This is a genomic window from Streptomyces sp. NPDC049585 (genome assembly GCF_040675615.1).
GTDB classification, from domain to species: domain Bacteria; phylum Actinomycetota; class Actinomycetes; order Streptomycetales; family Streptomycetaceae; genus Streptomyces; species Streptomyces luteosporeus.
This window is the reverse complement of the sequence record NZ_JBFAPE010000015.1, coordinates 1-56,198: the sequence shown is the minus strand read 5'-3', so window position 1 is coordinate 56,198 and position 56,198 is coordinate 1. Positions and strand designations below refer to the sequence as shown.

Below are 56,198 nucleotides of genomic sequence, written 5' to 3'. Positions count from 1 at the left end.
GGCGCACCAGATCCGCGGGCCGACGGGCCGTCAGGTGAGCGCCCTCTCAAGTCCTCCGTTCAGGCCATCCCGAATGGCCCAGCACGCCTTGACCACGCCTGGACATCCGGCGCCCGGACCTCCAGTGCCCGGACCTCCAGCGCCCGGACCTCCAGCGCCTAGACCTCCAGCTCCGCCTCGATCCGCCGGAGCTGGTGGCGGGCCATCGCCAGGTTGGCGCGCTTGGCGTCCAGGACGAGGTAGAGGAACAGCCCGTTGCCGCCGCGGCCGGTGAGCAGGCGGATCAGGTGGTACTGCGTGCCGAGGGTGATGAGGATGTCCTCGATGCTGTCCTGAATGTTCAGCATCTCCATGGCCCGCAGCTTGGCCCGTACGACGTCGGTGTTGCCCGCGGCCGCGACGTTGAGGTCGAAGGAGGAGCTGCCGCCCAGGGTGCCGAGCGCCATGCCGCTGCCGTAGTCGACGAGTGCCACGCCGATGGCCCCGTCGATCGAGCTCATCGCGTCCTTCAGGGCCGTTTCGGTGTTCGCCATCGTCAGTCTTCCGTTCCGTCGGTGTCGATTTGTCGGGTTGGTGATGAAGGTTGGTGATGCGGGTCGGTGGCGCGGGTCGGTGATGCGTCGTGCGGGCGGCCGGTGGCCGCCCTCGTCACGGCTGGCGCCGGCTCGCCGGCGAGGTGGCGGCGAGCGCGGCGATGCGGGCGCCCGATCTGCGGGCCTCCAGGTTCAGCCGGCCCACGTTGGCGTCGGCCGTGGCCAGCAGGGTCAGTACGCACGAGGCGCCGGCGGCGTAGGTGGCGACGTAGCCGTGCTCGCCGCTGACGACGAGTTCGCGGAAGCCCCCGTGGCCCACGGCCTCCGTCAGCCGGGCTCCCACGCCCAGCGCCGCGGCGGTCAGCGCGGCCACCCCGTCCGGTTCCATGCCGGTGACGAGGTGCGCGATCACCAGCCCGTCGGTGCTGGCCACCATGGCACCGGTCAGGTGCGGTACCCGCACGCGGAGCCCCTCCAGCTCGTCGAGCACCTCGGGTGCGGCGGTCATCGGCTGCCTCCTCACGGCGAATTGCCTCAACGCGCGCCTCATCATGAGAGCGCGGGTGCCCGGCCCGCCCACGACGCGGCCCGGTGGCGTCGCGGGAACTCGGGGTGCGGCACGGGAACGGGCCGGGGCTCGGTCACAGGGCCTCCAAGGCGTCGCGGATCCGGTGGAGCAGGAAGACGTCCGGGGCGTCGGGGCGGGCACCGGCCTGCGGGGCGCGCGGCGCCGGTGCGCCCGCCCGCGGCGTACGGACCAGGCCCGCCGCCGCAAGGCGCCGCACGTCCAGGACGGTGGCGAAGGCGCACCGGCCCAGCGCCCTGGCGATCTGGGTGGGCGTGCGCACCCCGTCCGCCGCCTCCAGCACCGCGCGGCGCCCGCCGGCGGGAGCGCCGCCCCGGCCGGCGCGGGGCAGGGCGCCGGCCACGGGCACGACCGGTGCCGCGTCGATCTCCGGGCGCGGCCAGGCCCTCTCCAGCAACCCGCGCCGGCGCCGCACCTCGCGCTGCAACAGGCCCACGGGCACCGGGCGTACGGGGCCGAACCAGTGCCGTGCCTCGTACAGGAACCGGTCCGGGGGCCGCTGCGAGCCGTCGAGCGGGAAGAGCACGAAGTAGGCCGCGTCGAACAGGGCGCTCAGATGGCACAGTTCGAGCTCGGCGCGGCCGAGCCGGCCGTGCTCGACGAGGAAGGCGCCGGCGCGGTGCTCGGCGCCGCCGCGCACCACCGCCTCCTGCCAGGCCTCCGGCGACACCCGGCCGCCGGCGGTCAGCCGCCACCCCACGTCCGGCACCGCCGGGCTCTCCGCGTGCACCACCGCGCCGTCGGCCAGGTACAGCGCCCCGCCGCGGCCGTGGAGGGCGCCCGTGGCGCGCCGCGCGGCCAGGTCCTCCAGCGTCGCCTCGCGCAGTGCCGGGCTCATGCGGCCACCAGCCGGGCGGTGAGGTCCTTGATGCGGAAGAGGGCCACGGCCAGGTTCGCCTCCGTGCGGTCCAGCCACAGGTGCAGGAAGACGCTGCTGTCGAAGGCCGTCTCCACGAAACGGATCAGGTGGTAGCTGCCGCGGGCGGTGACGATCAGCTCCTCCACGGGACCCGCGGCCGCGGGTCCGCTGCGGAAGGCCCCGCTCTCGAAGACGAGCCGGGCCACCTCGGCCGCCTCGGCGGCCGCGGCCTCGTCGTCCCCGTGCTCCCCGTGCCCGGCCGTCGGCCCGTCGCCCGCCGTCCCCAGGGTGAGCCCGGTGGTCCACTCCACCAGGCTCGCCCCCCGTGCCCCGGGGATGGTCATGGCCTCGGCCAGGCACCCGTCTATGCCGGTCACACGATCCTCTCCGGGGGTGATCACACATGGCGTGTCCGATGCGACGGAAGGTAATCGATAACACCCGTGGGTGGTGAGAGTTTTGGCACTTTCCTTCGGCACATGTGCGCGCGCTGATAAAGGTTCGGCCGCCCTGTTGGCCCCTACATCGAAGGATGTAGCGCCGTTTCATCACCACCTACGAGGCCTCCGGCGATCTCCCCGCAGAGGATGGAGGAAACGCCGAGTTGGGGGTCACATGACGGAAACCGTACGGTCCACCGTGTCCTGGTCCGGACCACAGGAGGACGAAACGGAAGGGGCGCCGGACTCCGGCACGCCGCAACGACTGCCGCTGCTGGACGTGTTGCGGGGCACGGCGATCCTCGGAACGCTGATGACGAATGTCTGGATCTTTACCGGTCCCGGCGCGGAATGGGGCGTTCTCGAAGCCGACGGAGGAGCCACCCTGGGTGGACTGCTCAGGGACCCGACCCCCGCGCTCGCGGTGGAGAGCGTCTTCCGCTTCCTCGCCGACGGCAAGTTCCTGTCCCTGCTGACCCTGCTCTTCGGCGTCGGCCTGGCCATCCAGTTCGACGCCGCCGCCCGGCGCGGCCGGCCGTGGCCCGGCCGCTACCGCCGGCGCGCCCTCTTCCTCCTCGCCGAGGGCACGGTGCACTTCGTCCTGGTCTTCGCCTGGGACGTGCTCATGGGCTACGCCCTGACCGCCCTGCTCGTCGCCCGCCTGCTCAACTGCTCCGCGCGCCTGCGCAACCGCGTGATGTGGACGGCGGCCGGCCTCCACGTCGCCGTGATGACGCTGCTCGGCCTCGCGGCGCTCGGCTCCGACGGCGACGGGAGCAGCAGCACCGGCCCCGACCGGGAGGCGGCCGACCTCTACGCGCACGGCGGCTACCTCGCCCAGATCGCCTTCCGCCTGCACCACGCCCTCGTCCTGCGCATGGAACCGGTGCTCTCCTTCGGACTGTTGCTCTTCCTCTTCCTGCTCGGCGTCCGCCTCCACCGCGCCGGCGCCTTCGCCCCCTCGGCCGCCGGCCACCGGCTGCGCGTCCGCCTGGCGGCCTGGGGCCTGGGCCTCGGCCTGCCCCTGAACGCCGCCGCCTCCCTCGCCGACGCCTACCTGCTGGGCCGCTACGTCGCCGCCCCCGTCGTCGCGCTCGGCTACCTCGGCCTGATCGGCGTGCTGATGGACCGCCTGCCCCGCCCCGGCCCGCTCACCCGCTCCCTGACCTCCGTCGGCCGCATGGCCCTGACCTGCTACGTCGCCCAGAACGTGCTGTGCGTCCTGGCCTGCTACGGCATCGGCCTGGGCCTCGCGGACCACTTCGCCGGCACCGGCCCCTGGTGGGTCCTCGCCCTGTGGGCCACGGTCTGCCTGACCCTGGTGACCGCATCCACCCTCTGGATGCGCCGTTTTTCCGCGGGCCCCCTGGAGTCCCTCCAGAAACGACTCCTGCGCGGCTGAAGTTGTCGATCTGGCCTTCGAACTCGATCGTCCAGCGCTAAAGTTCCAGCCGAGCCGGTCCCCCCACGTATCGGCGGTACGCCGCGTCCACGGACGGCGCCGTACCGCACGCGGCTGTCCCACCGCCCGTCCGTACGTGGAGTCGTCCATGGCCATATCCGTCCCCTCTCCTCGCCGTCTGCTCGCCGTGTGCGGGCTCGCCCTCGCGCTGACCCTCACCGGGTGCACGGGAGACGACAAGGCGCCGACCGGTTCCACCGCCTCACCGAGCGCATCGATCTCCGCGTCGCCGTCGGCCTCGCCCACCTCCCGCGCCACGCCCACCCCGGCGCCTTCCCCGACGACCGACCCGGCCCCCACGCCGTCGCCGTCCCACGCCCGGACCTCGCGGCCCACCGCCGACGCCCCCACCACCAGTGCCCCGGCCGCCGCCACGACCTGCGAGATCCGCTCCAGCGCGGGCAACTGCTACAAGGCTGGCCAGTTCTGCCGCAAGGCGGACGTCGGCGCCACCACTCACGACGCCACCGGTCGCCTCCTCACCTGCGGCGGCGACGGCTCCCGCCCGCGCTGGCACTAGGCGAGTGACCTATGGATGTCTGTGAGCAGCCGTTCCTGATGGTCGTCGAGGACGTCTTCCGTCGCCCAGGGGAGAGGACGGTGCGGGCGACAGGCCGGGTGGAGCGGGGGCGCGTCCGCGCAGGCGACGAGGTGCAGATCGTCGGTGCCGGCGGTGGCGGGATCGTCCGCGTCACCCGTATCGAGGCGGGCAAGCGGCGCGTCGGCGAGGCGACCGCGGGCATGAACGTGGAGCTGCTGCTGCCGGAAGAAGCGTCGAGCGCGGTGGAGCGGGGGCAGACACTGGCCACGCCGCGTTCGATCAGCGCGCACCGGTCCTTCGTGGCCGACCTCGCCGTCATGTCGGCGGCCGAGGGCGGTGCCGAGCTGCTGACCGGAGGCTGCCTGCACTTCTACTTCCGTGCAGGCCCGCTCCGGGGCTCGGTGACACTTCCGCAAGGGATGGAGGCGCTGCACCCGCTGCACACGGCCACGGTGACGGTCGCGCTGGAGCAGCCCGTCGCGCTCGAGAGCGGTCAGCGATTCGTGTTCCGTCGTCGCGGGCGCGCCGCCGGCTCGGGCGTGGTGACCGGGCTTCCGCGCTGATCCGGCCGGCAGCACGGGACGGCACGCACACGGCGCCGGCCCCGGGCAGATGCCCGGGGCCGGCGCCGTCAGGATGTGCGGGCGTCAGCCCGCCATCGCGTCGCGGACCTCGCGGAAGGCCTCGATCGTGCGCAGGACGTCCTCGCGCGAGTGGGAGGCCGAGAGCTGGACGCGGATGCGGGCCTTGCCCTGGGGGACCACCGGGTAGGAGAAGGCGATCACGTAGATGCCCTTCTCCAGCAGCGCCGCCGCCATCCGCGCGGCCACGGCCGCGTCACCGATCATGACGGGGGTGATGGGGTGCTCGCCCGGCAGCACCTCGAAGCCCGCCTCGGTCATGCCCTTGCGGAAGAGCGCGGTGTTCTCCCGCAGCTGTGCCCGCCGGTCGCCGGAGGCGGCCAGCAGGTCGAGCACCCGCAGCGAGGCGCCGACGATGGAGGGCGCCAGCGAGTTGGAGAACAGGTACGGGCGGGAGCGCTGGCGCAGGATCTCGACGATCTCCGCGCGCGCCGCGACGTAACCGCCGCTGGCGCCGCCCAGGGCCTTGCCGAGCGTGCCGGTGATGATGTCGACCCGCTCGGTGACGCCGAAGAGCTCCGGCGTGCCGCGGCCCTCCTCGCCGACGAAGCCCACCGCGTGCGAGTCGTCGACCATCACCAGGGCGCCGTAGCGCTCGGCCAGGTCGCAGATCTCGTCCAGCGGGGCGATGTAGCCGTCCATGGAGAACACGCCGTCGGTGACGATCAGCTTGTGCCGAGCACCCGACGCCTCCTGCAGGCAGCGCTCCAGGTCCGCCATGTCGCGGTTGCGGTAGCGCAGGCGCGCGGCCTTCGACAGGCGGATGCCGTCGATGATGCTGGCGTGGTTGAGCTCGTCGGAGATCACCGCGTCCTCGGCGGACAGCAGGGTCTCGAAGACACCGCCGTTGGCGTCGAAGCACGAGCTGTACAGGATCGTGTCCTCGGTGCCCAGGAAGCGGGAGATCCGGCTCTCCAGCTCCTTGTGCGGCGCCTGGGTGCCGCAGATGAAGCGGACGGAGGCCATGCCGAAGCCCCAGTCGTCCAGCGCCTGCTTGGCCGCCGCGATGACCTCGGGGTGGTCGGCGAGGTCGAGGTAGTTGTTGGAGCAGAAGTTGAGCACCTTGTCGGCGGCCTTGCCGTCGCCGACGCTGATGGCAGCCGACTGCGGGCTGGTGATCACGCGCTCGGACTTGTACAGCCCGGCGTCGCGGATGTCCTGCAGCTCCTTGCGCAGGTGCTCGCGCATCCCGTCGTACACGTGGGGACTCCTCGTGGTGTGGCGTTGCGTCAGGGGAGGATGGGCCGGGTCCAGTCGATGACGACCTTGCCGCACTGGCCGGAGCGGGCCGTGGCGAACGCCTCGGCGTGCTGCTCGAAGCCGAAGCGGTGGGTTATCACCGGCGAGATGTCCAGGCCGCTGCGCAGCAGCACGGACATCGCGTACCACGTCTCGAACATCTCGCGGCCGTAGATGCCGCGCAGCGTCAGCATGCGCGTGACGATCGTGGCCATGTCCAGGCTCACCTCGCCGTGCGGCAGGCCGAGCGCGGCGATGCGGCCGCCGGGCGACATGGTGGCGATCATGTCCTGCAGGGCGTCGGCGCGGCCGGACATCTCCATGCCCACGTCGAAGCCCTCCGTCATGCCGAGCTCCGGCATGACGTCGGCGATGCGCCGGCTGCTGACGTCCAGGGCGACGGTCGCGCCCATCTTCTGCGCCAGCGCCAGGCGGTAGGGGCTGACGTCGGTGATGACGGTGGAGCGCGCGCCGGCGTGGGCGGCGACCGCGGCGGCCATCATGCCGATGGGGCCGGCACCGGTGATCAGCACGTCCTCGCCGAGGACCGGGAAGGCCAGGGCGGTGTGCACGGCGTTGCCGAACGGGTCGAATATGGCCGCCACGTCGATGTCGATCTCGTGGCGGTGGACCCAGACGTTGGACTCGGGCAGCACCACGTATTCGGCGAACGCGCCGTCCGTGTGCACGCCCAGCCCGATCGTACGGATGCACAGGTGGCGGCGGCCCGCCATGCAGTTGCGGCAGGTGCCGCACACCAGGTGACCCTCGCCGCTGACGGTGTCGCCCACGGCGACCTTGGTCACCCCGGCGCCGGTGGCGACGACCTCGCCGGCGAACTCGTGGCCGACCACGAGCGGCGCGCGCACCGCGCGGGCCGCCCAGTCGTCCCAGCTGTCGATGTGCAGGTCCGTACCGCAGATGCCGGTCCGCAAGACCTTGATCAGTACCTGTCCGGGGCCGGCCTCGGGGGTCGGCACCTCGGTCAGTTCGAGACCCGGCGCCGCCGCGGTCTTCACCAATGCCCTCATGAGGGATCACTTTGCGGCTTCGCCGCTGTGAAGTCCATCGACATTTTTCGACGGTCGTTGTGAAGCCCACCTTCACGATCATGGGATGATGAACAGGTGATCGACCCCCGCCGCCTGAAGGTGCTGCGCGCCCTCGCCGACCACGGCACCGTCACGGCCGCCGCCCACGCCCTGTACCTCTCGCCCTCCGCCGTCTCCCAGCAGCTCGCCGCCCTGGAGACGGAGACCGGGCACACCCTGCTCGAACGGCGTGGGCGCACCGTGCGCCTCACCGCCGCGGGCAGCGTCCTCGCCCGGCACGCCGGCGAGATCTCCGCCCAGCTGGAGCGGGCCGAGGCCGACCTCGCCGCCTGCTCCACCGGACTGGTCGGCGAGGTCGCCGTCGCCGCCTTCGCCACCGCCATCACCGAGGTCGTCGCCCCCGCGGTGGCCGCACTGCGGCAGCGCGCGCCGCAGGTGCAGGTGCGGGTCAAGGACGCCGAAGGGCACACCAGCGCCCGCCTGCTCGCCGACGGCGAGGTCGACATCGCCATCGCCGTCGAACACCGCGACTCGCTGGCGCCGGGCACGGGCCGGCTGCTGCACGCACCGCTGTACGAGGAGCCGTTCGATGCCGTGCTGCCGCCCGGGCACCGGCTCGCGGGGGCGGGCGAAGTCGACCTGAAGGATCTGGCCGAGGACCCCTGGATCACGCCCTGGCCCGGCAACCCCGTGCACGAGGCCGTGCTGCGCGCCTGCGAGCAGGCCCGCTTCCAGCCGCGGGTCGAGTGCCTGTCCGACGACTTCTCGGCCGTGTGTGCCCTGGTCGCGGTCGGCGCGGGGGTCGCCCTCGTCCCCCGCTCGGCCCTGCACGGCATCCGCCCCGCGCTCACCCCCGCGGTACGACCGCTGCGCGGGCCGGGGCCGACGCGGCGGGTGCTGACCGCGGTGCGCAGCGGCAGCGAGGGGCACCCACTGCTGCGGCTCGCCCTCGCGGAGCTCCGCGAACGGGCGGCGGCACTCACGCCGGCCCGTCCGGCATTCGAGAACACCGGGCGCACCCCGGTCCGGGGGTACTAGGCCGTGTCCGGCGGATCGTGCGGTGCCCCGTCAGGGGCGCGGGGCGGTGCCCGATCTGCGGCTCCGCCGCGTGGGCGCGATCGGCCACCGACGGCCAGGCGTATCCGGCGGATCAGGCAGGCCCCGTCAGGGGCGCGGGGAACTGCGCGACAAGCCACGACGTGCCCGCAGAATGCCCGGGCCCCGGGGGTGGCACGTCGGCTGCGGGCCGTCGCCGGCTGATCGCGCAGTTCCCCGCGCCCCTAACGGGGCGCCGTGGTGGCGCGTGTCGAAGATCCGCCGGACACGGCCCAGGGGGCGGAGACCCGCCAGGAGACGGGGAGTGGGGGCACCTCCCAGTGGTAGCTGGGGGGAGGCGGAGCTGGGGAGCGGCCCGCCGCGGCGCGTTTTCCGGCACAGCCGGAAAACGGGCGCACCCCGTTCGCGAGGCCCCGCGGCGCGCGTCACGATGGACCGGTCCTCATTCGAACGCGGTCCTCCCGGGAGCACGCATGATCTTTATCGTCGTCAAGTTCACCATCCGCCCCGAGCGCAGCGGGGAGTGGCTGGACCTGGTCCAGGACTTCACCCGCGCCACCCGCGAGGAGCCGGGCAACCTGTTCTACGAGTGGTCGCGCAGCGTGGACGACCCGCACCAGTTCGTCCTCGTCGAGGCGTTCGAGGACGCGGCCGCGGGCGAGGCGCACGTGAACTCGGAGCACTTCAAGACGGCCATGGCCTGGATGCCCGGCCTGATCGCGCGCACGCCGGAGATCGTCAACGTCGAGGTGCCGGGCCGCGGCTGGTCGGCGATGGCCGAGCTGTCGCCGCGCGACTGACCCGTTCGGGTCCCTGCGGGTGCCCGCCCGGCGGCCGGCCGGTAGACCGTCGTCCATGAGCAACCGACGCGTACGGGCGGCCTGTCTGCTGACGGCGCTCGTCGGTGCGGCCGCCCAGGTCGCCGCGCCGGGTACCGCCCGCCCGGCGCACGCGGCCGCCTGTACGGCGGGCACCGGCCCGTACCAGCGGCAGCTGGAGGCTTACCTCAAGCGGCCCGTGGACGGCCGCCAGTCACCGGCGGACTGCGCGGCCATCGCCGCCTTCCAGCGGCGGGAGGGCATCCGGCCGGCCGACGGGTACGCGGGGCTGGCCACCTACCGGCAGATGCTCGTCGCCCAGGCCCGGCCCAACCCCAATGCCGCCGGCCGCTGTCCGGTGGTGGCGGGCCGCATGGCGTGCGTGGACCTCGACCGGCAGCTGATGTGGGTGCAGCAGCGCCGCCGGGTGATCTTCGCGCCGGTGCCGGTGCGCTCGGGCCGGGCCGGGCAGACGACCCGTACGGGGTCGTTCAAGGTGTACTGGAAGCACAAGAACCACGTCTCCACGCTCTACGCCAACGCCCCGATGCCGTACTCGCAGTTCTTCTCCGGCGGCCAGGCCCTGCACGGTCACCCGGGCAACCTCTTCGACGGCGGTGGTTCCGCCGGCTGCGTCAACCTCACGGTCGCCGACGCGCGCCGGCTCTGGGACGTGCTGCAGGTCGGCGACGGCGTGCGCGTCTGGGGCCGCAAGCCGGGCACCTGATCGGCCGTTCGGAGCACGTTGGCGGCGACGCCCCGGCGTGCCGGAATATCCGACGAGATGTCGATGGTCATAGTCGGATCGTGCGACGGAACTTCACCGAGGGATGGCTGCGACGGCTCGCGGTGGGCGTCGTCTGCGCCGCCACGGTCGGGGGCCTGGCCCCGCCCGCGGCGGCGGCGCCGCTGCCCGGTGGCCTGGGCCCGTGCCTGCCCGGCAGCTGTCCGCGCAGCTACCGCGGCCCCGGGACGGGCCCGCCGGCCGGCCGCGACAACAACGTCAACGTCCTCGTCGGCGGCGACTTCCGTATCCGGGGCACGGCCGCCGAGGCCGAGGGGCGCGTGGTCGCCCTGGGCCGCGTGGACGTGCACCGGTCGGGCGGCGGCGGGTACGCCGTGGGCGTGGCCGGCACCGGCTCCCGCGTCCCCCCGGCGGACGGCAGCGACTTCCTGACCGCGGGCGCAGCCGTGACCGTCGCGGCCGGCCAGCGGCTGGTCGCCGACCGCGGCACGGTCCGCCACGCGGGTCCGGTCCGGGGTACGGTCACCGGCCGCAGCGTCACCGACGAGGCCGCGACGGAGCCGTACGTCCGGCTGCGCGACGAACTCGGCGCCGCGAGCCGCTGCTACGCGCACGGGGCCGACGGCCACGGCCGGCCGGCGACCGGCACGGTGCGCACCACCGGTACGGAGACGGTCTTCACCGGCGACGGCAGCTCCCGGCTGCAGGTGTTCACCGTCGGCTCCGACCTCGCCAGTCCCGGCGGCACCCACCAGAACCTGCGCTTCACCGGCATCCCGACCGGCGCCACCGTCCTGGTCAACCTCACCGGCGCCGCACGGCTGATCGACGCCGGCGCAGTGAGCGGACCGGCCGGGCTGCGCGAGCGGCTGCTGTGGAACGCCGCCGACGCCCGGCGCCTGGAGTTCCGCGGCAGCGGGCAGTTCCAGGGCAGTGTCCTGGCCGGCGAGCGCGAGAGCGAGTCGGTCGTTTCCGTACCCGGCTTCAACGGGCGCTTCCTGACCGCCGGTTCCCTCACCCACACCGCCTCCGGTGGTCCCGCCGGATTCCACGCCTACCCCTTCACCGGCGACCTGCCCGACTGCGTCAGCGCCGCGCAGGCCGGCACCGTGACGGTGCTCAAGCGGGACGCGGTGACCGGCCGGCCGCTGCCGGGGGCCCGCTTCCAGCTGTGGCGGGAGTCCAACGGCCGCGCCGGCCTGCAGACCGGTGGCGCCGCCGACGCCCGGGTCGGCGGCGTGTGCGTCACCGACGGGCGCGGCCTGTGCCGCAGGGCCGTGGACACCGGTACCTACTACTGGCAGGAGCTGCAGCCCCCCGCCTGCTACGCCGCGCCCGCCCAGCGTGTGACGGGGCTCGTCCTCACCGCCGCCAACGCCGCCCGCGGCGTGACCGTCGCCGTGGCCAACACCCCCACCTGCGGCACGCTACGGCTGATCAAGCGGGACGCGCGGACCGGCCGGCTGCTGCAGGGCGCCGTCTTCGAGCTGTGGCGCGAGACCAACGGCCGCGCCGGACTGCAGGCCTCAGGGGCCGGCGCCGACCGCCGGGTCGACAGCGGCTGCGCCACCGACCGGCAGGGCCGCTGCACCTATCCCGGGCTGCCGCTGGGCACCTACTACCTGCGGGAGACGGCCGTGCCCGAGGGCTACCTGCTCTCCGCACGGCGCGTCTTCGGCCCGTACCGCCTGACCACCCGCAACGCCTCGGCCGGCGTCACGGTGACCATCCGCAACCCGCGCGGGGAGCCCGGCAAGGGCAAGAAGTGAGTCCTTGCGGTCAGTCCACCCGCACCTCGTCGGCACCCAGGTACATCACCTGCGGCCGCGCCGGGTTGAAGGCGATGGCCGAGATGCCGTCGTAGGCGTTGTGGGTCTTGGTGACCCGCCCCGTGCGGGCGTCGAGGCGGAAGAGGTCGGTGCCGTAGTTCTGGAAGTAGGTGCCGAAGACGAAGTGCAGGACGTCGGCGTCGACCGGGCTGGGGGCCAGCAGGGTGCCGTTGGTCAGCTTGGTCTCCGCGGAGTCGTCGACGACCTTGACGAACGTCCGGCCGCCGTCGGCCGACCGGTACAGGTGGCGTCCCTCGGAGGAGGAGCCCGGCGCGGCCTCGTCGAGGTCGATGCCCAGCCCGTAGACCACGGACGGGTCGGCGGGGGAGACGGCGGAGGAGAAGAGGTTGGCCTTGTCGCCCTTGGCCGCCAGGCCCTTGGCGGCGGTCCAGGTGGTGCCGCCGTCGGTGGTCACCGCGCCGCCGCGCACCATGGCGCCGGCGACGGCGTGCCGTACGTCGGCCGGGTCGAAGGCCACCGAGTAGACGCTGCTGCCGGCGGGGAACGCCGGCCTGCCCGTACGGGTCCAGGTGGCGCCGCCGTCCGTGGAGTCGAACAGCTGCCCGGCGTGGTCGGCCAGGCGCAGGTGGCCGGGGTGGGCCCGGTCGGTGCCCAGGCCGGTGATGTTCGCCGTCGGGGCGGTCAGCGGGGTGACGGTCGTGCCGTCGATGCGGGCCAGGTAGCCGCCGCCCACCTGCCAGGCGTACGCCCGGCCTCCGGGGGCCGCCGCCAGGCGCGTGGTGCCGGTGCCGAGGGTGGCCAGGGGCGTCCAGCTGCAGCCGGCGTCGGCCGAGCGCAGCAGTTGGGTGTTGTGCGTGGCCAGGAGCACGTTCGGGGTGTCGAGGGCGACCAGGCCGTGGGTGTAGCCGGTCGTGTGCAGCGTCCCCGTGGTGGGCGCCAGCGTGCGGCCCTCGTCGGTGGTGAAGGTGACGGAGCCGTCACCGGTGACGCGGGTGCAGGAGGGCGCGGTCCAGCCGGTCGTCCCGGCCGCGGTGGCGGCGGGTGCCTGGGCCAGGAGGAGGGCAGCGGTTGCCGCGGTGACGGCCGTACCGATGCGCTTCACGGTGTCTTCCTTTCTAGGAAGCTTTAATCGGAAACTGTCCGTGTTCGGACGGGTGAGTTCGGTGACGGCGAAGCTACGGGTCGTCGACGCAGATGATCAAGAGGGGTCTTTCGGCCATGAAAGTCCGGCCATGACCGGACATGCGGGCCGGTCGGAAGCACCCCCGGGACCGGGGTAATATTTCTTCTGCGCGCCGCTAGCTCAGTTGGTTAGAGCAGCTGACTCTTAATCAGCGGGTCCGGGGTTCGAGTCCCTGGCGGCGCACACGAGGAAGGCCCTCGCCGCACGCGGCGAGGGCCTTCTGCGCATCCCGGCCCGTCAGCCGGCGCCCAGCAGCTCCCGGACGCGGGCGCCCGCGGTGCCCAGCCCCGTGGGGGCGTCGAACGGGGGAGCGGTCACGGCGGCCACGGCGGGGGCGGCCGGCAGGGCGTGGTGCCGGATCAGGTGCGGCTCGTCGTAGCGACGGCAGCCGTTGTGCCAGGAGACGATCGCCGCCATCCAGTCCTGCAGCTCCTCGGCGTGGGCCCGCAGCGCCCGGCGCGCTGCGGCGTCCAGGCCCAGGTCGTCGCACAGCGCGGGCAACTGCCGGGAGACGATGTGCCGGAACTCCCGCATCCGGGAGTTCATCAGGTCGGCGACGATCCGCACGGCCTGCTCGCGGTCGCAGTTGAAGAAGTTCTGCACGACCAGAACGGCATTGTGCACCCCGCCCTCGAACTGGATCTCCTTCTGGTAGGAGAAGACGTCGTTGACGAGCATGCCGTAGTCGGACGCCGCGGCCACCATCGCCCGCACCGGGCGCGAGTCCAGGACCGCCGGCGGCAGGCTGCCCGCCGCGCGCAGCCGGGGCAGGGCCATGGTCAGGTCCGACCCGAAGGTCCTGCGCCGCATCTCGATGTAGTCCACGGGCTCGGGGATCCGGTTCATCCGCTGGTTGGCCAGCTCCCACAGCCAGCTCTCCAGCATCGCCACGACCGCCTCGCGCAGCGCCTGCCGCCCCGGCGGCGGCATCGGCCCCACCGTCCGCGCCCACAGGTCGGCCAGGCCCCGCTCCAAGGGGTTGAGCGGTACCTCGCCCGCCTCGCCCTCCAGCGGCATGAAGCGCAGGAGCCGGTCGTGGCACGCCCGGGCGCCGGCCAGGTCGCCGCCGCGGCCGAAGACGGCGGGGTAGGCGTCGTCGGCGTACGTGCCCCAGACCAGCCAGTCCGTGGCCAGGTCGAGCTCCTCCGCACTGGCCGCGGGGTGGATGCCGGCCGCGCACAGGGCGATGTCGTAGTCCGCCATCTTCTCGTGCGTCCACACGCCCGAGAGCGGGTCGCCGGGGGAGCGGGCGAGCAAGCCCATGCGGTGCGCCCAGGCGAGGGTGTTGCGGCGGGCGGTGTCGAGGTGGGGGCTCAGGCGCGTCTCGAAGGGCATGTCCACATGCGGCCGCGGCAGCGGTCCCACCTGCGCGAACGGCACGTGCGCGTGGCTGCGCAGCCGGGCCGGCAGCGAGGCGACGAGGGAGGGCACGATCAGTGCGGCGGACGTGCCGAGCCCCAGCGGACCACCGAGCAGGGCGCCCGCCCCCTCCAGCACCCCGCCGGCGGCGCCCTTCATGTAGCGGCTGGAGCGCATGTGCCACTCGTGGCCGCCGGACTGCCAGTCCTGCAGGCCCTTGATGTACGCGAAGACGTCGGCGCACTGCCCGGGCGTCAGCCCGTGCTCGGCGAACAGCGGCCCGAGTTCGGTGGCCACCGTGTGCTCGAACTGCTGCAGACGCGAGGTCAGCAGATCGTTGACCGCGTCCGCCGCCTCCTGCGTGCCGCAGTCCAGGAACCGCTCCAGGACGAGCACCGCGTTGGACAGCTCGCCCTCGGCCTCGACCTCCCGCTGGTACGAGAACAGGTCGTTGCGCAGGTGCACCGCATCGGCGAAGGTGTCCCGCAGCACCCGCATCGGCCGGCTCGCGGCGACGGCGTCGGGCACCTCCGCCCCCGCCGCATGCTCGACCAGGTTGGCCGACCAAGGGGCGCCGCCGACCTTGCGGCGCATCTCGATGTACTCGACGGGATTGGCCACCCTGCCGTCGTTGATGTTGGACAGCTCCCACATCGACTCCTCCAGCAGGTTCCACGTGCTCTCGCGGAACCGCCGGCGCCAGCCGGCCGACATCGACGGCACCGTCCGCGCCCACAGGTCGGCCAGCCCCGCCTCCACCTGGTTCGCCGGCTCCTCGGCCGGCCCGGCGTCGTCCATCGGCATGAACAGCGCCAGCCGGTCCAGGTAGGCCCGGGCCCCCTCGGTGTCGCCCGTGCGCTTGAACCGCTCCAGGAAGTCGTCGTCGAAGAAGAACACCCACACGTACCAGTCGGTGACCAGGTCCAGCTCGGGCCCCGGGGCGTCGGGGTGGGTGTAGGAGCACAGCAGCGCGTAGTCGTGGGAGTCGAAGTCCCGCTCGTCCCAGACGCCCGACCCCTCGATCATGCCCATCCGCCGGGCCCATGCCTTCGAATGCTGCCGGGCGCCTTCGAGACGGGAATTGAGGCGGGCCGGATACGGCGTGTAGAAGCGGGGCAGCTCGAAGGGATTGGGCATCGCGCGCGCGGCCTTTCCATCCGGTTTCCGGGTCGGGCGAGCGCCAGGGGTCGGCGATCGTTCCGCACAGTAGGGGGCGGGCCGGGGCCGCGGCCTGCGACAGTAGGATTTCCGCTCAATATGGTGAAGTGGGACGGTGCTTGATTAAGGATCTCCGCACCAGCGGTGGACGCTGCGGGGGCGCCGCACGGGCCCGGGTCCGTGCGGCGCCGTGACGCTCAGTCCCGTGCCCGGCGCGCGGACAGCCGCCGGATCGCCCACCCGGTGACGGCCAGCACGCTGCCGGAACCCAGTCCCGCGACGAACGCGGGCAGCGCCGCGTGCACGACGGTGCCGGGGGACAGCGGAACGGCCGCCGGCGAGGGGACGCCGGGCTGTGCGGGTGCCGCGGCCGGGGGCGGGGAGTCCGCCCGTACCGCGGCGGCGGGTGCCAGGGTCACGACCGCGGCCGTGAGCGGTGCCACCAGAAAGATGCGGCGTGCACGGTAGCGCACGCACGCCGCCTTGTGGCGGGTTTGGCGGGGAAGCACGGACCGAGCGTGCTGCTTCCTAGGATGCAACGAAGCCCCTCGGGGTGAGGACCGGGCCGTCCCTCCCTGCTGCCCAGCTGGTGCCGGGGCGGCCCGGTCGTGCGGAGGCCGGCCGGCGATCGCCACCCGGCCCCTCCAGTGCACACCGTGCGGAAGGGTGGGTTACGCCTTCTTACGAGTGAATGATTGTCGGATTGAGCGAACGCGGCCGCCCATGACGGCAGGATCACGGTTCTCTGACAGATCTGACAGCAGGGAGCCCCCGGCCATGCCCGCTCCGACTCCGGATGAGCAGGGGCCAGGCGGCGCTCTGCTGAGGCTGCGCGACGCCGTGCAGGCCCTGCATGCGCAGGCCGGCAATCCCTCGTACCGCGCCATCGCCAACAACTTCAAGGCCGACGACCTCAAGCGCATCGCCACCGCGTCCCACAACACGGTGGGCGACGTGCTGACATGCAAGCGGCTCACCCGCCGGGAGACCCTGCAACTCGTGGTCCGCCAGCTGCACGAGGACAGCGCGGACCCCCGACCGTTCGCATCGGTCTGGCCCGCCTACGAGGAGCTCTGGTTCGCCGCCGACAAGGAACGACGCCACCGCACGCTGCCCGAGCCCGTCCAGCACTTCCTCACCGTCCTGCAGGACGAGGTCCTCGCCCCGCTCGGCGACGACACCGGCGCGCTCGCCGCCCGGGCCGGGCTGTCCGAGGACGAGCTCAAGACCCTTTCCGACGGCACGCGCCTGCCCGAACCGCACGAAGTCGAAGCACTGCTGGCCCTGTCGGACGACGACCGGCCGCCGCTTGCGCCCGCGGTCCGTCGGCACCTGATGGTGGCCTACTACGACATGCTCCGCGCCTGCGCCCCCGACCGGTACGCGGACGCCATGCTGCGCGAGGAGTGCGAGGCCCAACGCGAGTACCGCCGGATCCTGGAGGAGATGCTGCACCGCGACGAGCAGCGGCGGCAGCAGGACGCGGTCCTGCACGCCGCACAGCTCGACGGCCTCCTGACGGCGCTGCACGACGCGCAGACGCACGCCGCCGACCAGGTCGCGGGCGCCCGGAACCGGCTCGGTGCGGCGGCCCGCCGCACCGAGCGGCTGGAGCGGCAACTGCGCCGCGAACGCTGGCTCAAGGAGACCGCCCGGGCCCATGTCCGGGCCCTGCAGGGCCTGGTGGGACTGCTGCGGGAGCACACCCGGCCCGCCGCCGGGCGGGAGCAGTACGTACGGGTGCTGCAGGACCGGCTGGCAGCGGCCGAGCGGGAGGCCGCACAGGCGCGCAAGGCGGCCGCGGACGCCAGGAGCCTGCTGCTCGACATGCGCAGCGAGCGCGACGCCTCCGAACGCAAACTCGCCGAGCAGGCGGCGCTCCAGGAGGCCGCGACCACCGTGGCGTCCGCCGCCGAGCAGCTCGCCGCGCCGGTCGTCCCCGTCCTGCCGCAGAGCCCGTGGAACGGCACGTGGGACGGCGCGTGGGACGGCACGTTCGACCCGTCGGTCCGCGACCTGACGACCGCGTCGTCGCCGGACCACGGCGGCCACTCCTGGTACCACGTGCCGCCGACCGGACACCCGGGGTACGAGCCGTACGCGACGGCGCCCCCGGGCCCCCTCCAGGCCCCCGCGGCACCGCCCGCCCCGGGCGATCTGTCCGCCCTGGACACGTCCCTTACATGGCACTGCGGCCTCAGCCCGCTGTCAGAGGCACTCGATGCCCCGCCCGTGACAGTCGGGCCGCCGCCCGTCGTCGAGCCGGCGCCACCCCCCAAGGGCCTGCTCCGGCGCCTCCAGTCCGTCTTCCGCAGCCGCGCCGGCCGCCACGCCCGCCCCCGGCAGACCTGAATCGGGGGGCCTGCCCGACGGTTCATGCGGCGCCCCGAAGGGGCGCGGGGCGGTGCGTCGACTGCGGGCCGTCGGTGGCCGACCGCGCCCACGCGGCGGCAGCCGCAGATCGACACGTCCCCGCGCCCCTACGGGGCGCCCCGTAGGGGCGCGGGGAACTGCGCGACAAGCCACAACGCGCCCGCAGACGGGGTGCCGTGCCGCGCCCACGCGGCGGCAGCCGCAGACCAAGACCGCCCCGCGCCCCTGACGGGGTGCGGGGCGGCCGGGGGGGGGCGCGGGGCGCGGCGGGGGCCTTAGGCCACCGGGGCCGGGAAGGTCGGGTACTCCACGCCGGAGACGTGCTGGACGACGCGGATGACCTGGCACGAGTAGCCGAACTCGTTGTCGTACCACAGGTACAGGATCGCGTTGTCGCCGTCGACCTTGGTGGCGCCGGCGTCGATGATCGAGGCGTGGCGCGAGCCGATGAAGTCGCTGGAGACGGCGTCGGGCGCGGTGGTGAAGTCGATCTGACGCTTGAGCGGCGAGGTCAGCGAGACGTTGCGCAGGTGGTCGAGGACCTCCTCGCGGGTGGTCTCGCGGCCGAGACGGAGGCTGAGGATCGCGATCGAGACGTCCGGGACGGGGACGCGGATCGAGCTGCCGGTGATCGGGGCCTTGAGGTCGGGCAGCGCCTTGGCGACGGCGGAGGCGGCGCCGGTCTCGGTGATGACCATGTTGAGCGGCGCGGAGCGGCCGCGGCGGTCGGCCTTGTGGTAGTTGTCCAGCAGGTTCTGGTCATTGGTGAACGAGTGGACGGTCTCCACGTGGCCGCGCAGCACGCCGTACTCGTCGTCCATCGCCTTCAGCGGCGGGACGATCGCGTTGGTGGTGCAGGAGGCGCAGGAGAGGATCTGCTCGTCCGGCTTGATGGTGTCGTGGTTGACGCCGTGGACGATGTTGGGGACGTCGCCCTTGCCCGGAGCGGTCAGGACGACCTTGTCGATGCCGGGGCGCAGGTGCTTGGACAGGCCCTCGCGGTCGCGCCACTTGCCGGTGTTGTCGATGAGGATGGCGTCCTTGATGCCGTACGCCGTGTAGTCGACCTCGGACGGGTCGTTGGCGTAGATCACCTTGATCGCGTTGCCGTTGGCGACGATCGTGCTGTTCGCCTCGTCGACGGTGATGGTGCCCTGGAACTGACCGTGGATGGAGTCGCGCCGCAGCAGCGAGGCGCGCTTGACGATGTCCTGGTCGCCGCCCTGACGCACGACGATGGCGCGCAGCCGCAGGCCGTTGCCGGAGCCGGACTTCTCGATGAGCAGCCGGGCGACGAGGCGGCCGATGCGGCCGAAGCCGTAGAGGACGACGTCGCGCCCCTCGCGGCACGCGATCTTGTTGTCACCCGTGGCGCCGGCGACCGCGCGGGCCGTGAACTCCTCCACCGACAGACCGCTGGCGTCGGCCTTGTACGTCGCGGCGAGCATGCCGATGTCGATCTGCGAGGGACCGAGGTCGAGCGTGGTGAGAGCCTGCAGGAAGGGCATGGTCTCGGTGACCGACAGCTCCTCACCGGCGATCTGCCGGGCGAACCGGTGGGTCTTGAGAATGCTGATCACCGACTTGTTCACCAGGGAACGGCTGTGCACCAGGACCGTGACGTCCCGCTCCCGGTGCAGCTTCCCGATGAGCGGGATCATCGACTCCGCGATCTCCTCACGGTTCTTCCAGTTCGTGAACGAGTCGTCGTTGACTATCACAGACACAGGCTTCTCTTTCGAGCTAGGCAGCGCTCATATGCTAACCCGATGCGGTGATCGATCAAGCGGCGCCCGTCAGGTGTGACTCATCCCTCGTCACCCGGCTCCTCCGCCCGGCCGCAGGAAGCGCCGGAGCTTCTGCAGCGGCCACGTGTTGATCACGTCGTCCTTCGTCAGCCAGCCGCGCTGGGCCGTGCCCACCCCGTAGCGCATGTAGGGCAGGTGCACGACGGAGTGCGCGTCCGTGTTCACCACGAACTTCACCCCGTACCGCTTGGCGCGCAGGATCTCCTCGTCGCCGAGGTCCAGGCGCTCGGGGTGGGAGTTGATCTCCAGGGCGGTGCCGGTGCGCGCGCAGGCGGCGAAGACCTCGTCGAAGTCCGCGTCGATGCCCGGACGCCTGCCGATCTGGCGCGTGGTGGGATGGCCGATGACCGCCACGTGCGGGTTCTCGCAGGCGCGCACCAGCCGGCGGGTCAGTTCCTCGCGGGTCTGGTTGAAGTGCGAGTGCACCGACGCCACGCACACATCGAAGCCGGCCAGGAACTCGTCCGGCCAGTCCAGGTCGCCCTCCGGACCGATGTTGAGCTCGGTGCCGTGCAGCAGCCGCATGCGGCGGTGCTTGCCGTCCAGCGCCCGTACCTTCTCGCGCTGCGCCAGGACCTTCTCGTCCGTCATCCGCTGCATGTACAGATTCGGGGCGTGGTCCGTGATGGCGAAGTACGCGTAACCGCGCTCTGCCGCGGCAGCCACCATGTCCTCCAGGCGGGACACCCCGTCGGTGAGGTCGGTGTGCGTGTGGAGATCCCCGCGGATGTCGTCTTCCTCGACCACGTCGGGCAGCTCGCCCTTCAGGCCGGCGGCGATCTCGCCCCTGTCCTCGCGCAGCGTCGGCGCAATCCACGGGAGACCCAGCTCGGCGTAGATCTCCTCCTCGGTCCCGGAGACCGCCTTCCTGCCGCTCTTGGCGTGGAAGAGCCCGTACTCCGAGAGCTTGTACCCGTGCCGGATGGCCATCTCCCGCAGGCGAATGTTGTGTGCCTTCGAGCCCGTGAAGTACAGCAGGCCGGCGCCCCAGGATTCCAGGGGCAGGACCCGGAGGTCGACCTGGGGTGTTCGTACATGTCGTACGAGTGGCATCCCCGCAGATCAAAGGCACCATAGAACGTATGAGCACGAACCAGGACGCTCCCCAGCGATGGGGCATCTTGGCCCGTAAATCGAAGGTCCTGAGCGAGGAGGACGCACGCCGGGAGCTGAGCACAGAGGCGCAGATCGAAGCCGGCATACGGGCCGCTCGCCGCGAGGGGGCCGAGGTACTGCCCGAGTACGTGTGGTCAGAGCTGGGCTCGGCATTCAAGGAGCGGCAGCGCGACGACTTCGAGGCGGCCCTGCACGCGCTTGCGGAAGGCAAGATCGACGTGCTCTGGGTGTACATGCTGGACCGGTTCAGCCGGCGGGGCGCCGAGGACCTGCTGCGAGTGATCGGCAAACGCCGTGTGATCTTCGATTACGACGGCTTGGACAGCATGAACGCCCGCGACCGACGCTGGATCATCAACCGAGCCGAAGAGGCTCGCGAGTACAGCGAGCGTTTGTCGTACAACGTCAAGAACACGAAGCGCACCCAGCGGGACAAAGGCTTGTGGCTCGGAATGCCGCCCTACGGCCTGGTCGCCGACAAGCACCGGCAGCTGCACTGGGACACATCGCCGACCGGCATCGGCGGCTGGACACCGGTCAAGGTGGTGATCCGCATCCTCAACGAGGCCGCCGCCGGTTTCTCCCTCAGACGGATTGCTTTCGGGCTCAACCACGATCACATCCCCTCGCCGCGTGGCGGCCTGTGGTCGGCCCCGACGGTGCACCGGATCATCGTCAATCCGGTGTACGAGGGGTGGCAGGTCGTGGAGGGCGCATCGTCGTCCAAGGTTCTCCTCTACCGCAATGCGGCAGGGGAGCCCGTCCGGGTGATGGAACACGCGCCGATCTCGGCGGAGCTGGCGCAGAAGGCACGGGCCAACCTCAAGCTGATCACCCCGTCGCCCTCCCGGAGTGGTACCGAAGGCGGAAAGCCGGGCAGGGTGCGCTTGGTAGCCGGGCGGCTGCGATGCGAGGGGTGCTATGGGGCGGCGACCTTCTCGGGCGGCCGAAGCTATGCCTGCACGCTGACTCGACACTATGCCGGCGCATGTCCGCGCCCGGCCCACATCAACGCGGAGGCTCTGGAGTCGTATGTCGTCGAGGCGTGGAAGAAGCGACTCGCGGCCATCGACCCCTCGGACCCTGGCGACCGTGACAGGGAACTCTTGGTGTCGATCTCCGACCATTGGGCGGCCCTGACCCAGCCCAAGGAGACCCAGGAAGCCCGCGAGGCCCGGAAGGCCGTCAAGGAGGCCGAGGCGGCCTTGAAGGACCTGTTGGAAGCGCGCTACCAGCGGAAGGAGTTCGAAGGGGCGGCGGCTCGCTTCTACCCCCGCATGCTTGAAGAGGCCGAGGCCGCCGTCTCAGCGGCCAAGAAGCGTGCGTCCGAATACGGTGGCGAGGCTCCCGAGGTGCCGTTCGTGGGAGACCGCGAGCTGGTGGACGAGGCATGGGAGGCCGCAACGCCGGAGTTCCGGCGGGACCTCCTGGGCCTGGCCCTCAGATTCGTGATCATCCGCAAGACCGTCGACCGGAAGCGTTCTGACCCCACGAAGCAGGCTGACATCTACTGGCACACCGATGCCGTGCCAGCGCAGGTCTTGGACGGCATCCGGCGGGCGCAGTCGCGGAAGCGAGCGGATGTGAACCCGCAGAGGCGCAAGGCTGCTTAGGTCTCGACAGCCGCAGCAAGAGAGCCGCTGCCCACCCTTCCTTTCCTATACGCGCGTTAGAAGAAGAAGGATTGGGCAGCGGCCTTTCTGCTGGGCACTGGTGGCTTGTCGACCGAGGGCACACCCGTGCCGGCTGCCCCGCCCGCTGTACCCCACCCGAACTTAATCAGGGTGCAGGACCGAGAGCGCCACGCGCGCGCGTGCGCGGAAGAACGGAGCGACGCCCCGTAGCGCGGCCCTGCGACCCGCCCCGCCTGGCGCGGTCCCGTGGTGACTCTCCTCCCACGGTTCGACCCCGGGCGGGGCGCTGGTTCACGGCTCGGTCGCCTCCCCCGGAGGCGGTGGAAATTCGGCATGGCTACCGCTCAGTGAAGCCACCAGGCTGCCCCGCTGCTGACAAGGGTGGTCGTGATCGCTATCAGCCACGAGGGGATGCGCTGAACGGCAAAGTAGAGCCCGCCGCAGCGGACTTCAATCTGTGGAGTTGCGGTTCGCTGGGCAAAGTCTTGCCTGGTCAAGTGCCCTCCCCGAGTGTGTGGATGCGTCCCACTCTACGCACCCCGAATGGGGCAACTGCCCTTCGATCAAGAAAAGTTCAGCCGCATGGATGGGTCGCTGGGAGGGTATGACCCATATTTACGGCGTACCTCGACAAGACTCAGTGAGCGGCAATTGGTCCACCAGCACTCGTCGTGCTCAGCTCCCGCGAAACTGGCCGCGCATCCGCGCCGCTGTTCTGTCCCGGGACACGCACCTTTGCCAGTGGGTCCGCTACGACACCGGTCTTCCGTGCTTCGAGGAGGCCACCGAAGTGGACCACCGCTTCGATCCGCACGACCATCGGCTTGAGGCGCTGTGGTCGCTGTGCCACTGGCACCACGCTCGTAAGACGGCGCAGGAAGCGGCAGCCGGACGGAGGCGGGCGCGTGAGGCCTGCGAGGTGCCCCGTAGTCGCAGGCCCCACCCTGGGGCGCTGTGAAGCCCCTGGGCCTGCGCGAAACCCCGGGGTGCTTCCCTAAGCGGCCCCCGGACCGCAGCCGTGGGTGGGTGGCTGACCCGCGCGGAGCGCGTGGCCGGTGGGTGTGGGGCGGGGCCCGGTGGTGCTGCTGTGCCGTTCGTCATGCTGTTGAACCGTGCAGTGCGCGGTCCTGCCGGGGTGCTGCCTGGGCCGGGTGCCCGTTGAGGGCGTGCCCTCCATGGGCAGGGCCGGCGTTCTGCCTCTCCTGCTGGTGCGGCTCGTCGCGTTCGTTGCTGCTTCAACATCATTGATCGCTTCTCGCGCGCGAGCTACGACGAGTCGACGTCACGTCGTCGCGATCGTGACCGACCCAGGGGGGTGGCTCCCCGATCATGGTTCTCCCTGACCGGGGCGTGATAGCAGCTCGGTTTCTGTGCGATCCCGAGGCCGCTCCTTTTCCCCGCTTCGACCCTTGTGCCGTCTGGCCGAGAGCCGCTTTGCCCACGTACTGGAACCCGAGGTGACGACGCCCTGCGCATCGATCCCAAGCTGAAGGACGCGGACAAGATCCGGGCCGCCCTCGTGGACGGCTTCGAGGTCGAGTTGGAGCTGGAGCCGGCGGACTTGGCCGCGATCGACATCGCCGCTCCCATGCTCGCGCGAGCCGCGTCCCTGGACGACCTCGTGCGCCGCGAGGGGCAGATGGTCCCCGGCGGCAACCGCGCCGGCATGTTCGTCCTGCACCCCGGCATCACCGAGGCCCGGCAGCTCCGGCAGGCCGCCGGCGCACTGCTGGCGAAGGTCCGCGGTGAGGGCGATGGGCCGGAGCGCGGGCACAACTCGCGCTCGGCGGCCGGTGCCCGGTGGGCGGGTCGCGGCTGATGGCCCGCCGCAAGAGCAGGGCCGGGAGCGGCCCGTCGAACGAGGCCCTGCGCATCGCTCGGACGATCGCCTACTACGGGGCGTGCCTGGATCGGAGCGTCACGCACGAGCAGGCCCGCGCCCTGTGGGCGCACGACATGACGCAACCGTTCCCGTCCTGCCCGGGAGACGTACCGCCGGCCCTTCTGGCCCGGCTGGAGGCCGAGGCCCGCCGCGACGCCGAGGCCGGCACATGACGACAGCGAGCGGGTGGCGGCGTGCGTTCCCCGGGCGCGTTCCAGAGCCCGACTCGCGTACCTACTCGATGGTGATGTCCTCGTAGGTGATCGTCACTTGTTCCGTCATGTTCCCGGAGTTGCCTGCGCCGAGCTGGGGGCCTTGCCAGCGGGATGCCCAGGCGTTGGTGAGATGAATGCGGCGAATGGTCTGCTTCTGTGCGTCCTTCAAAGCGATGGTGATGTCAGGCCGGGCGCTGTCTAGGTCGGCGTTGACCAGTGTGGTCTTGATCCAGTCGGTGAATGCGGTGCTCTTGTCCATGCCACGGGTGATGGTGATTTCACCGGTCTTGCGTGTGGCCGGCTGTTCGCGCACGATCAGCTCGCCGGTCGCGGATACCTGCCGGACTTCGATGACGTCCTGTTCCAGGGGCAGTCCGGACACGTCCTGGACGGTCTCGACCTGGTGCTCGCCCAGTTCAATAGCGAAGGTGCTGCTGCTAAATGTGTCACCGGTCAGCACGACGGGTGCCTCCTGCTGCTCGTGGCTGGGCGGCCAGCCGGATGTTTCCTCTGACCTGCTGCCTCGACTATTAATCGTTCCTTGCTGCGTGGGCACCCGCAAGTGGGACCTATGGTCACAACTGGCAAAGACGGAGGTAGCGCTTGCCCGCGCCGGTTTTCGCTCCTGTGCGGACCGTTGAGGACACCGTTCCCGAGCTGACCCTGGCCCGGGAGATCCTGCGGTGGACGGCCCGGCACTTCCGGGCTGACTGGCGGTATACCCCGGAACAGGTGCGCATCCTGGCCCGGTGGTACGCGGTCGACGCCGACGGCGCGTTCGTCCACACCTCCGGGACACTCAGGAGGCTCAAGGGCTGGGGCAAGGACCCGATGATGGCCTCGGTGTGCTGGGTCGAGCTGATGGGCCCGTGCCGCTTCGGCGGCTGGCACCCGGATGGTTCGCCCAAGGGCGTGCCGGCCAAGGAGCCGTGGGTTCAGATCTTCGCGACCTCCGCGACGCAGAACACCAACACCATGTCGGCGCTCCTGGGCCTGCTGACGGACGAGACGATCGCGCAGTACGCGGTCGATCTGGGCCAGGAGAAGTGTTACGCGACGCTGCCGGACGGCCGACGGTGTCGGCTGGAGGCGAAGGCGTCGTCCTACCGGGCCGCCGAGGGCGGGCGCCCGAGCTTCGCCCTGATGAACGAGACGTGGCACTGGGTCACGGGCAACCACGGCCCGAAGCTCGCGGCGACGATCCGCGCGAACTGCGCCAAGGTCTCCGGCCGCTACATGGAGATCACGAACGCTCCGGTGGTCGGCGAGGACTCGGTGGCCGAGAACACGCTGTACGACTTCCAGAAGCAGCGCGACGGCAAGAACCGCGCCACCGGTCTGTACTACGACAGCGTCGAGGCCCCCTCCGGGGTGGACCTGGGCGACGAGGAGCAGTTGCGCGCCGCTCTGCTGTGCGCCCGGGGGGATGCGGTCTGGGTGAACCCAGACCGGGTCATGCCGGAGATCTGGTCGGCGTCGACCACCGAGGACGAGTCCCGCCGCAAGTACCTGAACCAAACGACCGTCGCCGAGGACGCGCTGGTCGACCCCGAGGACTGGGGCCGGTGCGAGGTCGAGGGCCGGGCCTTGCGGCCGGGCGACCGCATCGTGTTGGGGCTGGACGGCGGCGAGGCCGACGACAGCACGGCCTTGGTGGCCATGCGCGTGCGAGACGCGCTGTGCGTCCCGCTGGGCGTCTGGGAGAAACCGGACGGGCCGGCCGGGGCCGGCTGGCAGGTGGACAAGGACGTCGTCAGCGACGCCGTGGCGAACGCCTTCGCCACGTACAACGTCGCCGCGTTCCTCTCCGACGTCGCGTATTGGGAGACCTACACCGCCCAGTGGTCGGAGACGTACGGGCCGAGGCTGCTGATCCGCTCGAACGTGCGGTCCGCGGTGGGGTACGACATGCGCGCGAACCAGCGCGAGATCACCACGGAAAACATGGCCATGGTGGGGGCCATCGAAGCCCACCAGCTCCTTCACCAGGGCCACTTCACGCTGCGCAGGCACGTGGAGAATGCCCGGAAGCGGCCGAATCAGTACGGCATCAGCTTCCGCAAGGAGTCGCGCGAGAGCCGGCACAAGGTCGATGCGTACGCGGCGCTGCTGCTGTGCTGGATCGCCCGCCGACGCCTGATCGAGTCCGGCAAGCTCAAGCCACAGCGCGCGGTGGCGACACTGACCGCGTACGAAGGGTACTGAGAAGCTTGACCGAGGGCGCGAGCGTGCTCCTCCAGCGGGCGCGCCACGCTCGTGGCCTGATCCAGCGGGACTACGAGCGGCTGAACCTTGCCGACCGGTACCTGCGCGGCTACCACCGCGCGCCGTTCATCCCGAAGAAGGCCAACCCGGAGTTCCGGGCCCTGGTGAAACGGTCCTTCGACAACATCGTCCCGCTGATCGTGGACGCGCCGACCAACGCCATGGGCGTGGACGGCTACCGCCGCTCGGGCAGCGACACCAACGCGCCCGAGTGGAAGTGGTGGCAGGCCAACCGGCTCGACCAGCGGCAGCACCAGGTCCACCGGGGCGCGCTCGCGGCCGGCCACAGCTACGTGACCGTCCTGCCGGGCCTGCGCCCCGGGGAGAAGCGGGACCGGCCGCAGGTGCGGGCGTACGACGCGGTCAAGACGGTGGCCGTCTACGAGGACCCCACCTTCGACCCCTTCCCCTTGTACGCCCTGCACCTGGACCGGGTGCCGGGCGACGGCGGCCAGGAGCCGCACACCGGCCGGCTCATCGACGACCAGGCGGTCTACCACCTGGATTTCGAGGCCGGTGACCCGAAGGTGACGAAGGTCGAGTCGCACGGCATGGGCGTGTGTCCCGTCGTGCGGTTCGCGCCGGCGGTCGACTTGCAGGGCCGCACGCAGGGGCTGGTCGAGCGGGTCATGACCACGCAGGACCGCATCAACCAGATGACGCTCAACATGCTCATCGCCCAGCACTACGGTGCCTTCGCGATCCGCTTCGCCACCGGACTCGCGCCGGTGGAGGTGCTGGACGAGTACGGCGACCCGGTCCGCGACGAGAACGGGCAGCCCACGTTCCTCCCGCCGGTGCTGGACCCCTCCACGCTGCTGGTCTCCCCGAACGCCGAGACGCAGTTCGGGCAGTTGCCGGCCCAGTCCACGAAGGATCTTCAGGACTCCATAGCCATGGCGGTCAAGCACGCCTGCATGGTCACCGAGACCCCGCCGCACTACGTGATGTCGGACATGGTCAACATGGCCGCCGACGCCCTGGCCGCCGCGGAGTCCGCGTTCATGCGCAAGGTCGCCGAAGTACAGGCCGCGTTCGGCGAGAGCTGGGAATCGGTCATGAGGTTGTGTGCGCTGGTGGCCGGCGACCGGGCCGGCTTCGAGGACGAGGAGTCCGAAGTCGTCTGGGCCGACCGGGGCAACCGCTCCTTCGCCCAGGCTGCCGACGCCGGCCTGAAGCTGTCGCAGATCGGCGTCCCGCTCGGGATCGTTCTGCGCAAGGTGCCCGGCTTCACGCAGTCGGACATCGACGAGGCGGTCAAGGAGTGGAAGGCCGCTCAGGAACGGCAGCTGCGCGAGATCGCGGCGAGCCAGCAGGTCAAGGCTCCCGGCGAGGGGGTGAACGGTGGCGACGAGCGTGCAGGCTCGGCAGGCAACAGCCGCGTACCGGCGGGCGCAGGAGCGCATAGCCGCTGAGGTGGCCGCCGACCTCACCGCCTGGCTGGCCGGCGTCTGTGCCGAGGACGTACGGGCCGGTGCGGGAGCGCTGGGCCGGGAGTACCGGGCCCGCATCGCGCGGGGCAGGCGCAGGTCCTACGGCCTGGCCGTGGCCTTCTACCGGCTGCTGCGTGCCCTGGAGACCGGCACGGTCGTCAACCTGCCCGGAGCCGAGACGGCCGAGGGCCCGACCCTCGCGGGGCTGTGGGCCGAGTTCGGCAAGGTGGCCGGCCACCACGCCGGCTCGGCGAGTCTCGGTGGTCACCTTCCGGTCGATGACACTCCGTGGGCCGGCTACGACGAGCGCACCGAGCAGCGCCGCGCGGAGGGCGCGTTCCACCGCGAGGTGACCGCCCGCCTGGACAAGGCGCGGGGTGCGGCGGAGCGGCGGGGCCGGCTCGATGACCCGGAGTTCGAGAAGGAGCTGGCCGAGGTCATGACGACCGCCAGGCAGGAAGCCGCCCGCACCGGGTCGCAGGTCGCCGAGGACGGGGGGCGCGAAGCCCTCGCCGAGGCCATTCGCAGTGACCCCAAGGCGCTGGGCTACTACCGGGAGACCGACGCCGACCCGTGTGCCTGGTGCGCGATGCTCGGCGGCCGGGGCGCGGTCTACAAGTCGGCTCAGTCCGCCGGCCTGTCGGACGGCCATCGCTACCACCCCGACTGCCACTGCCAGCCGCGCCCGGTCTTCTCTCGGACCCACACCCTGCCCGAGGCCAACCAGCGCTACATGCGGCTGTGGCGCGAGAAGTCCGCCGATGGCCTGACGCTGGCCGAGTGGCGGCGAGAACTTGAGAAGGAGAGCAGCACCACGTGAGCGAGCAGACCCCGGTGGAGGCCCCCGAGCAGCCCCAGGCGACGCCGGCCCCGACGCCGGCCGAGGTCTTCGGCGGCAAGGAGCCCGCGCCGGCCCCGGCTGAACCGCCGGCCGTCGAGCCCGCGCCGGCCGGGGAGCCGGCCGAGGCCGCGGTGGACTACCGCGCGCTGTACGAGAAGGCGCAGGCCGAGGCGCGCACGTTCGCGGACGCGGCCAAGGCGGCGGACGCCGAGGCCGCCGGTTACAAGAGTCAGCTGGCGGAGATGGAGGTGTCGGTGATCCGGCATCAGGAAGCCGCCCGCGTCAACCTGCCTGCCGACCTCGCGGAACGCCTCCAGGGCGCAACTCCCGAGGAGATCGCCGCCGATGCGCGCAAGCTCGCCGCGCTGGTGGCTCCCAAGCCGGTCACCGGCAAGGGCGGGCTGGAGCCTGACGCGCCGGCCGAGCAGGACCCCGAGGCGATCACCCGCCGCATTCGCGCGATCAATTTCTGAGCCGCACAGAAACGTTCCTCAACGCCCCGGCCCCGGGGCTTTCGCCTACCTGAAAGTAGTTGCACCACCTCTTGGCTCACAGCTTCATCACTACGGAGAACGCGGGTGGCAAGGTCGCCCGTCAGGCTCTGTCCCTCCTCGCCGCCGAGCTGGTCCTGGGCCGTCTGGTCCACCGCAGCGCCGAGTCCGAGTTCGCCGGCGGTGTCGGCAACGTCGTCAACATCAAGAAGCCGGGCCAGACCCAGGAGGCTCACGACGCCGGCACCGCGACGCCGACGATCGGCAGCGGCACCCAGGGCTATCTCGACGTCCGTGAATCCTCGGTGCCGGTCCGGCTGGATCACCACTTCATCCACCCGGTCAAGGTCACGTCCCGTGAGCTGACGCTGGACATCGAGAGCTTCGCCGCGCAGGTCCTCGCCCCGCAGGTCCGCAAGATCGGCGAGCGCATCGAGGCGACCGTCGCGGAGCCGATGAACGCCGCCATCATGGCCGTCCCGGAGACGGCCACGGTGGACCCGGCCAAGGCCAAGGCGCTGCGCGAGGCCATCATCGCGGCCGGCGTCACCATGGACGAGGCCCACGTTCCCGCCGCCGGCCGCATCCTGGTCGTCTCGCCCGCCTTTTACGGCGAGCTACTGAAGGACGACCTGTTCATCCGCGCCGACCAGTCCGGCAGCACCGAGGCGATCCGCAACGCCAACGTCGGCAACATCCTCGGCTTCGACGTCTTCAAGTCCACCTACATCCGTGGCGGCGCGCTGGCCATGACGCGCGAGGCGTTCGCCCTGGTCGTCCGCGCCCCGCAGGCGTCGATGGGCGCAAAGCTCTCCGGCTCGGAGTCCTACCAGGGCTACGCGATGCGCTGGATTCAGGACTGGGACACCGCCGGCCTGTCGGACCTGTCGATCTGTGACGTCTTCGCCGGCGCGAAGCCGCTGTTCGAGGGCCCCGACCCGATCACGGGTCTCGCGGAGTTCTGCCGGTACGTGCCGATCACCCTCAAGGGCAACGGCACCGGCAAGTAAGGCGGCCCGACCATGCCGGACACACAGTCCGCGAGCCGGCTCGCCGACCTCGCCGAACTGGAACGCCGCTACGGCGGCACCTTCGCGGGGGCCGAACGCGACCAGGCCGAGGCCGCCCTGGACGACGCCTCGGCCATCGTCCGGGCGCACGGGAACCCGAGCTGGGGCGCGGTCGTCGACGGTCGGCCGCGGCCGGTGCCGGCGGCGGTCAAGGCCATCGTCCTGGCGGTGGCCGAACGACGGGTCCGCAACCCGGAGGGCTTCGTGTCGGAGTCGGCGGGTGAGTACAGCTACCGCATGCCCGAGCAGGGCGCGGTGGGCGGCTCCCTGTCGAAGGGCGAGCAACTGCTGGTCGAGCGGCTGTCCGGCCGCAGCGCCCTGCGCTCGCTGGAGGCCGTCCGGGCCGTCGTCCTCACCGACCGGTGCGCCGGCTACCCGTACCCGGACCCGTCCGACCAGCGGGGGCTCGTGTGATCTTCCACCGCCGGGCCCCCGTCGAGCTGAGCATCTTCCCGCCGGACCCGGTGGGCGACGGGTACGGCGGCACCGCTCCGGGCCTGGGTGAGCCGGTGACCGTGCGGGCCTTCGCCCAGCCCGTGGACGCCCCGGAAGGGGTCGCCACAGGCTGGGCCGCCCCGGTGCGCCTGAAGGTGCTCATGGGGCCCTGCGAGGCCGCCCAGGTGTGGGCGCGGGTGGAGATCGACGGCGAGCCCTGGCACGTCGTCGACCCGCCGCGCCTGCACGGGGCCTCGCGCCGCACCCGCTACCTGTCGGCCGTCATCGAAGGAGGCAGCGCTGGCGTACGTGAAGCCCACCATCCATAAGACGGTCGCCGGCCTGCCCGGGGTCATGCAGAACCTCAAGGAACACGCCACCGTGATGGCCGGCGAGATCAAGGCCGTGGCCGCGCCGCACCGCAAGACCGGGGCGTTCGAGCACGGCATCAAGGTCCGTCGGCTCCGCAAGGGCTACGCCGTCAACCTTGAGGACCGCAACAGCGCCTCGATCAACTACGGCCACTTCACCAAGGCCGGCGTGTGGGTCGACGGCATCCACGCCGTCGAGCACGTCGTGGGCGCGGGGCGCGGCTCCCGGAGCCGGAGGTGAGCCGTGTACGTCCTGCCTGACTCCGAAGCGCTCGTCCTGGACGCGCTGCGCGCCTACCTGCCCGCCGGCACGTCGGTGCGGGTGGCCATGCCCCAGCACTGGGCCGGCGTCCTGCCCCTGGTGGTGGCCCGCCGGGTCGGCGGCAAGGCCCGCGACCCGCGCTTCATCGACTCCGGCATGTTCACCGTCGAGGCCCTCGCCGGCACCCGCCCCGCCGCCTCCCTCCTGGCCCGTCAGGCCCGGGGCGCGCTGCTGGCCGCATGCCGCGACCAGCACCGGGGCCCGGATGGCTATCTGAGCCGGTTCACCGAGGTCACCGGCCCGTTCCTGACGGGCGACGCCTTGACCGCCGGCAACCCCGAGGTCTGCCGCTTCACCGCCACCTATCAGCTCAACGCCCGCCCCCTCGTCCCGCGCGCGCCGCTGACGCTGGCACTCGCACCCGGCGATGGGAACGGCAGGTACTACCGCGCGCAGGTGGCCGGCCGCGTCGCCGGCCCCGCGCGCCTGGATTGGGGAGACGGCCACATGGCCGACATCACTCTCGGAGCCGACCCGGTCGTGGTCGAGCACGAGTACAAGACGCTCGGCGCGCACACGGTCACGGTCACCGACGCCGACGGCAACACCAAGACCGTGACGACCGCGCCCGTCCTGCCCGTGGAAATCTCCTGGGCCATGGACGCCGGCTCGAACTTCGAGGGCGTGCTGTCGGCCACCGGCGTCAAGCCCGGCGTGAGCGTGGACTGGGGCGACGGCTCCCCGTCGGCTACCCCCGCCGTCTCGGCCGGCAAGCTCACCGAGCGCCACGCGTTCACCGCCGAGGGCGAGAGGACCATCACGGTCACCGTGCCGTCCTGGAAGGACGCCGGCTTCGAGGGCCACACCGCCACCACCGCCGTCACCGTGCGTCTGCCGCGTGACCTGGACGTCCAGCTCGGCTACTTCGAGGACGACCCGCGCAAGGTCTCCGCCACCATCCGCAACGCCGTCGTGGGCAAGGGCCGGATCACCTGGGGTGACTGATGGCGGCGGACCTCGTGGACATCCCCGGAGCCGACTCTGCGGTGACCTGCCACCACACCTACGCCGGCACCACCACGCGCTTCGAGGGCGCTTTTGAGGACCGTGCCGGCCGGCACTTCGCCTTCACCGTGACCCTGCTGGCACCGGCGGTTGAGGCACCGAAGGACGTGCAGGTCTGGCGGGACGGCGGCGCACCCAACGAGGTGCACGTGATGTGGCTGCCCGTCGAAGGGGCGGAGGACTACACCATCCGCATCTTCAAGAACGGCGACGTGATCCGCACCGTCACCGCCCCCGGCCGGCCCCCGAACGAGAACGGCTACCGGCAGGTGCACGTGGCCCCGGAGCCCTACCCCGTGGTGGGCCAGGTCTACGAGTACGACGTGTCGGTCAAGGGCACGGACGCGTGGTCCGCCCGCGTCGCCCACCAGTGGGCCGGCTCGTAGGCCCCTTGCACATGAACGATCACTGACGGCCCGCTCGGGGTGTTCCCGGGTGGGCCGTCGGCATGCTTGAAAGGCGGCCCTTGGCCGAGAAGATCGAACCCGTCATCAACCCCTCACAGGGGTACGTGTACGTGGCGGAGGTCGGCACGCCGATGCCGGCGCTTCCCATCCTGCCGAAGGACCCGAACGCCACCATGCCGCAGGTCGGCGGCGTGAAGTCCACCGCGTGGCGGGACGTGGGCAACACCTCGCTGGAGAACGGCATCGAGATGTCCGTGGACGGCGACGACCCCGAGACCCTGGGGTCCTGGCAGAACCCGAACATCAAGCAGACCAACCCGAAGAAGACCTACGCGCTCACCGTGAATCTTGAGGACTTCACAATCGAGACGTACAAGCTCTACTACGGGGCCGGCGACGAGGCGGTCATCACCGACCCGGCCACGTCCAAGCCGGTCGGCTTCAACATCCCGATCAACCCCGTAGCCACGGAAAAGGCCCTGCTGATCGTCGGCACGGACGGGGACAACGCCGTCGCCTGGCATTACCCCAAGGTCGCCATCATCGGCGGCGACTCCATCACCCTGGACCCGGCCGCACTGTCCGAGGTCCCCGTGAAGGCCACGATCCTCGGCTACGGCGGCACCACCGGCACCGTGACCGAGCGGTACGCCGTGTAAAGGCGCGCCCTGGAACAAGGCGTGAGCCGAGGCTGGCCTGCCGGATCGCCGAGGATCCATCCGAGATCCGGCAGGCGTTCAGCCGGTGGCGCGGCTGAACGGGCGGTCGAAAGTGCTGCCCGGCCGCCGTGCCGTCCGCAAGTTCCGCTCTACAGGGGCCGTATGTTCGAAGCCTGTATGCCCTTGGGCCCGGTCTTGACCTCGAACTCGACCTTCTGGTTTTCCTGGAGCGTCTTGAACCCCTCGGTTCTGATCTCCGAGAAATGGGCGAAGAGATCGTCGCCCCCGCCTTCCGGCGTGATGAAACCAAATCCCTTGGTCTCGTTGAACCACTTGACAGTGCCTGTCGCCATTGTTGCTGGTCCCTCCCCATAGCGATGCCATACCGCAGAGCAATCGTTCGGCTCTGCACTGTCATGATCACATATCAGGCTGACGGCTGTCCGTTGAGTCGGCATCGCTCCATCGAACGCCCCCACCTCCGTCGTTCTCCTCCCGACCGCTCCGATCCCGCGCGCGACGGGTTCCACCCGCGCGCGCCCGGCTCAGAAAGACCCCTGCTTGACCACCCTGAACTTCGCTGATCTCAAGGCCGAGGCCGAGAGCAAGGCATCCGAGGGCCTGACCTTCATCGGCCCCGCCGGCGAGACCATCCACCTGCGCCCCCTGGCCACTGTGCCCGGCGGCGACCTCAAGGCCGTTCTGGCGCACATCGATGCGCTCGGCTCGGACAAGGTCTCGGACGTCACCAAGATCCACGCCATGGACGCCGCCCTCGTCGCGGTCGCCACGGACAAGAAGGCCATGGCGGCGGCCTTGGACGAGCTTCCGCTGGACGGCCGCTCGCGCATCTTCGAGGCGTGGATGGAGGCCACGGAGGTCCCGGAAGCCTGAGTCTCGTCAGGCTGCTGGACGAGCACGGAGCCGCCATCTACGCGGACTTGCGCCGGTTCTACTCGGTAGACCTGCTGGCGTACTTCCGGGGCGAGATGTCGGCCCGCGCGGTCCTGGCGCTTGTCGAGAACCTTCCCGACGACGCGGCCGTGATGGCCGCTCTCCTCGGCGGCCGGCAGGCCGTCGGATGGGACGTACACGCGCACATCCTCGCGGACCTGGTGGACGCGGTGCAGTGGAACACCTACGTGGCGCTCGCGCAGCGCGCGAAGCGGCCCGGGGCCCTTGAGAAGCCCTCGCCGTACCCGCGCCCCGGCAAGGCCGGCGGACCAGTCGAGCGCAAGGCGAATCCTTTCGCCGCAGCCCTGGCCGCCGACCGCCCGCACGCACCCCAGGTGACCCCCGTCCGCGCTTCCATCGCCGTTCCGGCGGCGGTCGCCGACCGCTCGACGGAGCAGCGCGAGGCACCCCCCTTCATCGTCAACTAGCAAGGAGCCCATTTGGCAGGTGGGGGGCCGGGCGGGCCCGAAGCGGGCCGCGTCCACATCAAGGTCCTCCCGGACACGACGAACTTCCACCAGTCGCTCCAGCGGTATCTCGACCGCATCGAGCGACAGGCGCGGGTCCGTGTCCATGTGGACGTAGACGACGCCACGGCGCGGGGCCGGCTCGATGCCCTGGCCCGCCGTGCGCGTCGTATCACCCCGGTCATCCGGCCCGACGTGGACGCCGGCCGCGCGGAGGCGCGCCTGATGGCGCTCACCCGCCGGCGCGAGGTCCGCATTCAGGCGCGGGTGGACCGGGGCTTCCTCGGCAACATCGGCCGTGCAGTCGACGGTGCCCGGCAGATGCTCTCCGGCACCGGAGAGATGATCGCGGCCGGCTTCGGCACCGCGTTCACCTCCGTACGGTCCGGCTTCTCCGATCTGCTGGCCGGAGGCCGGCAGACGTTCAGCGGCATCGCCGGCGCGGCCGGGGCCGCGACCAGCGCGATCGGCAGCGGCGTGCAGGTGGCCGTGATGGCCACGGTCGCCTCGCTGATGACCCTCGCGGTCGTCGCGGGCGCGGGCCTGGTGGCGGTGGCCGCCCTGGCGGCCGTCCCGCTGCTGCCGCTGGTGGCCGGCGTCGCGGCCCTGGCCCTGGGGACCGACAAGCTCAAGTCGTCGTTCTCCGGCGTCGCCCGCGAGGCCAAGTCCGTTTTCGCGGACGCCGCTTCGGTCATGGAGCGGCCGGTCAAGGCCGCGCTCGATCACATCCGCGGGTGGCTGGGCTCCTCCCGGGGGATGTTCCGGTCCTTCTTCGAGGCCGGCACCCAGTACGTCGACCCCCTCGTCCGCAGCCTGACCGGCTTCGCGGACAAGCTCGTTCCGCGCCTGACGAAGGCGCTCAACGAGTCGGGGATGCAGGACTTCGTCGAGCACGTCTCGACGGGGTTCGCCGAACTGGGCCGGATCACCGGGGACTTCTTCGACAAGCTCGCGCAGAACGCGCCGGTTCTGTCGAAGGTCTTCGACGCCTTTATCAACTTCCTGTCGGTCGTCACCAGCGCCTTCGCCGATCTGCTGGTCTCGCTGGCCGACTTCGCGCCCCAGGCGTTGAACACGCTCGCCGAGGCGCTGCGCGGGGTGATGCGGGCGCTGACGGACAACCCGGAGGCCATGCAGCTCCTGGTCGATCTCGCATCGTGGATCTTGATGCAGTTCGTGGCCGGGCTCCAGGCCACCATGGGCGCGCTGAACCTCTTCGCCCAAGCCTGGGAGGTCATGCGCTCGGCCATCGCCACGGCGGTCGACTGGGTGCGCACCGAGGTGCCGGCGGCCTGGCAGTGGGTGCAGGACAAGACGGGCGAAGCCTGGCAATGGTGCTCCGACAAGGTGAGCGCCGCCTGGCAGTGGATCACCAGCGCCACCTCGCAGGGCGCCCAGTGGGTGCAGGCCAAGGTGTCCTCCGCCTGGGAGGCGTGCAGAAACGCTACTGCGACCATCTGGCAGGCCATCTCCGACGCGGTCTCCCGCGCCGTCGGGTGGGTGCGCGACGCCTGCGCGAAGCTCGGCGAGCTGCCGGGCAAGTTCGCCGACTGGTTCGGCCGTGCGAAGGACGGCGCGGTCTCGAAGTTGGGCGACCTGGTGAGCTGGTGCCGGGGGCTGAAGGACAAGGTCCTCGGCGCGATCGGCGATGCCGGCTCGTGGCTGGTGCAGAAGGGCAAGGACGTCGTCAACGGCTTCATCTCCGGCCTGAAGTCGGTGTCCGTGGGCGGCGTGATCTCCGGGATCAAGGACGCGGTCATGTCGCCGTTCTCCAGCTTCATGTCCCTGGCGGCCATGCCCATGAGCTACGCGGCCCCCTCGCCGTTCATGGCCCTGCCCGTCATGGGCGACTTGGGGCCGTCGCCCATCGGGTACAGCGACCCGATCGCGGACGCGCTCCAGCCGCTCCAGCAGATCGTCTCCCGCTCCCTGGTCGGCGACTTCGGCCGCAAGGCCGGCCGCAGCGCGGACGAGAGCCGCGACAAGCGCAAGGACGAGGGGCGGGAACGGCCGGAGCGGCCGATCACGATCAACGCGAGCACGAACGCCGACCCGCGCGAGATCGGCCGTGAGGTCGCATGGCAGTTGCGGATTGGACGGTAAACGATGAAGTCGGCACGCATCCCGTTCACGGGAGTCCCGTGGACGCTCGGCTACGGAGGCGTGCTCCTGGGCGGGGACTCGCCGCTGCTGCCGGTCAAGGTGGACGGCCTGGCCGCCATGCCGGACGTGAAGTCCCATGACCTGGAGCTGGTCAACTACGACGGGCTGCTGCCTGGCCGCGACTACATGCGCGGCCGCGTCGTCAGCATCACGTTCCGGGTGATGGCCGACGACGGCGAACACCTCGATCTCCTCATGGGCGAGGTCGCCGCGGCCTTCACCCACTCCCGCAACGAGCAGCCGTTCTCCTTCTGCCTGCCCGGCGTCGCCCAAGGCGCCTGGGCACAGGTCGCCGGCCGCGTCCGCAAACGGGAGACGAGCATCGACGAGACGTACGGCCAGTTCCACCCCCTGGTGGACGTGCAGCTCGAATGCACCGAGCCGTGGATTCGGGCCGTGCGCCCGATCCGCAAGGAACTGGCCGCCTCCACCGACTTCAAACGCGGCGGCTACCGCTTCGGCCGGCGCGGTGCGCTGCGGATGCCGTTGCGCATCCCGCGTGACGGCGGCTGGGGCCCGCCCCGCACCGCGATGCTCACGAACGGGTCCATGGACACCGCCGCCCTGCGGGCGGAGATCCGCGGGCCTGTCGAAGGGCCGGCCCTGGTGTTCCGGGAGGCCGGCCAAGTCGTGGGGCGCATGGGCGTCGAGCGGTGGCCCGACGGCACGCCGTTCCGCCTGACCGCCGGTGAACGCCTGGTGATCGACGTCCCCGTCACCGGCCCTCCGGCGCTCACCCACTACGCGGACGGGGCAGGCGCGGGAACGGTCGTCGAGCCGACCCTCACCCAGTGGGGGCGGGCGGAGGCCGGCCGAACGGTGGAGGTCTCCATCGAGCAGAGCAAGACGAGTTACGACGGGGCCGCCAGCGGCTTCGTCGAGTGGCAGCCCGGGAGGTTCGTGTGATCACAGTCGCGTTTCAGGAAGAGGCCGACTACCCGGCACAGACCTTCCGCCGCATGTTCGGCTCCGTGCAGGACTTCGTGGCCGGCTTCGACAGCCGCGAGAGCTTCGAGCCGTCCCTGTCCGCCCTCCACGGGCCGGGCTACATCGCGCTCGCCCCGGGCCGGGCCTGGATCAAGGACGGCGACGAGGCCGGCGGCGTGTACTGGGTGGAGTCCGACACCGCCCTGCAAGTGCCGGTGCCGGCGTCCGTGCAGTCCGGCTACGTGGTGCTGTACGTCGAGGACATCGCCCGGGGCGACTGGCGAAACGCCCTGGTGCCCCAGGTCGTACCCGACCCGCCGGCCACGGATGAGGGGCGGCACCTGGTCGTCGCGAAGTTCGCCCGCTACCCGGACGGCACCCTCAACCTGCCCCCGGACTACGACCAGCGCTATGCCTACGGCTGGGGGCAATACCTGGTCACCCGCACCGGGCCGGCGCGCGGCGAGGACCCCGCGCCGGCCGAGCTGGCGCGCTTCCGCCTCGGCACCCAGTACACCAACTTCTCCTCCGGCAACCGCTTCGTGCGCACCGAGGAGGGGTGGCACCGCGACGGCAACAAGTTCCACGCCGCCACGGTGGACCCGGCCAAGGCCGAGGGCCTGAACGGTGACCAGTGGATCAACACCACGACCATGGGCCTGTTCAACAAGAACGGCGGCGACTGGGCATTCCTGGGCAACCTCAAGGGCGCCAAGGGCGAGACCGGCACGGTCGAGGCCAACACCGGAGCGACGGTCGGCGGCGACCTGGTGGTCAAGCAGAACATCACCACCGAGCGGTTCAAGGTCACCCCGGCCGGCACCATCGCCCTCGGCTCCTGCGCCGCCGCCCCCGACCGCCCGCAGGACGGCGCGGTCCTGTACGCCAAGGACGGGGCCCTGTGGGTCGCCGAGTCCGGGAACGCCGGCAAGACGTTCAAGGTCGGCTCCGCCGATCTCGTCATGGCCGGCGACGGCCCGCCCCCGGGGTACACCGCCGCGCCGGCCACCACCGGGAGCACCGGCAATGCCTGACCCGATCACCCCCGGCACCACCTACGTCGACACCCGTGCCGGCACCCTCTACACCGCGTTGCGCGACGGCACCTGGCAGCCGGCGGAGCGCCGCCTGTTCAGCGCGCAGGCCCGGATCGACAACAACCGCTACGCCTTCCGGATGGGGTACGCCGGCAACGCCTCCCCGGAGGTCGAGCTGGGCGCGCTCGTCATCCCGGCCGCGCCCTACCCGCGGATCGTGTCGGTGGACGCCGCCGTCGCCTGGCACTCCGAGGGAGCCGGCAGGACCACGCGGGTCAACAGCACCACCACGACGATCACGCGGGACGTCCGCCTCGCCGACGGCCAGGTCCTGACCGGCCGGGTCGGCGAGGCCACCCGCGAACCGTGCTGGCCGGACGGCGGGGGAGCGGACGTCTCGACCTACGACCGGCTACCGGCCGGCGCGTCGGCGACCTACCGCCTGGTCGGGCACTGCAACGGCATCGAGCCCCGCAGCACCGGCGTGTGCACCGTGAAGGCGGAGGACGCCGAACCGGGCACCTTCCTGCGGGCCACCGCCTACCCCGACCAAGGGAGCACGACATAGCCACACCAGGAACCCGGTACACCGACGCCCGTACCGGCGACCGGTACTGGGCCGACCGGACGGGCACCTGGCGGCGCGCCGGCCGGGGCATGACCTACGCGCAGGCGTTCCCTGACGCCGTCACGCTCACCGGTGCGGACGAGGGCCGGTGGACGCCGCTTACCTCCGTGACCATCGCGCCGGCCGCCTACGACCGGGTGGCGGTCATCAAGGCCATGGCCTGGGCCGCGTTCTCCGGCGACACCCCCGAGTCGGTCTCGCTGCGCGTGCGCGAGGGCAGCGGCAACGAGCTGGCCGTGATGTTCCGCGCCCCCGCCTGGACCAGTGCCGGCGGCACCGACACCGTCACCATGCACCCCGTCCCGGCCGGCACCACCGTCACGTACGCGATGGACTTCACCTTCCGCTCCGAGGCCGGACAGGACACCACCGGCATGCGCCTGAAGATCAGCCCGGACCGGCCGCACGACACCTACCTGCGCGTCGCGCTCCACCCGAGGGAGAACTGATGACCACCCCGGGAACCCTCTACCTGGACACCGCCACCGGTACCGAGTACGCGCGGACCGTGGCCGCCACCTGGGTGCCGGTCGGCACGCCCGGAGCGCAGTTCCGCAGCGACTTCGCCGAGCCCGGCCTGACCGTCACCGGTCATCTGCGCTGGACCGTTTTCGGCGAGGTCCGGTTCGAGCCCACGCCGTACGCCCGCCAGATCGAACTCACCGCCTCGTGGTGGGGCGACTTCCCCGACCAGCCTCCGGCCTCGGCGGACGTCGAGATCCGCGTCCAGCTCGGCGCGGCGGCGGAGACCAAGCTGGCCACCGTCTTCCGCGCCCCCTCCCGACCCGAGCGGTCCCCCAAGGGATGCGGGGCCGACGTAGCGACCCAGTTCGAGGCCCCCGCCGGCGCACCCGTCGTAGTCCGTGCCCTGGCCGGCCTGCACGCGGGAGACAAGACCCGGGCCACCTTGCGCACCGGCTACCAGGTCACCTACCTGCACGCCGTCGCCTATCCGAAGCGCTGACCCCACCCGCACACCCGCACGAAAGGGGGCCGCCCTGGCGGTCACCGAATCGGGCTACGAAGCCCGGTTGTACGAATTCGTCCCCGACGGGGACCCCGCGCTCGACCTCACGCGCGGCACGGGCAGCACCGGATGGCACCCCGACAGCTTCCGCCAGAGGGGCTGGCGCGCCGCCTACCGGGCCTCGCCCCGCTTCGTCAGCGTCGGGTGGCGACGCACCATGGACAAGCCGTCCGAGGCCACCGTGACCATCCCGCTGGCCGCCCTGGACGACGACCGCCTGCGGTACCCGGCGATCCAGCCGTTCCGCACCGTCCTGGGCATCGTCCGCGACGGCTTCATGGTCTGGGGCGGCATCGTGTGGAACCTGCGCGTGGACCTGGAGGAGCGCACGCTGGAGCTGGCCGCCCGCGACTTCCTGTCGTACTACGAGACCAACCACGCCTACGGCGGATGGTCCACCAAGGCCGGCGGCGACCTCCAGTCCGACATCCTCAAGCGCATGGCCCTGCGCGCCGAGTGGGGCATCCAGACCAGCACCGCGGCCATCACCGCAATGCCCCAAAAGCGCGAGCTGTCGTTCCTGGAGAACGAGTTCAAGCCCTCCCTGGACGTGATGCAGGACCTCGCCGACAACATCGGCGGGTTCTTCTTCCGCAGCGCGGCGTGGCGGGCCCACGACGGCACCGAGCTGCGTCACGACATCCGCAACACCGTCGACCGCACCCCCCGCACCGCCGCCGACCCGGCCGGCACGCCGCTGCCGGACCTGGTGGACGGCACCACGTGCGAGGTGCAGGAGCTGTTCCTCAACGGCGAGAACATCGCGACGACCGCCTACACCATCGGCGCGAGCGGCAGCGACAAGACCGCCGGCGTCTGGTCCCGCCGCGACAACTCACAGCTGCGCCGGCTCTTCCCGCAGCGCGACGTCGTCAACGTCATGGGATCGATCAAGCACCAGAGCACCCTCGATCTCCATGGGGACACCGCCCTGCACTTCGGGGCCACAGGTATCGTCACCCCGCGCGTGGTGACCTATCCCGACGTCTACACCCCCCACCATTTCGACCCGAATATGGGCCAGAAACTCCGTCTCGTCTCAGCCAACGAATTCATGCGCATCGACAGCTCGTACGTGCTCACCGAAGTACGCGTCGCGGTCAACGCAGACGGCTCGGACCGGTGCGAGCTGTCCCTGTGCCAAGAGGAACTGTTTGATGCGCAGAGCTTCACTGGTCCGTGAGCCGAGCCTGGTCGACCAGCTCGCCGACCTCCAACGCCGGCTGCGCGACCTGGAACGCACACCCCCGCGCGGCGGACGCACCGACCGGTTCCAGTCGGTCGCCGTCTACCCCGGCTCGGCGCACCGCTTCCAGGGCCCCGGCTGGGTGGACCTCGCCGAAGTCCCGATCTCCGGCATGAACAAGCCCATCCTAAGAGTGGAAGCGCGCCTGTTCTCCGCCCAGGACTGGCAGGTCGAGCTGAAGACGAACACCGGCAAGACCACCCACAACACCGGCGGATACGCCTGCGCCGTCGTCCGCCCCGGAGACATGCAGTCCTACGACGTCCCCGGCATGGGCACGATCAAGTACCGCACCCTGCGGTGGTTCTGGCGCTGGCCCGGCCGCACCGGCTGGTCCGAGGGCGACGGCGCGGACCGTTTCTTCCTGCGCGGCAACACCCCCGCCACCGACACCTCCAGCGCCTCGTTCTGGGTGCCGGCCGTCACAGCCCTGGGCGAGGACGACCTGAGCGACGAGGAGCTGGCGCAGGTCGACAAGGCGCCCCGGTTCATCTAGCAGCGGCCGATTCCCCTGCTTACCGAAGGCCCGTCCGGGCGGAATCCGGGCGGGCCTTTCGCATGCTCGAAAGGAGGAGCCCGCACTGGGTTCCCGTAACGCCTTCCTCGCCGAGGCGAGGAAGTGGGCCGACCAGAAGTACAAGGAAGGCCGCAACAACGACACCGCCTTCGGCCGCTGGTACCCGATGAACTGGCAGCCCTGGTGCGACATGTTCGTCTCATACTGCGCCGAACGGACCGGCAACGCGGCGGCGGTCGGGAAGTTCGCCTACTGCCCCTCCCACGTCGACTTCTTCAAGAGCCGCGGCCAGTGGCACGGGTCGCAGGCCCCGGCCAGGGCCGGCGACCTGGTCTTCTTCCACACCGGTGACGGCGTCGCCTATCACGTCGGCATCGTCCTTGCCGACGCCGAGCCGGGCGTGAGCGTGAAGACGGTGGAGGGCAACACCTCCAGCGGTGCGGCCGGCTCGCAGAACAACGGTGACGGTGTGTACTACCGCACCCGTCCCCGTTCGATGATCCTCGGCTTCGGACGCCCCGCCTTCGCCACCCTCGCCGGCGACACCGCCACCCCGGCCGGCCCCAGCCGCTGGACCGTCAAGCGCGGGCAGACCTTGAGCGTGATCGCCGCCCTGTGCGGTACCACCGTCTCCGCCCTGCTCTCCCTGAACCCGGGCATCGACCACCCCGACCGGATCACCGAAGGCCAGGAGCTGACCGTTCCGGCCACCGCCAAACCCGCCCCGCCCCGGCCCGCTCCGGACGCTCCCCGGCCGGAGCGGGAGGCCGGCCGGATCAGCATCGACGGCCGCCAGTACGGCCCCGGGGCGACCGGGCCGCACATCACCGCCCTGGGCAGGGCACTGGTGGACAAGGGCTTCGGCCGCCACTACACGGAAGGCCCCGGCCCCCGCTGGTCGCAGGCCGACCGGCTCAACTACGCCGACTTCCAGCGCTCTCTCGGCTTCACCGGCCCGGATGCCGACGGCATCCCCGGGCCCGCCTCCTTGCGCAAGCTCCTGACCCCCGCCCCGGCGAAGGCGAAGCCGGCGCGACCCGAGGAGCCTGCCACGCCCAAGCCGGCGCAGCCGACGCCCGCCAAGACGGCCGCTCCGCCGGAGAAGGCCAAGCCCGCGCCGGCCGATCCGCTGGGCGAGGGGCTGTGGACGCTGGAGAAGAACGCGGACGGCTCGATCACCTTCCGCCCGGTCAAGCCGACCTCGAAGAAGGACGCCGCTCGCGCCGAGGAGGCGCACGTCGTGCCCGAGTTGGTGACGGCGGCATGAGCGAACGCGACTCCCTCGGCGTCAGCATCTCCGCCCGCGAGATCTACGACCAGATCGTGGGCCTGCGCGACGACGTCCGCGGCCTGACCCAGACCCAGACCACCACGGCCGCCGAACTCGCCGACCACGAGACACGGCTACGGGCCATCGAACGGTGGCGCTACGCCGCGCCCCTGGCCGGCGTCTCCGCCCTCGGCGCGGTCGTCGCCGAGGCCATCCGCGTGACCGGAAAGACATGATCATGAGAGACGACATCCGAGACAACCCCGTGATGGTGCGCGCCATCGTCGTGGCCGCCCTCTCCCTGCTGGGAGCGTGGGTTCCCGCCCTCGCCGGCATCGAGCACACCGAACCCATGGTCGGTGCCGTGGTGGCCGCCGTGACGCTGTTCCTCGGCCACGGAGCGCGGGCCCGCGTCACCCCCAACCACCGCGCGGTGCTCCGCGAGGAAGCCGAGGCCATCCTGGCCCAGGCAGCCCGCCCCGCCGAGGAGCCGACCGCGCTCTTGCCTGCCGTGTCGAAGAAGGCCGAAGGGCGCGGCCGACTCGGCTGAGCTGTACCCCTCCCGAACTCAACCCTCGCGACGGTCGAGGGAAGGGGAAGGGTGCGAGGTATCGGGATCATCGGGCGAGCCCGCAGCGGCAAGGACACCGTGGCCGCCCGGCTCGTCGCCGCACACGGTTTCCGGCGCCTAGCTCTGGCTGACCCGCTCAAGGACATGGCCCTCGGGATAGACCCCGTGATCGCCCCGGTACTGCGAGACGGCAGCGCCCTGCGCCTGGCCGAGGCGGTGCGCCGGCTGGGCTGGGAGACGGTCAAGGAGCGCTACCCCGAGGCCCGGCGCTTCCTGCAACGTCTCGGCACCGAAGGCGTACGCCAACACATCAATGCCAACCACTGGGTCGACGTGCTCCTCCAAGAGGCCGGCACCGCGTACCGGGTGGGGGACATCCGTCCCGTCGTCGTGCCGGACGTCCGCTTCGAGAACGAGGCCCGCGCCCTGGCCGACCACGGTTTCATCCTGTGGTCCGTCGACCGGCCCGGGGCCGCAGACGTGGCGCACGAGTCCGAGCGGCTGTCCCTGAACCACGGAGAGCTGCTGATCAACAACAACGGAACACTCGCCGCGCTGCACCACCAGGTGGACGCGGCCATCGAACAGACCAGGAAAAGCCGATGCGACACTTGCTGATCAAGCTCCTGCGGGCCGTGCCCGCCGAAAACGTGCTGAACACCGTGGACGAGAGCCCGCGGGCGACGGTCACGCCGCGCGAGCTGCGCGAGCAGTGGGCGGCGGACGCCCGCGTGCGTGCCGAGGTGCCCGGCTACCGCGACGGCGTGCCGTCCATCAACCGGGCGCGCTGACGTCCAACTCTCTGGCCCCCGTGGCCGGCCACCCGAGCCGGCGGCGGGGGCCTTTGTGCGTTCAGCGCCCGTGACCAGGACGGGTCGCCCATATACCGGCAGTGACGAACAGGCGGCACGGATGCCATCGCGCAGCGAAACAGATGCTGTGCGTACCTTCTTTCCCTACCCGCATATAGAAAAAGAAGGTACGCACAGCGGTTCTTCTGCTGCCGCTGCCGGTGTTGTACCCCGCCCGAACTCAAGCCCTCCGCAAGAGACGACCCCCGCCGCCGGCGGGGCTGCGGAGAGGGTGCGATGGCAGGCGCGAACACGATCATGCGAGGCGGATCACGGTTCTATGTGGAGCCCGAGAGCGGCATCAAGGTCCCCGGAGTCACTTCCATCATCTCGTGCTTGCCCAAGCCGTTCCTGGCCTTCTGGCGGGCGAAGATGACGGCCGAGTGCGCGGTGCAGAACCTCGGCTCCGTGGTGGGCCTGGCGCTGAACGACGCGGACGGGGCGGTCGACTACCTCAAGGGCGCGGCGAGGAGGTACACCCAGCAGCGCGCCGCCCTCGGCTCCGACGCCCACGACCTCTTCGAGCGCCTGGCGCGGGGGGAGACCGTCCGCCGCGTCCACCCCGATCTCGAACCGTACCGGGCGCACTTCTGCGAGTTCCTGAACCGGGCGCAGCCGGAGTTCCTGCGGATGGAAGACGTCGCCTGGAGCGACCGGCACGTCTACGCCGGCTCCTTCGACGCCATCTGCCGCATCGACGGCGAGACGGTGATGTTGGACTACAAGACCTCCAAGGACACCTACGCGGATGTGTCCCTTCAGCTCACGGCCTACGCTCGGGCGGACCACATCATCGACGCCGACGGGCTCAAGCATCCGATGCCCCGGTGCGAGGCCGGCGCGGTCCTGCACGTGACCGCCGACCAGTGGGCGCTCAAGCCGGTGGAGATCTCCGACGAGGTCTTCGGCCACTTCCTCGCCCTGCGCGAGACCTTCGACTGGGAGCGGGAGCGCTCGAAGGTGGTCATCGGCAAGCCGGTGATGTCCGGCCGCTCCACCCTGGTCACCGGCACCCAGCGCCGGGCGGCACGGTGACCTTCGATCCCGTCGCTGAATCCGCGCCAGCCCGCGGATCCCCTGGAACAGCGAGGGGATCTGCGGGCTGAGCGAGCCCTGGCCAGCTTGTGGGGCCCCGGCCTCTCGCCAGTGGCTCAGGTGAGGTTGTTGGTGGCGAGGTAGAGGCGGTGGTGGCCGCCACCGCCACCGTCGAAGTTGTAGTAGCCCCCTCCGATGTCGCGCAGGCGGATCAGAGCGGCGCGGGTGAAGCCGATGGACCGCTCGTGCACCAGGTCGTCGTCGTTGGTGATCCATCCCAGGATGGCGTTGAGCAGGCCCGCGCCGATGGCGAGCCAGGCGGCCCAGCCGGCGGACTTCTGCGCCTCGTTGTCGCCGGCTTCGTTGAGGTTGCCGGAGGTGTCGGCGGCCCACTCGGCGAAGTCCTTCAGCGCGCCGCGCAGGTCGCTGTAGAAGCCGGGGCCGCTGTCGTCGCCTTCCCAGCACTGGAACTCGGTCGTCAGATACTGGTCGACGGTTCCGACGAACACGTACGTCTGGTTGGCGTTGTAGTCGTAGTCGAAGGTGTGCCAGTCTCCGGTGGAGATGGCCCCGTACTCGCGGGTCGTGAAGGACTTCTTCGCGGTGGTGTCGCTGCCCGCCGCCACCGCCCAGTAGATCTCGTCCCGGGTCCACTCCCCGGACTCCCTCACACAGTGGAACTTCATCATCCGCAGCCGCACGTTGAGCAGGCCCTGAGGGTCCGCGGCCTGTGGCGGCGCGGTGAGGATGGTGATGCCGCGGCCGTACTCGGCCATGGCCGCGGTGTACTCCTCGGTGTCGACGGGGCCGTCCTTGGCGAGCTGGCTGACGTCGACGATGCGGACGTTGGGCTGGGCGTTGATCTCCTGGGTAAGCGCGGGCAGAGCGGCGTCCAGGTCGGCGCGGCTGTAGCCCTTCTCCACGGGCAGGCTGGTGATTGCCTCGGGGAGCATGGCGATGGGGCCGCCGGCGCAGGCTTCGCGGTAGACCTTCCCGAAGCCGGGCAGTTCCTCCGCGGGCAGGAGCTTGCTCACGCGGTCGATCAGGCGCTGTTCGAGGTCGGTGAGGGGCAGGCCCTCGCCGAGGCGGGCGGCGGCGTGCAGCAGCACCCCGACCAGGATGTTCCCCGGACGGTTCATCCGCAGCCTGTGGTCCGCACGGGACTGGACTCGCGTTCCGGACAAGGTGGCGCTCAGTCGTTCCAGGCGTTCATCGGCAGTGATGGGTGACCCCGACACCGGCGACCACATCCTTTCCGGGTGCGTGTATGCGCTCGAATAGCGCGATATCACGTGAATATGACGGTAGCCATGCGGAGCGGTACCGTCCCGGTACTCCGCCAGGAGAACCGTCTCTGTGCGCCTGCACACCGGGGCGCGCACGCCGGTCCCATCTGCCTGCCGCGATGTACGTGGCAGGTGCGATGGGTGGCACCCGCGCCCATCGGCTGAGGGTGAGATCCGCCGTTCAGCGAAGCAGGGCTGTACCCCGCCTGAACTCAAGCCCTCCGACAGAAGGGCACGCCGGTCCGGCTGAGCCGCTGCTTGCTCCTTCTTCGCTAGTTCACCAACGCAACACAGAGCACGGAGAATTACTTGAGCCTGCGCATTTTCGAGACCGACCCCGAGAGCCGACCGAAGCCGCGATTCAGCAGCGACACGGTGGGGCGGTTCCGGTCGGGCCGGATGGCGGGCAACCGCCCGGAGTCGCTGAGCGCCTGGCGCGTGACCACCGGCGACCCCGAGGTCGCCGGCGCGGTGGCCAAGGCGTACGGCGGCCGGCCGGAGGAGTGGGAGACCTCGGCCGAGGACCGGCTGGAAGTCCTCACCGAAGCGGACGCCGTGAAGGTCGTCATCGACGGACCGCACGCCATCCGCTCCCGCATGGTGCTGTGGGGCCGGCAGGGCCCCATCCACGAGTGCGACGGGGTGGAGTTCCTGAGCCCCGAGGAGGACAAGGGCACCCCGTGCGGCTGCCCTGCCCTGCTGGCCGACCGCAAGGCCGCGGCCAAGACCGGCCGGGGCCCAGCCCCCTCCGTCGAGGTGACGTTCTCCCTCGCCGACCACCCCGATCTCGGCCGCTTCCGTTTCGTGTCCGGCTCCTGGGAGCTGGTCAAGGTCCTGCACGAAGTCGAGAACAAGCTGGAAGCCGTCGGCGGCCCCGCGCTGTGCACGCTGCGCCTGGAGCTCGTGGAGTTCCAGACCAAGAGCGGCATCGACGTCCGGTACCGCAAGCCCGTCATCGACGTCCACAAGGCCGCGCAGCCGGCCGAGGCCCCGTTCTAGCACCCGGACGTGACCCTGCGGGCCTGCCGGGCCGAGGGATCACCGCGGCGGGCCCGCGACCACCTACAACCCATGGAGATCGACAGGTTGACCAGCACCATCCTCCACGGCCGCCGCCCGCTGAGCGCCGAGGAGATCATGCGATGGCCGTTCCGCCAGGACACCCTCGTGCCCGACCTTCACCCGTCCTCCGGCACGGGCAACAGCTCGGCCAAGCTGAACGAGGACAAGGTCCGCGCGATCCGGTCCGCCGCTGCGGCCGGCGCGCACCTGGCCACTCTTGGCCACGCCTTCGGCATCTCCGAGCGGGCCACCCGCCACATCGTGGACGGCACGAGCTGGCGGCACGTCCAGTAGTGGCCAACATGCACAAAGCCAAAGGCACGGCCTGGGAATCGGCCCTGCGCGACTACCTCAACGAGGGACTGACCGACCGGCACGCCAAGGTACGCCGCAACGCGCAGACGGGCGTCCACGACATCGGCGACCTGGACGCCTACCCATTCACCGGCGAGGCCAAGGCCGTCAAGGCGTACGACCTCGCCGGCTTCGTCGAACAGGCCAACCGCGAGGCACGCAACGCCGGCATCCCGTTCGGGGTGGCGCTGATCAAGCGCCCGCGCAAGGGCGTGGGCGACGGCTACGCCGTGATGGACGTACGCACCTTCCGCCGGGTCCGGGCCCGGCTCCTGGGGGTCGATACCCCCGACGACTGAGGAGAGAGAAAGCAAGTGGAGTTCCGTTCGATCCTGGCACGCTTCGAGGACGTCTCGGAGCACGCGGACGGCGGCTATCTGGCCCGGTGCGCCGGCCACGACGACCACCACCCCTCGCTGCGCATCTGGCGCGGCGAGGACCGCAAGGTGCGCCTGGTGTGCCGGGCGGCCTGCAAGACGGCCGACGTGCTGAAGGCGGCCGGCCTGACGTTCTCCGACCTCTTCGACGCCGACGGCGAGGGCCTGACCGTTGCGGCACAGCGCCCGTCGCCGGTCGGGCCGGCGCAGGTCGCCGCGCTGCGGGTGTGGTTGGACGAGCGGATGATGGCCGCCGGGGATGCGGTCTACGACTACGTGGCCGAGCGGTTCGGGCTCACCGCCCAGCAGGCCCAGACCCTGGAGCTGGGCGAGTGGCAGCCGGCCGGGGAGTACCCGGAGTTCGTCTCCGATACCTTCGCCCGCTTCCCCCGCCTGGTCGTCCCTCTGATCGGCTTCGACGGCGTCGCGCGCGGCGCCCAGGGCCGGGACGTCTCCGGCCGCTGCCCGGCTCGCTGGGTCTCCCTCGCCAACGCCGGCGGCACCTGGGCCAAGTACGGCGTCTTCAGGGGCGGGGCCGGCTTCGAGACCGTCATCATCACTGAGGGGCCCTCGGACGCTCTGACCGCCGCAGCGGCCGGCTACGACTCGGTGGCCGTGCGCGGGGCGGGCCTGTCCCGCAACGAGCTGCTGGTGGCCGAGCTGGCGGCGGGCCTGCGCGACCGGGACGTGGTCCTGGCCGGCGACCGCGACCGGGCCGGCGACGCCTTCACCGACGACCTGGCGCGCGCACTGCTGCGCGCCGGCGTCCCGGTGCGCCGCCTTGACGGCATCCCGGCCGGCCTGGACCTGACCGAGTGGCGCGAGACGGACCCGGTGGAGTTCGCCGGCCGGCTGCACCGGGCCGTCCGGGCCGCGCAGCCGGTCAAGGCCACCGAGCCCGCACCGGCCGCCGGCGCACCGGCCGGCGACGAGAGGCCGGGGCCGCTTCCCCTGACCGACCTCGGCAACGCCGAGCGGCTTTACCGCAAGCTCGGCGGCAACGTCCGCATGATTCCCGGAGCCGGCGTTTTCAAATGGCAGGGCCGCAAATGGGCCCAGGTGCCCGAGGAAGCCCTGTACGCCGACGTGCGGGCCGTCGTCGCGGAGATGGCTCAGGAAGCCGGGCACGCCAACCCGGACGCCCTGGCGAAGTGGGTCAGCCTTTCCCAGAGCGCACAGCGGGTGCGCGGCATGGTGGACATGCTGTCCTCCATACCCGGCGTCTACGCGAGCGTCGACCAGTTCGACGCCAACCCCCGCCAACTCGCTTTCCGCAACGGCATGGTCGACCTTTCCACGGGCGCTTTGAGCGAGCACCGGCCGGAGCACATGAACACGTTCTTCGTGGACGTGGACTTCGACCCCGAGGCGTCCGCGCCCCGCTGGGAACGGTTCCTGCGCGAATGCCATCCGGACAACGACGTCATGCCGGCCTTTCTGCAAGAACTCGTCGGCTACGGCCTTTCCGGGCTGTCGGTCGAGCGGTGCTTTGTGATGCACGTCGGTCCCACGACCAACGGTAAGACGACGTTTACGGGCACGATCGAGGACGTGTTCGGCGCGGCCGCACACCGCGTGGACGCCTCCTTGTTCCAGCGTCGGCGGGAGTCGGGCGGTCCGCGCGCGGACATCGTGGGCCTGCGCGGGAAGCGGCTGGTGATCAGTTCGGAGTGGCCGGCTGCGATGCAGCTCGACCAGGCCCTGATGAAGGCCATAACCGGTGACCAGACGATCAGCGCGCGCGGCGTCTACGCCCGCCACGACATCACCTTCCGGCCGGCCTGCCTGGTGCAGGTGGACACCAACTACTGCCCGGACGTGGACGCCACCGACGCCGCCTTGTGGCAGCGCGTCCGCGTCATTCCGTGGGAACAGGACTTCCGCGGCCGGGAGGACCGGCACCTGTCGACCGCCTTGCGCCGCGAACGCGAAGGGATCGCCGCGTGGGCGGTGGCTGGCGCGGTGCGCTGGTTCGCCAAGCACGCCGCCGGCCAGGGACTCGACTTCCCACCCGTCGTGGAGAAGCGCACCGCGCACTACCGGGACGCCTCCCACCCTTTGGCCGGCTTCATCGGCGAGGAATTCGCCATCGAGCCGGGCGCCTTCACGCGCCGGCCGGACACCTGGGAGCGATACCGCACCTGGGTCGAGGAGTGCGGGATCAAGCACCCCATGAGCCGCAACAAGTTCTACGACGCCGTGCGGACCTTCCCCGGCGTGGCCGAAGGACAGCGCTCCGACGGCTCGCGCGGATTCCGCAACCTGCTGGACCTTTCACAACCCGCCCGGCGGGGCCCCGGCATTTTCGGGGGCGATCACTAAAGGAAGAACGCTTGCGCACGCACGGGTACCTCATCGCCGGTGAGCCGGTCGACATCCACGTGGTGGAGGATGCCCGGGACGTGCGGGCCTTCACGGACTGGGTGGCCGGCCACATCACGGCCGGCCGCCCCGTCGCCTTCGACACCGAGACCACCGGCCTGGACGTCTACAGCACCGACTACCGGCTGCGGCTCGCGCAGTTCGGCGACCAACGCACCGCGTGGGTGCTGCCGGTCGAACGCGGCCGGCTCTTCGCCGAGGCCGCGCGCCGAGCCCTTCTCGACCTGCCGAAGGTGGTCATCCACCACGCCGCCTTCGACTGGCTGGTGGCGGACCGGTACCTGTCGGTGCCGCTGGAGCAGCTCTACCCGCGCACCATCGACACCAAGATCATGGCCACCCTCGTGGACCCCCGCCAGGCCCAGGAAGGCGGGGTGGGGACCGGCCTCAAGCAGCTCTCCGCCCACTACATCGACCCGGCCGCCCCCGACACCCAAGAGGACCTAACCCGCGTCTTCCGGTCCCTCGGCCTGACGAAGGCCGCGGGCTTCGCCGGCATCCCGCTGGACCACCCAACCTACGAAACGTACGCAGGACTCGACGTCCTGCTCACCGCCCGGCTCCTGGACGCGATGGGCGGGGCCCACGCCCGGCTCGGCATCCGGCCGGCACTGTTGGAGTACGAACACCGCATCGCCTTCATCTGCGCCCACATGCAGCGCACGGGCCTGCTGTGCGACGTCGAGTACACCAAGGACCTGTCCGAGCGGCTGCACGCCCAGGCCGAGGAGTTCGAGCACAAGGCCCGCCGCTACGGCGTCGAGTCGATCAACTCGCCCAAGCAGGTGGCCGACGCCCTTCTCGGCATGGGCGAGACGCTGACCGAGCGCACCGCCGGCGGCGCGCTGCGCGTCGACAAGGCCGTCCTGCTGGCCCTGGCCGACCTCAACCCCTCCTGGGAACGCGTCGGTGCCCGGGTGCCGAATCCCTTGGCCGACGCGGTCGTCCGTAGCAAGAGGGCCGGCAAATGGAAGTCGGCCTATGCCGATACGTTCCTGCACACGCTGGACGCCGGTGGGCGGGTGCACCCCTTCATCCACTCCCTGGCCGCGCGCACGGGCCGGATGTCGATCACCCGGCCGGCGTTGCAGACGCTGCCCGGCCGGGACGTGATGATCCGCCGCGCCATCCTCGCCGACGAGGGCCACCTGATGATCTCCTGCGATTTCGACGCCGTCGAGATGCGGGTGATGGCGGCGCTGGCGGACGTCCGGCGTATGAAGGCCGCCATCCTCGCCGGCGAGGACCTGCACAGCTACACCCGCTCCCTGGTCTACGGCGACGCCCCCGACCCGGACGGCCGGCTGCGGGCGCTGTGCAAGGGCATCGGCTTCGGCAAGATCTTCGGCGGCGGCGCTACCGGCGTCGCCCGCATGACCGGGGCCGACGAGGACGCGGTCCGCTCGGCCATGCGCACCTACGACCGCGTCTTCCCCGAGATCAAGCGGGCCTCGAACGTCTGGCAGCGCGAGGCCATGGCCAACGGCATGATCACCACGACGGTGACCGGCCGCCGGCTCCCGCTCGACCGCGATCGCACGTACGCCGTCGTGAACTACCAGGTCCAGTCGGCTGCCCGGGACTGCTTGGGACAGGCACTGTGCGACATGCAGGATGCCGGCCTCCTGGAGTACCTGCGGTTGCCGGTGCACGACGAGGTGCTTGTCTCCGCGCCGGCCGAGGACGCCGAGGAGATCGCGCGCGGCATCGAGAAGGCCATGAACTTCGACCTGTACGGCGTCCCGATCACCGCGAGCGCGGACTTCGGCAAAAGATCATGGGGCAGCCTCAAGGGCGGCGACTACTGAGAAGGGAGGGACGGGTGAGCGTCAAGCCCTGCCGCGACTGCGGCGACCTGCTGCCGCTGGCCCGCTTCCCCCGGCACCGCAGCAGCGGCGACGGCCGGACATCCCGCTGCCGGGCGTGTTCGGCCGCTCGCCGGAAGCGCGACCACGACCCCTCGCGCGAGCGGGAGCGCCGGCTATGGCGGGCCTACGGCATCACCGGAGCCGACTACCGCGCGATGGGGATCGCCCAGGGTTGGCGCTGCCCGGTCTGCGGGGAAAGGCCAGCAGCCGGCGGCCGGCTCGTTGTCGACCACGACCACGTCTCCGGCCTGCCCCGCGGCCTCCTGCACTCCACGTGCAACGCCGCGCTCGGCCTCCTCGCCGACGACCCGGCCGTCCTGGAACGAGCCGCCGCCTATCTCTCCCGCACCGCAGACCTGCGGGCCCAGGTGCTGGGCTGACCCGGGCGTCCGGACGGGCAGGACGGGGGCGGATTCCACCCGAGATCAGGTCACGGACCGTCTCGTCCAGGTCACGCCGACATTACGACGATCATGCCCTCGCCCACCGAATGGAGGGGGTGCCCGCCCCAGTCTCGTGCCGGCGGAGGATTTGGGTCACGGCACGGCCAATCGGCGTTTAGCCCGTGTTTAAGTACTGCGGTGCGAATTGCACACCGATGAGTAACTAGCAAGAGAGGGCAGGGCCGTGCGGTTTTCAAACATTCGACCCGCGCCATCCTGCCAGAGCTGTCTCGCCGGCCGAAGGGCGGCCCCCGAGATATTCATCCGGACGCTGATCGAGCGCCTGCGCTGCCTGGCGTTGCACTGGCTCACCGGCCTGCGCACGAGCGTGATCGTGCGGCTGATCCTCGCGTTCCCTGCCCTGCACCTTGCTCGGGCATGGTCGTACCGCGCCTTCTTCCGGGCAGCCCGCGTCGCGGCCGCACAGCGCTGCCGCGCAGACGGCGTCTTCGCCCGTCTCCTCACCCTCGCCACGCCCCGCGGCTAACACGCAGGACCGCTCTCTCGCACCCCTGCGCTGATCACGGCACAGGGGCCCCTTTGTAACCAGTCACGCCCCCGCCCGGCCTACCCGCCGTCCGGGGGCTTTGCCATGCCCTTTTTCGGCCCTTCGCCGGGCGCTTTCTCCGGGTTTGTACCTAACCCGAACTCAAGCCCGGCGGAGAACCGAACAAGGAGCACCACCCCTTGCGCACCACCATCACGGCCGAGCAGATCACCGCCGCCCAGAACGGCGACGCCACTGCAGCCGAGCACATCCTGGACGCCCTGGAGGGCGCCGCCGTGAAGATCGCCGCCGACCGGGCAACCCGCACAGTCGGCGGCACCCAGATGCGCGACGACCTCATGCAGGAGGCGCGGCTGGCCTTCTGGCGTGCCCTCCAGGACTGGGACGTCGACGCTGACAACGCCGCCGCTTTCACCACCTACGCGTTCCAGCGGGCGAAGCTCGACGTGCACCGCGCCGCCCTGCGCTGGACGGTCCCCGGGATCGGTGACGTCGCAAGGGCCACCTTCGCCGCCGCCCTGCGGCAGAGCGGTGGCAACTTCGACGAGGCCGTACGCATCGTCATCACCCTCGAAGACCCGGAGCGCAGGCTGTCACCCCAGCTCGCCGCGCTGGTCCGCAGCGCCTTCGAAGGGCCCGAACCGATCGAAGGAAGCTCCGCGACCGCCGCTGGGGTGGCCGCCCTGCCCGCGCCGTCCTCCGCGTATACCAGCGGCGACCGCTGGGCCGAAGACCAAGGGCAGCTCCCCGATCACCTCTGCCACCCGCTCGACCTCTCGCGCGACGCCGTTCGCTGCAAGGGCGTGGCGACCACCGGCAAGGGCGTGCAGGTCGGGGCCAAGCGGCGCGAGCGCATCCACGCCGGACAACCGCCGGCCCAGGGCAGGGGTGCCACCTGGCGCGAGGTCGGGGCCCTGGTGGACCACGCAGCCGACCGCGAGCTGCGCGAGCGTTCCATAGCCGTCGGCCACGTGATCGCCGGCCGCGTCGCCGACCTGCTGTCCCCCGCCGAACGGGAAGTCGTCTCCGTCGCCTACGGCACCGCCTACATCTACAACGAGGCCACCGCCAAGGGCGCCCCCGACCTGCACGCCACCGCCCAGATGCTCGGCAAGACCCACAACACCGTGAACGTGACCCTCAAGCGGGCCCGCACCAAGCTGCGCAAGGCCCGGGAAGTAGGCCACATCTGACCAACGAAAGCGATCACCAGGTGAGCTACTACGCCACCCCCGAGGACGCCGCGCTGGCCGGCGCGTCGGTCCTGGACGGCCAGGACTGGACCACGTGGGACGACTCCTGGGTCTGGTGCGACTCAACCTCCGACTTCGAGCAGTAGGCCCTAGGCAGTTTCGTTTGGATCAGCCGGTCGTTGGTCCGGGTGTGCCGTTGACTGACACGCAGTGGGCGCGGATCGAGCCGTTACTCCCGGACCG

Annotated in this window: 60 protein-coding genes, 1 tRNA gene and 1 pseudogene; 48 read left to right on the top strand and 14 right to left on the bottom strand. The window is 71.2% G+C overall.

What is annotated here, in order from left to right:
- Positions 1-158: 158 nt before the first annotated feature.
- From AB0K17_RS17515 to AB0K17_RS17500, 4 genes are all read right to left on the bottom strand, one after another.
- On the bottom strand, positions 159-533 hold the full coding sequence (locus AB0K17_RS17515; protein ID WP_365966254.1) for a hypothetical protein: 375 nt from the start codon (positions 531-533) through the stop codon (positions 159-161).
- A gap of 115 nt (positions 534-648) precedes the next feature.
- On the bottom strand, positions 649-1,083 hold the full coding sequence (locus tag AB0K17_RS17510; protein ID WP_365966341.1) for a roadblock/LC7 domain-containing protein: 435 nt from the start codon (positions 1,081-1,083) through the stop codon (positions 649-651).
- A 91-nt stretch (positions 1,084-1,174) separates the two neighbouring features.
- Complete coding sequence (locus AB0K17_RS17505) at positions 1,175-1,957, bottom strand: transcriptional regulator (protein ID WP_365966253.1); 783 nt, start codon at positions 1,955-1,957, stop codon at positions 1,175-1,177.
- Positions 1,954-2,355 carry a hypothetical protein gene (locus AB0K17_RS17500; protein WP_365966252.1) on the bottom strand — a complete coding sequence of 134 codons (402 nt, stop codon included), beginning with the start codon at positions 2,353-2,355 and terminating at the stop codon, positions 1,954-1,956. Before AB0K17_RS17500 ends, AB0K17_RS17505 begins: the two co-directional genes overlap by 4 nt.
- Before the next feature lie 238 nt (positions 2,356-2,593).
- Here AB0K17_RS17500 and AB0K17_RS17495 point away from each other — a divergent pair, with 238 nt between their 5' ends.
- From AB0K17_RS17495 to AB0K17_RS17485, 3 genes are all read left to right on the top strand, one after another.
- Positions 2,594-3,820: a DUF418 domain-containing protein gene (locus tag AB0K17_RS17495; protein WP_365983452.1), complete on the top strand. Its 1,227-nt coding sequence runs from the start codon at positions 2,594-2,596 to the stop codon at positions 3,818-3,820.
- A 148-nt stretch (positions 3,821-3,968) separates the two neighbouring features.
- Complete coding sequence (locus AB0K17_RS17490) at positions 3,969-4,400, top strand: hypothetical protein (protein WP_365983451.1); 432 nt, start codon at positions 3,969-3,971, stop codon at positions 4,398-4,400.
- 38 nt (positions 4,401-4,438) lie between these two features.
- The gene (locus AB0K17_RS17485) at positions 4,439-4,984 is read left to right on the top strand and encodes an EF-Tu/IF-2/RF-3 family GTPase (RefSeq protein WP_365983450.1); all 546 of its coding nucleotides are present in this window, start codon (positions 4,439-4,441) and stop codon (positions 4,982-4,984) included.
- An 84-nt stretch (positions 4,985-5,068) separates the two neighbouring features.
- On the opposite strand, the gene AB0K17_RS17480 is transcribed toward AB0K17_RS17485, so the two are convergent.
- Positions 5,069-6,262, bottom strand: a complete 1,194-nt coding sequence (locus tag AB0K17_RS17480; protein WP_365983449.1) for a glycine C-acetyltransferase — start codon at positions 6,260-6,262, stop codon at positions 5,069-5,071.
- 29 nt (positions 6,263-6,291) lie between these two features.
- Positions 6,292-7,332 (bottom strand): L-threonine 3-dehydrogenase, encoded by a 1,041-nt coding sequence (gene tdh, locus AB0K17_RS17475; protein WP_365966247.1) that lies wholly within the window; start codon positions 7,330-7,332, stop codon positions 6,292-6,294.
- A gap of 96 nt (positions 7,333-7,428) precedes the next feature.
- Here tdh and AB0K17_RS17470 point away from each other — a divergent pair, with 96 nt between their 5' ends.
- The 4 genes from AB0K17_RS17470 to AB0K17_RS17455 all read left to right on the top strand — a co-directional run bounded on the left by AB0K17_RS17470 (position 7,429) and on the right by AB0K17_RS17455 (position 11,741).
- Positions 7,429-8,391, top strand: a complete 963-nt coding sequence (locus AB0K17_RS17470; RefSeq protein WP_365983448.1) for a LysR family transcriptional regulator — start codon at positions 7,429-7,431, stop codon at positions 8,389-8,391.
- Between the two features lie 491 nt (positions 8,392-8,882).
- Positions 8,883-9,209, top strand: a complete 327-nt coding sequence (locus AB0K17_RS17465) for a putative quinol monooxygenase (protein ID WP_365968381.1) — start codon at positions 8,883-8,885, stop codon at positions 9,207-9,209.
- Positions 9,210-9,264: 55 nt separating this feature from the next.
- Positions 9,265-9,954 (top strand): L,D-transpeptidase family protein, encoded by a 690-nt coding sequence (locus AB0K17_RS17460; RefSeq protein ID WP_365968382.1) that lies wholly within the window; start codon positions 9,265-9,267, stop codon positions 9,952-9,954.
- A gap of 80 nt (positions 9,955-10,034) precedes the next feature.
- Positions 10,035-11,741 (top strand): choice-of-anchor A family protein, encoded by a 1,707-nt coding sequence (locus AB0K17_RS17455; protein WP_365983447.1) that lies wholly within the window; start codon positions 10,035-10,037, stop codon positions 11,739-11,741.
- A gap of 10 nt (positions 11,742-11,751) precedes the next feature.
- On the opposite strand, the gene AB0K17_RS17450 is transcribed toward AB0K17_RS17455, so the two are convergent.
- Positions 11,752-12,864 carry a dispase autolysis-inducing protein gene (locus AB0K17_RS17450; RefSeq protein ID WP_365983446.1) on the bottom strand — a complete coding sequence of 371 codons (1,113 nt, stop codon included), beginning with the start codon at positions 12,862-12,864 and terminating at the stop codon, positions 11,752-11,754.
- 190 nt (positions 12,865-13,054) lie between these two features.
- Here AB0K17_RS17450 and AB0K17_RS17445 point away from each other — a divergent pair.
- A tRNA-Lys gene (locus tag AB0K17_RS17445) sits at positions 13,055-13,128 on the top strand.
- 54 nt (positions 13,129-13,182) lie between these two features.
- Here the strand turns inward: AB0K17_RS17445 and AB0K17_RS17440 are convergent.
- Entirely contained in the window at positions 13,183-15,441 is a 2,259-nt protein-coding gene (locus AB0K17_RS17440) for a germacradienol/geosmin synthase (RefSeq protein WP_365983445.1), read from the bottom strand.
- Between the two features lie 218 nt (positions 15,442-15,659).
- The gene (locus AB0K17_RS17435) at positions 15,660-15,935 is read right to left on the bottom strand and encodes a hypothetical protein (protein WP_365983444.1); all 276 of its coding nucleotides are present in this window, start codon (positions 15,933-15,935) and stop codon (positions 15,660-15,662) included.
- Between the two features lie 304 nt (positions 15,936-16,239).
- Between AB0K17_RS17435 and AB0K17_RS17430 the strand changes: the two genes are divergently transcribed.
- Entirely contained in the window at positions 16,240-17,814 is a 1,575-nt protein-coding gene (locus AB0K17_RS17430; protein ID WP_365983443.1) for a hypothetical protein, read from the top strand.
- A 296-nt stretch (positions 17,815-18,110) separates the two neighbouring features.
- Here AB0K17_RS17430 and AB0K17_RS17425 read toward each other — a convergent pair whose 3' ends face one another.
- Positions 18,111-19,556 (bottom strand): glyceraldehyde-3-phosphate dehydrogenase, encoded by a 1,446-nt coding sequence (locus AB0K17_RS17425; RefSeq protein ID WP_365968420.1) that lies wholly within the window; start codon positions 19,554-19,556, stop codon positions 18,111-18,113.
- Between the two features lie 96 nt (positions 19,557-19,652).
- Positions 19,653-20,666, bottom strand: a pseudogene (locus AB0K17_RS17420) (DNA polymerase/3'-5' exonuclease PolX); the annotation flags it as partial.
- 59 nt (positions 20,667-20,725) lie between these two features.
- Here AB0K17_RS17420 and AB0K17_RS17415 point away from each other — a divergent pair.
- The 3 genes from AB0K17_RS17415 to AB0K17_RS17405 all read left to right on the top strand — a co-directional run bounded on the left by AB0K17_RS17415 (position 20,726) and on the right by AB0K17_RS17405 (position 24,448).
- Positions 20,726-22,372 (top strand): recombinase family protein, encoded by a 1,647-nt coding sequence (locus AB0K17_RS17415; RefSeq protein WP_365983442.1) that lies wholly within the window; start codon positions 20,726-20,728, stop codon positions 22,370-22,372.
- Between the two features lie 1,540 nt (positions 22,373-23,912).
- Positions 23,913-24,212 (top strand): hypothetical protein, encoded by a 300-nt coding sequence (locus tag AB0K17_RS17410; protein WP_365983441.1) that lies wholly within the window; start codon positions 23,913-23,915, stop codon positions 24,210-24,212.
- Entirely contained in the window at positions 24,212-24,448 is a 237-nt protein-coding gene (locus tag AB0K17_RS17405; protein ID WP_365983440.1) for a hypothetical protein, read from the top strand. The genes AB0K17_RS17410 and AB0K17_RS17405 overlap by 1 nt, the downstream gene beginning before the upstream one ends.
- Positions 24,449-24,509: 61 nt before the next feature.
- Here AB0K17_RS17405 and AB0K17_RS17400 read toward each other — a convergent pair whose 3' ends face one another.
- On the bottom strand, positions 24,510-24,950 hold the full coding sequence (locus tag AB0K17_RS17400; protein WP_365983439.1) for a phage tail protein: 441 nt from the start codon (positions 24,948-24,950) through the stop codon (positions 24,510-24,512).
- A 167-nt stretch (positions 24,951-25,117) separates the two neighbouring features.
- Between AB0K17_RS17400 and AB0K17_RS17395 the strand changes: the two genes are divergently transcribed.
- The 11 genes from AB0K17_RS17395 to AB0K17_RS17345 all read left to right on the top strand — a co-directional run bounded on the left by AB0K17_RS17395 (position 25,118) and on the right by AB0K17_RS17345 (position 33,789).
- Entirely contained in the window at positions 25,118-26,695 is a 1,578-nt protein-coding gene (locus AB0K17_RS17395; RefSeq protein ID WP_365983438.1) for a terminase, read from the top strand.
- Between the two features lie 5 nt (positions 26,696-26,700).
- Positions 26,701-28,170, top strand: a complete 1,470-nt coding sequence (locus AB0K17_RS17390; protein ID WP_365983437.1) for a phage portal protein — start codon at positions 26,701-26,703, stop codon at positions 28,168-28,170.
- Entirely contained in the window at positions 28,112-29,008 is an 897-nt protein-coding gene (locus AB0K17_RS17385) for a hypothetical protein (RefSeq protein ID WP_365983436.1), read from the top strand. The genes AB0K17_RS17390 and AB0K17_RS17385 overlap by 59 nt, the downstream gene beginning before the upstream one ends.
- Positions 29,005-29,502, top strand: coding sequence for a hypothetical protein (locus tag AB0K17_RS17380; RefSeq protein WP_365983435.1), 498 nt, complete (start codon positions 29,005-29,007; stop codon positions 29,500-29,502). The genes AB0K17_RS17385 and AB0K17_RS17380 overlap by 4 nt, the downstream gene beginning before the upstream one ends.
- Positions 29,503-29,573: 71 nt before the next feature.
- The gene (locus AB0K17_RS17375) at positions 29,574-30,530 is read left to right on the top strand and encodes a P22 phage major capsid protein family protein (RefSeq protein ID WP_365983434.1); all 957 of its coding nucleotides are present in this window, start codon (positions 29,574-29,576) and stop codon (positions 30,528-30,530) included.
- Positions 30,531-30,542: 12 nt separating this feature from the next.
- On the top strand, positions 30,543-31,004 hold the full coding sequence (locus tag AB0K17_RS17370; protein WP_365983433.1) for a hypothetical protein: 462 nt from the start codon (positions 30,543-30,545) through the stop codon (positions 31,002-31,004).
- Positions 31,001-31,354 (top strand): hypothetical protein, encoded by a 354-nt coding sequence (locus AB0K17_RS17365; protein WP_365983432.1) that lies wholly within the window; start codon positions 31,001-31,003, stop codon positions 31,352-31,354. Before AB0K17_RS17370 ends, AB0K17_RS17365 begins: the two co-directional genes overlap by 4 nt.
- Positions 31,335-31,637, top strand: a complete 303-nt coding sequence (locus AB0K17_RS17360; protein ID WP_365983431.1) for a DUF5403 family protein — start codon at positions 31,335-31,337, stop codon at positions 31,635-31,637. The genes AB0K17_RS17365 and AB0K17_RS17360 overlap by 20 nt, the downstream gene beginning before the upstream one ends.
- A gap of 3 nt (positions 31,638-31,640) precedes the next feature.
- Positions 31,641-32,663: a hypothetical protein gene (locus AB0K17_RS17355; RefSeq protein WP_365983430.1), complete on the top strand. Its 1,023-nt coding sequence runs from the start codon at positions 31,641-31,643 to the stop codon at positions 32,661-32,663.
- A complete protein-coding gene (locus AB0K17_RS17350) occupies positions 32,663-33,109 on the top strand; it encodes a hypothetical protein (RefSeq protein WP_365983429.1) in 447 nt (148 codons plus the stop codon). The genes AB0K17_RS17355 and AB0K17_RS17350 overlap by 1 nt, the downstream gene beginning before the upstream one ends.
- A gap of 80 nt (positions 33,110-33,189) precedes the next feature.
- Complete coding sequence (locus AB0K17_RS17345) at positions 33,190-33,789, top strand: hypothetical protein (RefSeq protein WP_365983428.1); 600 nt, start codon at positions 33,190-33,192, stop codon at positions 33,787-33,789.
- 149 nt (positions 33,790-33,938) lie between these two features.
- Here the strand turns inward: AB0K17_RS17345 and AB0K17_RS17340 are convergent, their stop codons facing one another.
- Complete coding sequence (locus AB0K17_RS17340; RefSeq protein ID WP_365983427.1) at positions 33,939-34,142, bottom strand: cold-shock protein; 204 nt, start codon at positions 34,140-34,142, stop codon at positions 33,939-33,941.
- Between the two features lie 208 nt (positions 34,143-34,350).
- Between AB0K17_RS17340 and AB0K17_RS17335 the strand changes: the two genes are divergently transcribed.
- The 16 genes from AB0K17_RS17335 (at position 34,351) to AB0K17_RS17260 (ending at position 46,482) form a co-directional block, all read left to right on the top strand.
- Positions 34,351-34,683, top strand: a complete 333-nt coding sequence (locus AB0K17_RS17335) for a hypothetical protein (protein WP_365983426.1) — start codon at positions 34,351-34,353, stop codon at positions 34,681-34,683.
- Positions 34,650-35,171 carry a hypothetical protein gene (locus AB0K17_RS17330; protein WP_365983425.1) on the top strand — a complete coding sequence of 174 codons (522 nt, stop codon included), beginning with the start codon at positions 34,650-34,652 and terminating at the stop codon, positions 35,169-35,171. Before AB0K17_RS17335 ends, AB0K17_RS17330 begins: the two co-directional genes overlap by 34 nt.
- 12 nt (positions 35,172-35,183) lie before the next feature.
- The gene (locus tag AB0K17_RS17325) at positions 35,184-37,313 is read left to right on the top strand and encodes a hypothetical protein (RefSeq protein ID WP_365983424.1); all 2,130 of its coding nucleotides are present in this window, start codon (positions 35,184-35,186) and stop codon (positions 37,311-37,313) included.
- Between the two features lie 3 nt (positions 37,314-37,316).
- Positions 37,317-38,279: a hypothetical protein gene (locus AB0K17_RS17320; protein ID WP_365983423.1), complete on the top strand. Its 963-nt coding sequence runs from the start codon at positions 37,317-37,319 to the stop codon at positions 38,277-38,279.
- Entirely contained in the window at positions 38,276-39,334 is a 1,059-nt protein-coding gene (locus AB0K17_RS17315) for a hypothetical protein (protein ID WP_365983422.1), read from the top strand. Before AB0K17_RS17320 ends, AB0K17_RS17315 begins: the two co-directional genes overlap by 4 nt.
- On the top strand, positions 39,327-39,905 hold the full coding sequence (locus AB0K17_RS17310; protein ID WP_365983421.1) for a hypothetical protein: 579 nt from the start codon (positions 39,327-39,329) through the stop codon (positions 39,903-39,905). Before AB0K17_RS17315 ends, AB0K17_RS17310 begins: the two co-directional genes overlap by 8 nt.
- Positions 39,906-39,994: 89 nt before the next feature.
- Complete coding sequence (locus tag AB0K17_RS17305; RefSeq protein ID WP_365983420.1) at positions 39,995-40,414, top strand: hypothetical protein; 420 nt, start codon at positions 39,995-39,997, stop codon at positions 40,412-40,414.
- Positions 40,414-40,929: a hypothetical protein gene (locus AB0K17_RS17300; RefSeq protein WP_365983419.1), complete on the top strand. Its 516-nt coding sequence runs from the start codon at positions 40,414-40,416 to the stop codon at positions 40,927-40,929. Before AB0K17_RS17305 ends, AB0K17_RS17300 begins: the two co-directional genes overlap by 1 nt.
- A gap of 67 nt (positions 40,930-40,996) precedes the next feature.
- Positions 40,997-42,175, top strand: a complete 1,179-nt coding sequence (locus AB0K17_RS17295; RefSeq protein WP_365983418.1) for a hypothetical protein — start codon at positions 40,997-40,999, stop codon at positions 42,173-42,175.
- Positions 42,150-42,734, top strand: coding sequence for a hypothetical protein (locus AB0K17_RS17290; RefSeq protein WP_365983417.1), 585 nt, complete (start codon positions 42,150-42,152; stop codon positions 42,732-42,734). Before AB0K17_RS17295 ends, AB0K17_RS17290 begins: the two co-directional genes overlap by 26 nt.
- Before the next feature lie 187 nt (positions 42,735-42,921).
- Positions 42,922-44,022, top strand: coding sequence for a peptidoglycan-binding protein (locus AB0K17_RS17285; RefSeq protein WP_365983416.1), 1,101 nt, complete (start codon positions 42,922-42,924; stop codon positions 44,020-44,022).
- A complete protein-coding gene (locus AB0K17_RS17280; RefSeq protein ID WP_365983415.1) occupies positions 44,019-44,261 on the top strand; it encodes a hypothetical protein in 243 nt (80 codons plus the stop codon). The genes AB0K17_RS17285 and AB0K17_RS17280 overlap by 4 nt, the downstream gene beginning before the upstream one ends.
- A 2-nt stretch (positions 44,262-44,263) precedes the next feature.
- Positions 44,264-44,575, top strand: coding sequence for a hypothetical protein (locus AB0K17_RS17275; RefSeq protein ID WP_365983414.1), 312 nt, complete (start codon positions 44,264-44,266; stop codon positions 44,573-44,575).
- Between the two features lie 51 nt (positions 44,576-44,626).
- Entirely contained in the window at positions 44,627-45,214 is a 588-nt protein-coding gene (locus AB0K17_RS17270) for a hypothetical protein (RefSeq protein ID WP_365983413.1), read from the top strand.
- Entirely contained in the window at positions 45,199-45,387 is a 189-nt protein-coding gene (locus AB0K17_RS17265; protein WP_365983412.1) for a hypothetical protein, read from the top strand. Before AB0K17_RS17270 ends, AB0K17_RS17265 begins: the two co-directional genes overlap by 16 nt.
- A 396-nt stretch (positions 45,388-45,783) precedes the next feature.
- Complete coding sequence (locus tag AB0K17_RS17260) at positions 45,784-46,482, top strand: hypothetical protein (protein ID WP_365983411.1); 699 nt, start codon at positions 45,784-45,786, stop codon at positions 46,480-46,482.
- A 116-nt stretch (positions 46,483-46,598) separates the two neighbouring features.
- On the opposite strand, the gene AB0K17_RS17255 is transcribed toward AB0K17_RS17260, so the two are convergent.
- Positions 46,599-47,621: a hypothetical protein gene (locus tag AB0K17_RS17255; protein ID WP_365983410.1), complete on the bottom strand. Its 1,023-nt coding sequence runs from the start codon at positions 47,619-47,621 to the stop codon at positions 46,599-46,601.
- 456 nt (positions 47,622-48,077) lie between these two features.
- On the opposite strand from AB0K17_RS17255, the gene AB0K17_RS17250 reads away from it, so the two are divergent.
- The 9 genes from AB0K17_RS17250 (at position 48,078) to AB0K17_RS17210 (ending at position 56,101) form a co-directional block, all read left to right on the top strand.
- Entirely contained in the window at positions 48,078-48,767 is a 690-nt protein-coding gene (locus AB0K17_RS17250) for a hypothetical protein (RefSeq protein ID WP_365983409.1), read from the top strand.
- Between the two features lie 87 nt (positions 48,768-48,854).
- Positions 48,855-49,124: a hypothetical protein gene (locus tag AB0K17_RS17245; RefSeq protein WP_365983408.1), complete on the top strand. Its 270-nt coding sequence runs from the start codon at positions 48,855-48,857 to the stop codon at positions 49,122-49,124.
- Positions 49,125-49,132: 8 nt separating this feature from the next.
- Positions 49,133-49,483, top strand: coding sequence for a hypothetical protein (locus tag AB0K17_RS17240; RefSeq protein WP_365983407.1), 351 nt, complete (start codon positions 49,133-49,135; stop codon positions 49,481-49,483).
- A 15-nt stretch (positions 49,484-49,498) separates the two neighbouring features.
- Entirely contained in the window at positions 49,499-51,883 is a 2,385-nt protein-coding gene (locus AB0K17_RS17235) for a phage/plasmid primase, P4 family (protein ID WP_365983406.1), read from the top strand.
- Between the two features lie 11 nt (positions 51,884-51,894).
- Positions 51,895-53,751 carry a DNA polymerase gene (locus AB0K17_RS17230; RefSeq protein ID WP_365983405.1) on the top strand — a complete coding sequence of 619 codons (1,857 nt, stop codon included), beginning with the start codon at positions 51,895-51,897 and terminating at the stop codon, positions 53,749-53,751.
- A gap of 14 nt (positions 53,752-53,765) precedes the next feature.
- The gene (locus AB0K17_RS17225) at positions 53,766-54,191 is read left to right on the top strand and encodes an endonuclease VII domain-containing protein (RefSeq protein WP_365983404.1); all 426 of its coding nucleotides are present in this window, start codon (positions 53,766-53,768) and stop codon (positions 54,189-54,191) included.
- A gap of 361 nt (positions 54,192-54,552) precedes the next feature.
- The gene (locus AB0K17_RS17220; protein ID WP_365983403.1) at positions 54,553-54,741 is read left to right on the top strand and encodes a hypothetical protein; all 189 of its coding nucleotides are present in this window, start codon (positions 54,553-54,555) and stop codon (positions 54,739-54,741) included.
- Between the two features lie 200 nt (positions 54,742-54,941).
- The gene (locus AB0K17_RS17215; RefSeq protein WP_365983402.1) at positions 54,942-55,955 is read left to right on the top strand and encodes a hypothetical protein; all 1,014 of its coding nucleotides are present in this window, start codon (positions 54,942-54,944) and stop codon (positions 55,953-55,955) included.
- A 20-nt stretch (positions 55,956-55,975) separates the two neighbouring features.
- Complete coding sequence (locus AB0K17_RS17210; RefSeq protein WP_365983401.1) at positions 55,976-56,101, top strand: hypothetical protein; 126 nt, start codon at positions 55,976-55,978, stop codon at positions 56,099-56,101.
- The last annotated feature ends 97 nt before the right edge of the window (positions 56,102-56,198 follow it).

What these genes read in the sequence shown, in the direction of transcription:
- AB0K17_RS17515 (WP_365966254.1), bottom strand. Translation starts at nt 533, where the DNA reads ATGGCGAACACCGAAACGGCCCTGAAGGACGCGATGAGCTCGATCGAC.
- AB0K17_RS17510 (WP_365966341.1), bottom strand. Translation starts at nt 1,083, where the DNA reads ATGAGGCGCGCGTTGAGGCAATTCGCCGTGAGGAGGCAGCCGATGACC.
- AB0K17_RS17505 (WP_365966253.1), bottom strand. Translation starts at nt 1,957, where the DNA reads ATGAGCCCGGCACTGCGCGAGGCGACGCTGGAGGACCTGGCCGCGCGG.
- AB0K17_RS17495 (WP_365983452.1), top strand. Translation starts at nt 2,594, where the DNA reads ATGACGGAAACCGTACGGTCCACCGTGTCCTGGTCCGGACCACAGGAG.
- AB0K17_RS17490 (WP_365983451.1), top strand. Translation starts at nt 3,969, where the DNA reads ATGGCCATATCCGTCCCCTCTCCTCGCCGTCTGCTCGCCGTGTGCGGG.
- AB0K17_RS17485 (WP_365983450.1), top strand. Translation starts at nt 4,439, where the DNA reads ATGGTCGTCGAGGACGTCTTCCGTCGCCCAGGGGAGAGGACGGTGCGG.
- tdh (WP_365966247.1), bottom strand. Translation starts at nt 7,332, where the DNA reads ATGAGGGCATTGGTGAAGACCGCGGCGGCGCCGGGTCTCGAACTGACC.
- AB0K17_RS17465 (WP_365968381.1), top strand. Translation starts at nt 8,883, where the DNA reads ATGATCTTTATCGTCGTCAAGTTCACCATCCGCCCCGAGCGCAGCGGG.
- AB0K17_RS17460 (WP_365968382.1), top strand. Translation starts at nt 9,265, where the DNA reads ATGAGCAACCGACGCGTACGGGCGGCCTGTCTGCTGACGGCGCTCGTC.
- AB0K17_RS17440 (WP_365983445.1), bottom strand. Translation starts at nt 15,441, where the DNA reads ATGCCCAATCCCTTCGAGCTGCCCCGCTTCTACACGCCGTATCCGGCC.
- AB0K17_RS17430 (WP_365983443.1), top strand. Translation starts at nt 16,240, where the DNA reads ATGCCCGCTCCGACTCCGGATGAGCAGGGGCCAGGCGGCGCTCTGCTG.
- AB0K17_RS17415 (WP_365983442.1), top strand. Translation starts at nt 20,726, where the DNA reads ATGAGCACGAACCAGGACGCTCCCCAGCGATGGGGCATCTTGGCCCGT.
- AB0K17_RS17405 (WP_365983440.1), top strand. Translation starts at nt 24,212, where the DNA reads ATGGCCCGCCGCAAGAGCAGGGCCGGGAGCGGCCCGTCGAACGAGGCC.
- AB0K17_RS17370 (WP_365983433.1), top strand. Translation starts at nt 30,543, where the DNA reads ATGCCGGACACACAGTCCGCGAGCCGGCTCGCCGACCTCGCCGAACTG.
- AB0K17_RS17350 (WP_365983429.1), top strand. Translation starts at nt 32,663, where the DNA reads ATGGCGGCGGACCTCGTGGACATCCCCGGAGCCGACTCTGCGGTGACC.
- AB0K17_RS17340 (WP_365983427.1), bottom strand. Translation starts at nt 34,142, where the DNA reads ATGGCGACAGGCACTGTCAAGTGGTTCAACGAGACCAAGGGATTTGGT.
- AB0K17_RS17320 (WP_365983423.1), top strand. Translation starts at nt 37,317, where the DNA reads ATGAAGTCGGCACGCATCCCGTTCACGGGAGTCCCGTGGACGCTCGGC.
- AB0K17_RS17310 (WP_365983421.1), top strand. Translation starts at nt 39,327, where the DNA reads ATGCCTGACCCGATCACCCCCGGCACCACCTACGTCGACACCCGTGCC.
- AB0K17_RS17305 (WP_365983420.1), top strand. Translation starts at nt 39,995, where the DNA reads ATGACCTACGCGCAGGCGTTCCCTGACGCCGTCACGCTCACCGGTGCG.
- AB0K17_RS17300 (WP_365983419.1), top strand. Translation starts at nt 40,414, where the DNA reads ATGACCACCCCGGGAACCCTCTACCTGGACACCGCCACCGGTACCGAG.
- AB0K17_RS17290 (WP_365983417.1), top strand. Translation starts at nt 42,150, where the DNA reads ATGCGCAGAGCTTCACTGGTCCGTGAGCCGAGCCTGGTCGACCAGCTC.
- AB0K17_RS17285 (WP_365983416.1), top strand. Translation starts at nt 42,922, where the DNA reads ATGAACTGGCAGCCCTGGTGCGACATGTTCGTCTCATACTGCGCCGAA.
- AB0K17_RS17280 (WP_365983415.1), top strand. Translation starts at nt 44,019, where the DNA reads ATGAGCGAACGCGACTCCCTCGGCGTCAGCATCTCCGCCCGCGAGATC.
- AB0K17_RS17275 (WP_365983414.1), top strand. Translation starts at nt 44,264, where the DNA reads ATGAGAGACGACATCCGAGACAACCCCGTGATGGTGCGCGCCATCGTC.
- AB0K17_RS17265 (WP_365983412.1), top strand. Translation starts at nt 45,199, where the DNA reads ATGCGACACTTGCTGATCAAGCTCCTGCGGGCCGTGCCCGCCGAAAAC.
- AB0K17_RS17255 (WP_365983410.1), bottom strand. Translation starts at nt 47,621, where the DNA reads ATGAACCGTCCGGGGAACATCCTGGTCGGGGTGCTGCTGCACGCCGCC.
- AB0K17_RS17240 (WP_365983407.1), top strand. Translation starts at nt 49,133, where the DNA reads ATGCACAAAGCCAAAGGCACGGCCTGGGAATCGGCCCTGCGCGACTAC.